At 65.0% G+C, this 41,173-nt stretch carries 37 protein-coding genes, 2 pseudogenes and 1 other annotated feature; of the genes and pseudogenes, 31 read left to right on the top strand and 8 right to left on the bottom strand.

Annotation, left to right across the window (positions count from 1 at the left end; all coding sequences use genetic code 11):
• The 3 genes from ACROSR_RS15335 to ACROSR_RS15325 all read left to right on the top strand — a co-directional run.
• A partial coding sequence (locus ACROSR_RS15335) for a transposase (protein ID WP_432686576.1) occupies positions 1-134 on the top strand: 134 nt, incomplete at its 5' end.
• Between the two features lie 95 nt (positions 135-229).
• Positions 230-562 (top strand): hypothetical protein, encoded by a 333-nt coding sequence (locus ACROSR_RS15330; RefSeq protein WP_432686574.1) that lies wholly within the window; start codon positions 230-232, stop codon positions 560-562.
• Positions 563-613: 51 nt separating this feature from the next.
• Positions 614-1,615: a GT-B fold glycosyltransferase domain-containing protein gene (locus tag ACROSR_RS15325; protein WP_432686572.1), complete on the top strand. Its 1,002-nt coding sequence runs from the start codon at positions 614-616 to the stop codon at positions 1,613-1,615.
• A gap of 129 nt (positions 1,616-1,744) precedes the next feature.
• Here ACROSR_RS15325 and ACROSR_RS15320 read toward each other — a convergent pair whose 3' ends face one another.
• On the bottom strand, positions 1,745-2,158 hold the full coding sequence (locus tag ACROSR_RS15320) for a VOC family protein (RefSeq protein ID WP_432686570.1): 414 nt from the start codon (positions 2,156-2,158) through the stop codon (positions 1,745-1,747).
• A gap of 87 nt (positions 2,159-2,245) precedes the next feature.
• On the opposite strand from ACROSR_RS15320, the gene ACROSR_RS15315 reads away from it, so the two are divergent.
• The 7 genes and pseudogenes from ACROSR_RS15315 to ACROSR_RS15285 all read left to right on the top strand — a co-directional run bounded on the left by ACROSR_RS15315 (position 2,246) and on the right by ACROSR_RS15285 (position 9,678).
• Positions 2,246-3,526 (top strand): O-acetylhomoserine aminocarboxypropyltransferase/cysteine synthase family protein, encoded by a 1,281-nt coding sequence (locus ACROSR_RS15315; protein ID WP_432686568.1) that lies wholly within the window; start codon positions 2,246-2,248, stop codon positions 3,524-3,526.
• 108 nt (positions 3,527-3,634) lie between these two features.
• Entirely contained in the window at positions 3,635-5,956 is a 2,322-nt protein-coding gene (locus ACROSR_RS15310) for a hypothetical protein (protein WP_432686566.1), read from the top strand.
• A gap of 169 nt (positions 5,957-6,125) precedes the next feature.
• Positions 6,126-6,404 (top strand): annotated as a pseudogene (locus tag ACROSR_RS15305) (TadE/TadG family type IV pilus assembly protein); the annotation flags it as partial.
• 39 nt (positions 6,405-6,443) lie between these two features.
• Positions 6,444-8,144, top strand: coding sequence for a hypothetical protein (locus ACROSR_RS15300; protein WP_432686578.1), 1,701 nt, complete (start codon positions 6,444-6,446; stop codon positions 8,142-8,144).
• Positions 8,145-8,173: 29 nt separating this feature from the next.
• Entirely contained in the window at positions 8,174-8,698 is a 525-nt protein-coding gene (locus ACROSR_RS15295) for a TadE/TadG family type IV pilus assembly protein (protein WP_432686564.1), read from the top strand.
• Complete coding sequence (locus tag ACROSR_RS15290) at positions 8,695-9,129, top strand: TadE/TadG family type IV pilus assembly protein (protein ID WP_432686562.1); 435 nt, start codon at positions 8,695-8,697, stop codon at positions 9,127-9,129. Before ACROSR_RS15295 ends, ACROSR_RS15290 begins: the two co-directional genes overlap by 4 nt.
• A 180-nt stretch (positions 9,130-9,309) precedes the next feature.
• Complete coding sequence (locus tag ACROSR_RS15285) at positions 9,310-9,678, top strand: response regulator (protein ID WP_432686560.1); 369 nt, start codon at positions 9,310-9,312, stop codon at positions 9,676-9,678.
• A 52-nt stretch (positions 9,679-9,730) separates the two neighbouring features.
• On the opposite strand, the gene ACROSR_RS15280 is transcribed toward ACROSR_RS15285, so the two are convergent.
• The gene (locus tag ACROSR_RS15280) at positions 9,731-10,408 is read right to left on the bottom strand and encodes a LuxR C-terminal-related transcriptional regulator (protein ID WP_432686558.1); all 678 of its coding nucleotides are present in this window, start codon (positions 10,406-10,408) and stop codon (positions 9,731-9,733) included.
• 842 nt (positions 10,409-11,250) lie between these two features.
• On the opposite strand from ACROSR_RS15280, the gene ACROSR_RS15275 reads away from it, so the two are divergent.
• The 8 genes from ACROSR_RS15275 to ACROSR_RS15240 all read left to right on the top strand — a co-directional run bounded on the left by ACROSR_RS15275 (position 11,251) and on the right by ACROSR_RS15240 (position 20,967).
• Positions 11,251-14,292, top strand: a complete 3,042-nt coding sequence (locus tag ACROSR_RS15275) for a hybrid sensor histidine kinase/response regulator (RefSeq protein ID WP_432686556.1) — start codon at positions 11,251-11,253, stop codon at positions 14,290-14,292.
• A gap of 199 nt (positions 14,293-14,491) precedes the next feature.
• Positions 14,492-14,683 carry a Flp family type IVb pilin gene (locus ACROSR_RS15270; RefSeq protein WP_432686554.1) on the top strand — a complete coding sequence of 64 codons (192 nt, stop codon included), beginning with the start codon at positions 14,492-14,494 and terminating at the stop codon, positions 14,681-14,683.
• A gap of 83 nt (positions 14,684-14,766) precedes the next feature.
• Entirely contained in the window at positions 14,767-15,270 is a 504-nt protein-coding gene (locus tag ACROSR_RS15265) for an A24 family peptidase (protein ID WP_432686552.1), read from the top strand.
• 33 nt (positions 15,271-15,303) lie between these two features.
• Complete coding sequence (cpaB, locus tag ACROSR_RS15260) at positions 15,304-16,083, top strand: Flp pilus assembly protein CpaB (RefSeq protein ID WP_432686550.1); 780 nt, start codon at positions 15,304-15,306, stop codon at positions 16,081-16,083.
• A gap of 57 nt (positions 16,084-16,140) precedes the next feature.
• The gene (locus tag ACROSR_RS15255) at positions 16,141-17,391 is read left to right on the top strand and encodes a CpaE/TadZ family protein (protein WP_432686548.1); all 1,251 of its coding nucleotides are present in this window, start codon (positions 16,141-16,143) and stop codon (positions 17,389-17,391) included.
• A gap of 44 nt (positions 17,392-17,435) precedes the next feature.
• Positions 17,436-18,962, top strand: a complete 1,527-nt coding sequence (locus tag ACROSR_RS15250) for a TadA family conjugal transfer-associated ATPase (RefSeq protein WP_432686546.1) — start codon at positions 17,436-17,438, stop codon at positions 18,960-18,962.
• A 19-nt stretch (positions 18,963-18,981) separates the two neighbouring features.
• Positions 18,982-19,977, top strand: a complete 996-nt coding sequence (locus tag ACROSR_RS15245; RefSeq protein WP_432686544.1) for a type II secretion system F family protein — start codon at positions 18,982-18,984, stop codon at positions 19,975-19,977.
• A 12-nt stretch (positions 19,978-19,989) separates the two neighbouring features.
• Positions 19,990-20,967: a type II secretion system F family protein gene (locus tag ACROSR_RS15240; RefSeq protein WP_432686542.1), complete on the top strand. Its 978-nt coding sequence runs from the start codon at positions 19,990-19,992 to the stop codon at positions 20,965-20,967.
• A gap of 108 nt (positions 20,968-21,075) precedes the next feature.
• Here the strand turns inward: ACROSR_RS15240 and ACROSR_RS15235 are convergent, their stop codons facing one another.
• On the bottom strand, positions 21,076-21,414 hold the full coding sequence (locus tag ACROSR_RS15235; protein ID WP_432686540.1) for an Hpt domain-containing protein: 339 nt from the start codon (positions 21,412-21,414) through the stop codon (positions 21,076-21,078).
• 82 nt (positions 21,415-21,496) lie between these two features.
• On the opposite strand from ACROSR_RS15235, the gene ACROSR_RS15230 reads away from it, so the two are divergent.
• The 5 genes from ACROSR_RS15230 to ACROSR_RS15210 all read left to right on the top strand — a co-directional run bounded on the left by ACROSR_RS15230 (position 21,497) and on the right by ACROSR_RS15210 (position 26,192).
• The gene (locus ACROSR_RS15230; protein ID WP_432686538.1) at positions 21,497-21,769 is read left to right on the top strand and encodes a hypothetical protein; all 273 of its coding nucleotides are present in this window, start codon (positions 21,497-21,499) and stop codon (positions 21,767-21,769) included.
• 56 nt (positions 21,770-21,825) lie between these two features.
• The gene (locus ACROSR_RS15225; protein ID WP_432686536.1) at positions 21,826-22,800 is read left to right on the top strand and encodes a sensor domain-containing diguanylate cyclase; all 975 of its coding nucleotides are present in this window, start codon (positions 21,826-21,828) and stop codon (positions 22,798-22,800) included.
• Between the two features lie 360 nt (positions 22,801-23,160).
• Complete coding sequence (locus ACROSR_RS15220) at positions 23,161-24,510, top strand: type II and III secretion system protein family protein (RefSeq protein WP_432686534.1); 1,350 nt, start codon at positions 23,161-23,163, stop codon at positions 24,508-24,510.
• A gap of 14 nt (positions 24,511-24,524) precedes the next feature.
• On the top strand, positions 24,525-25,169 hold the full coding sequence (locus ACROSR_RS15215) for a CpaD family pilus assembly lipoprotein (RefSeq protein ID WP_432686532.1): 645 nt from the start codon (positions 24,525-24,527) through the stop codon (positions 25,167-25,169).
• A gap of 207 nt (positions 25,170-25,376) precedes the next feature.
• The gene (locus ACROSR_RS15210; RefSeq protein WP_432686530.1) at positions 25,377-26,192 is read left to right on the top strand and encodes a tetratricopeptide repeat protein; all 816 of its coding nucleotides are present in this window, start codon (positions 25,377-25,379) and stop codon (positions 26,190-26,192) included.
• Between the two features lie 144 nt (positions 26,193-26,336).
• Here ACROSR_RS15210 and ACROSR_RS15205 read toward each other — a convergent pair whose 3' ends face one another.
• Positions 26,337-27,146 (bottom strand): helix-turn-helix domain-containing protein, encoded by an 810-nt coding sequence (locus ACROSR_RS15205; protein ID WP_432686528.1) that lies wholly within the window; start codon positions 27,144-27,146, stop codon positions 26,337-26,339.
• Between the two features lie 276 nt (positions 27,147-27,422).
• Here ACROSR_RS15205 and ACROSR_RS15200 point away from each other — a divergent pair, with 276 nt between their 5' ends.
• The 6 genes from ACROSR_RS15200 to ACROSR_RS15175 are packed head-to-tail and all read left to right on the top strand — an operon-like array spanning position 27,423 to position 34,302.
• Positions 27,423-29,006: an ABC transporter substrate-binding protein gene (locus tag ACROSR_RS15200; protein WP_432686526.1), complete on the top strand. Its 1,584-nt coding sequence runs from the start codon at positions 27,423-27,425 to the stop codon at positions 29,004-29,006.
• A 26-nt stretch (positions 29,007-29,032) separates the two neighbouring features.
• Entirely contained in the window at positions 29,033-29,971 is a 939-nt protein-coding gene (locus ACROSR_RS15195; RefSeq protein WP_432686524.1) for an ABC transporter permease, read from the top strand.
• A gap of 1 nt (position 29,972) precedes the next feature.
• A complete protein-coding gene (locus ACROSR_RS15190) occupies positions 29,973-30,851 on the top strand; it encodes an ABC transporter permease (RefSeq protein ID WP_432686522.1) in 879 nt (292 codons plus the stop codon).
• Complete coding sequence (locus ACROSR_RS15185; RefSeq protein WP_432686520.1) at positions 30,851-31,849, top strand: ABC transporter ATP-binding protein; 999 nt, start codon at positions 30,851-30,853, stop codon at positions 31,847-31,849. Before ACROSR_RS15190 ends, ACROSR_RS15185 begins: the two co-directional genes overlap by 1 nt.
• Entirely contained in the window at positions 31,846-32,847 is a 1,002-nt protein-coding gene (locus ACROSR_RS15180; protein WP_432686518.1) for an ABC transporter ATP-binding protein, read from the top strand. The genes ACROSR_RS15185 and ACROSR_RS15180 overlap by 4 nt, the downstream gene beginning before the upstream one ends.
• A 27-nt stretch (positions 32,848-32,874) precedes the next feature.
• Positions 32,875-34,302, top strand: coding sequence for a C69 family dipeptidase (locus tag ACROSR_RS15175; protein WP_432686516.1), 1,428 nt, complete (start codon positions 32,875-32,877; stop codon positions 34,300-34,302).
• Positions 34,303-34,427: 125 nt separating this feature from the next.
• Here ACROSR_RS15175 and arfB read toward each other — a convergent pair whose 3' ends face one another.
• Positions 34,428-34,850 (bottom strand): alternative ribosome rescue aminoacyl-tRNA hydrolase ArfB, encoded by a 423-nt coding sequence (gene arfB, locus ACROSR_RS15170; RefSeq protein WP_432686514.1) that lies wholly within the window; start codon positions 34,848-34,850, stop codon positions 34,428-34,430.
• A gap of 478 nt (positions 34,851-35,328) precedes the next feature.
• Between arfB and ACROSR_RS15165 the strand changes: the two genes are divergently transcribed.
• Positions 35,329-36,942: a DUF4139 domain-containing protein gene (locus tag ACROSR_RS15165; protein WP_432686512.1), complete on the top strand. Its 1,614-nt coding sequence runs from the start codon at positions 35,329-35,331 to the stop codon at positions 36,940-36,942.
• Between the two features lie 76 nt (positions 36,943-37,018).
• On the opposite strand, the gene ACROSR_RS15160 is transcribed toward ACROSR_RS15165, so the two are convergent.
• Positions 37,019-37,546, bottom strand: coding sequence for an invasion associated locus B family protein (locus ACROSR_RS15160; protein ID WP_432686510.1), 528 nt, complete (start codon positions 37,544-37,546; stop codon positions 37,019-37,021).
• A gap of 189 nt (positions 37,547-37,735) precedes the next feature.
• On the opposite strand from ACROSR_RS15160, the gene ACROSR_RS15155 reads away from it, so the two are divergent.
• Complete coding sequence (locus ACROSR_RS15155; RefSeq protein ID WP_432686508.1) at positions 37,736-38,731, top strand: asparaginase; 996 nt, start codon at positions 37,736-37,738, stop codon at positions 38,729-38,731.
• A gap of 166 nt (positions 38,732-38,897) precedes the next feature.
• Here ACROSR_RS15155 and ACROSR_RS15150 read toward each other — a convergent pair.
• Both ACROSR_RS15150 and ACROSR_RS15145 read right to left on the bottom strand, forming a co-directional pair.
• A pseudogene (locus ACROSR_RS15150) lies at positions 38,898-40,406 on the bottom strand (IS1182 family transposase).
• Positions 40,407-40,438: 32 nt separating this feature from the next.
• Positions 40,439-40,693 carry a hypothetical protein gene (locus ACROSR_RS15145; protein ID WP_432686506.1) on the bottom strand — a complete coding sequence of 85 codons (255 nt, stop codon included), beginning with the start codon at positions 40,691-40,693 and terminating at the stop codon, positions 40,439-40,441.
• Positions 40,694-40,999: 306 nt separating this feature from the next.
• Positions 41,000-41,056, top strand: a sequence feature (sul1 is cis-regulatory element that is thought to sense ions involved in sulfur or methionine metabolism; They are found in Alphaproteobacteria).
• The last annotated feature ends 117 nt before the right edge of the window (positions 41,057-41,173 follow it).

Raw genomic sequence — 41,173 nt, 5'->3', positions numbered from 1 at the left:
AACGCCGCAACCGTATCGAGATCATGTTCGGCAGGCTCAAGGACTGGCGGCGTGTCGCAACTCGGTATGACAGGTGCGCCAAGGTCTTCCTATCGGCGATCGCGCTAGCCGCGACTGTCATCTATTGGTTATGAGTCCAGAGCCTACAGAGCCAGCCAGGATCGGCCGACGTCCCCCACTCCAGTTTCTCTCGACATCCGCCCCGAAGCTGCCGCGCAGGCGCATCGGGATGCCGGTCGACCGCGCGTACGGCTCCTCTATCGTGGGGCTCGCCGCGCCCGGCACCGCCGAGGCCATCGAGATATGGCGCGGCGCGTCAGCCAACCGGCTCGGCGCGACGTTGCTGGGCGGCGCGATCAACTTCATCTCGCCGCGAGCGGCGACCACGCCGGGCAGCGAACTGCGACTTGGTAGCGGAAGTTTCGGGCATGGCAACATCGCCTTGCCCCTCGTGGTCGATCAGGTGCGGCCCGATCAGGCCGCCTTCATACCCGATGAGGAATGCGTTCTATCCGGGAACCGCGTTTGGTTTCTGATCGCGACATGGTTTGGCAAGCGTTGAATAGGACGTGCAGGTCATGTACGGGACCTTGCACTCAGGCAGGGACTGACAATGCCGCATGACGACGCGCCTCCATCCTTCAACATCGTGATCGTCGGGCAGGGGGGGCGGTTGGAATACGAGGCGCTGATTTTTGCAGCGTCGTTGCGGGCCAGTTCGCCGGGATTTCCGGGGCGGCTTTTCATTGCAGAGCCTCAGCCCGGTCCGATGTGGCCCAACGATCCGAGGATGAAGAATGACGACATCCGGACCCTGCTGGCCGAGTTGGGCGCCGAGATCCTGCCCTTCGACGCGCGGCATTTCGGTCATGCCTATCCGTACGGCAACAAGATCGAGGCGCTGCTGGCGCTGCCAGAGGGCGTGCCGTTCGTCTTTTTCGACACCGATACGCTGGTGACCGGGGAACTGGCCCGCGTGCCGTTCGATTTCGACCGCCCCACGGCGTCGCTGCGCCGCACCGGGACCTGGCCCGAACCCGAGCTTTACGGTCCCGGCTACACGGCGATCTGGGCATCGCTCTACGACAAGTTCGGGCTGGATTTCGAAAGTTCGATCGACCCGAGCGAACCTGACGAGTACTGGAAACGCTATCTCTACTTCAATGCCGGGTTCTTCTTTTACCGGTGTCCACAGGTGTTCGGGCAGCTGTTCCTCGACTATGCGCTCGCGATCCGGGATGATCCGCCGGTCGAGTTGATCTGCCAGTCGCTCGATCCGTGGCTGGATCAGGTGGCGCTGCCGCTGGTGATCCACGCGCTTGGCGGCGGCCGTGCCACCCTGCCAGCGGGACTGTTGGATGGCGAGATCACCTGTCACTACCGCGCGCTGCCCCTGCTCTATGCCCGCGAATCCGACCGGGTGATCGAGGTGCTGGAAGAGGTGACCGCGCCGCACAAGATCAAGAAGGCGATCAAGCAATACGAGCCGATCAAGCGGATGATCTATCAGGGACGCGGGCGCAAGGCGCGCGCGCTGTTCGACCAGACGGATCTGCCGCGTCGCGAACAGGCGATCCGCAACACGCTCAGGCGCAACGGGTTCTGGATGCGCTGAGCGCCGAAGCGGTGCGCCCGCGACAGCCGGAGCCGGGTATTTGGGCCAAGAAGACACCCGCCATTCCGGTCTCTCCTGTTTCTTCTTGGAAAAATACCCGACTCCGGCGGCTGCAAGGCGGTGCGGCGCTCAGGCCCTGAAGATCCCGGCCGTCTCGGCAAATCCCTTGATCTCCACGGGGTTGCCCGACGGATCGAAAAAGAACATCGTCCATTGCTCGCCCGGCTCGCCCTCGAAGCGTACCGAGGGCGGGATCACGAAATCCACCTCGCCCGATGACAGGCGCGCCGCCACGGCGTGCCAGTCGTCCAGTGGCAGGACCACGCCGAAATGCGGCATCGGCACCATGTGGTCACCCACCCGTCCCGTCGCCTCGGTGGCGAAGGGCGTGCCCAGGTGCAGCGACAATTGATGCCCGAAGAGATCGAAATCCACCCATGTCTCGGTCGAGCGGCCCTCGACCGCGCCCAGAAGCCCGCCATAAAAGGCGCGCGCCGCGTCGAGGTCGGTCACGTTGATCGCCAAGTGAAAGGGGTGCGGCATCGGTCCGGTCTCCTCATCGCTGTTGCGAGGCACCTTTCAATGCCGTAATCCGGTTTGCAAGCAGTTCGCGAAAAAAGGACCCACCCTATGGCCTATGGTTTCGACACGTTGCAAGTGCACGCGGGCGCACGCCCCGACCCGGCAACCGGCGCGCGGCAGGTGCCGATCTATCAGACGACCGCTTACGTGTTCCGCGACGCCGAACACGCCGCGGCCCTCTTTAACTTGCAAGAGGTCGGCTACATCTATTCGCGCCTCACCAACCCGACCGTCGCCGCGCTGCAGGAGCGGATGGCGACACTGGAGGGCGGCGCGGGCGCCGTCTGCTGTTCGTCGGGGCACGCGGCGCAGATCATGGCGCTCTTTCCGCTGATGGCGCCGGGCTGCAACGTGGTGGTGTCGACGCGGTTATACGGCGGGTCGGTTACGCAGTTCAGCCAGACGATCAAGCGCTTCGGCTGGTCGGCGACATTCGTCGATATCGACGATGCCGATGCGATCAATGCCGCCATCGACGAGAACACGCGCGCGATCTTCTGCGAATCCATCGCCAATCCCGGTGGGCACATCGCCGATCTCGACGCGGTGGCCAAACTGGCCGATGCGGCCGGTCTGCCGCTGATCGTCGACAACACGTCGGCCACGCCGTATCTCTGCCGCCCGATCGAGCATGGCGCGACGCTGGTGGTGCATTCGATGACCAAGTTCCTGACCGGCAACGGCACGGTCACGGGCGGCGTGGTGGTCGATTCGGGTAATTTCGACTGGTCCGCGAGCGGAAAGTTCCCGTCGCTGTCCGAGCCCGAGCCCGCCTATCACGGGCTGAAGTTCCACGAGACCTTCGGCCCGCTCGCCTTCACCTTTCACGGCATTGCCGTAGGCTTGCGCGATCTTGGCATGACGCTCAACCCGCAGGCGGCACATTACACGCTGATGGGGATCGAGACGCTGAGCTTGCGGATGCAGCGCCATTGCGAGAATGCCGTGAAGGTCGGCGGATGGCTCGAAAGCCACCCGGCGGTCGATCACGTGACCTATGCGGGTCTGGAATCGTCGCCCTATCACGACCGCGTGCCGAAAATCTGCCCCAAGGGCGCGGGCGGGCTTTTCACCGTGGCGCTCAAGCGCGGCTATGATGCCTGTGTCGCGCTGGTCGACAGCCTGGATCTGTTCAGCCATGTCGCCAACCTGGGCGATACGCGGTCATTGATCATTCATTCGGCCTCGACCACGCACCGACAACTGACACCCGACCAGCAAGAGGCGGCGGGCGCCGCACCGAACGTGGTACGCATCTCGATCGGGATCGAGGATGCCGACGATCTGATCGCGGATCTGGACCAGGGGTTGCGCAAGGCTGGTGCTTGAGGGCTGCGCGCAGGTCATGTGGGTTGGCCTGCGCGTTTCTCTGCTATACCCTCGCGACGATGAACATGGGACTCCCGATGGCAAACGGCGCGTGTTAAAGCGGTAGAGATGAAACCGAATTTCGCCCTTTCCCTGTCCTTTGACGGTATCGGTCTGTTGCACCGGACCGGGGCATCGCAGTGGCATCTCGTCGGGGAGGTCTCGCTTGACAGTGCCGATCTGACCATGGAACTTGCCGCCCTGCGCGAAAAAGCCGGTTCGCTGGAGCCGTCGGGCGTGTCAAGCAAACTCGTCATTCCGGACTCCCAGATCCGCTACCTCGACCTTGCAGCGTCTGACGCGCCGGACGCGGATCACGAGGCCGCGGCGATGCGCGCACTGGACGGGGCCACCCCCTATGCCCTCGACGATCTGGCCTTCGACTGGAACGTCGTGGACGGGCGGCTTCGCGTCGCGGCGGTGGCGCGTGAAACCCTGCAAGAGGCGGAAAATTTCGCGGTCGAGCATCGCTTCAACCCGGTGAGTTTCGTGGCACGGCCAGAAGCGACAAATTTCGGGACAGAGCCGTTTTTCGGTGAAACCTCCGAAGCCGGCGCGCGGGTCGTGCGGGATCAGGACCCGATCGAGATTGCCGGCGCTGCCAGCCTGCCCGAGCCGCAGCCCCCGGATGGCGCGACTGAGGGGCCGGTGGATCAGGAGACGACCGCGGCAATGCCAACGTCGGACCCCGAGGACAAGGCCGGCGCCGCGTCCAGCGCGCCCGCCCTGAGCGCGGCACGGGCCGCCCAAGACGCGCCCGAGACCGGCGCGCCGCATCTTTCCGGCGCGGCGCGAGATACTCCGGATCGTGCCGCGTCGAAAGGCGGGCAGGGCGCGGTTGCCAATCCCGCCCCCGCCGCCGCCAGTCTTGCGCCGCGTGGTGACGGCCCCACCGTCGCCGATGCCACCGGACAGCCGCGCCCGGAGACCCCGACCCCGCGCCGCCGTCCCGCACAGGGGGCAGGGTCCGGAAAAGGATCGTCGCGCAGGGGAAAAAAGGATGGGCCTGGCACCATCGCCACCGTCAAGGGCGCGGGAACCGCGGCCGCGAGCGCCGAGGACGAGGCCGACCGTCTGACCATCTTCGGCGCACGCGCGACGCAACGCGGCCAGCGGGGCAAGCCGCGGTTTCTCGGGCTGATCATGACGGCGCTGCTGCTGCTGGTCCTGGCGGGCGTCGCCGCATGGGCGACGATGTTTCCCGACTCCGATCTCGCACGGCTTGTGCGGTGGAGCGAACCGCAGGTCGCCGTGACCCCGCAAAGCCCGGACGCCATCATGTCGGACCCGGTGCCGGTCGATCCCGGACAGGCCGGGGATGACCCTGCGCCGCAGGTCGCGATTGCCCCGCCGCCCGAGACCTCGGATGCGACAGATACCGAGGAGGCGTCGGAGCCCCCCGCGCGCACCGGACCGTTGACCCCGGAACAGGCACGGGCACGGTATGCCGAAACGGGGATCTGGCAGATCCCGCCCGAGGCGCCGGTTCAGCCCGATGCAGGCAGCCTTGAAGAGTTCTACCTGACCTCAATAGACGAGGATGTCTCGGTCGGCGATGCGGTTGCGCTGCCTGACATGCCTGCACGGCGCCGCGATACCCGTCCCGATACGCCTGCCGCCCCGGCGCCGCCGGGCACAACCTTCGAACTGGACGCACGCGGGCTTGTCGCGGCGACGCCCGACGGGTCCCTGACACCGGACGGCGTCCTTGTTCGCGCAGGCCCGCCGCCGGTGCGCCCCCCCGACACACCGCCGCGCGTGGTGCCGGTGCCGGGCCTGTCGCTCACGCCGGAGGCCGCGGCCGAGCTTGAACGCATTTCGGAAATCCGTCCGCGCACGCGGCCAGAGGATCTCGTCGAACGTCAGGAGCGTGGCGCCCTTGGCGGCCGCTCGCGCACCGAACTGGCCAGCCTGCGCCCGCAGACGCGCCCCGAGGCGGTGCAGAGGGCCGCCATGTCGCCCGCACCTGACACCGATGCGGTGGATGCCGCGCTGGCCGAGGCGGCCGAGAGCCCCGGCCCAGATGAGGCCGCGTGGGCCGAGGCCGTGACGGCGTCGCTCAAGCCGCGCCAGCGCCCAAGCGATTTCCAGAGCATCGTGCGCCGTGAGGCCGCGCAACCGCGCGCCGCCGCCCCGCGCATCCCAAGTTCTGCCTCGGTCGCGCAGCGCGCCACGTCACGCAATGCAATCAATCTGCGCCAGGTCAACCTGATCGGTGTCTATGGCAGTCCGTCGAACCGCCGCGCCCTTGTGCGCCTGTCAAATGGACGCTACCGAAAGGTCGAGGTCGGTGACAGCATCGACGGCGGGCGCGTGTCGGCGATCGGTGACAGTGAACTGCGCTACACCAAGCGTGGGCGCGCCGTGGTCCTGCGCATGCCGCGGGGCTAGGCCCGCTCAGGTCGGCCCCGAGATACCGACGAGCGTATCCGGGACGCGCCGCGATGTCGCGCCGAACCATGCTGGACTGGCCAAACGGCCTGTCCGTCCGGCCAGCTATCACGCGTCGACTGGTTCGCCTACTCTCATTCAGCTTTGTCACACATCGGCTGGCTCACGGATGCCGATGATCAGGACTGGAAAGAAAATGCCGCGTCACCCCAGGACACAGCGCAGGACAACGCCCTTGCCGGTACCGGGTGGCACGCAGGACGCGCCCAGCTCGGGCCCCGCATGGGATCTCGCCGCGTTCGCCCGGCACGAGGGTGGCGCGGTGGCAATCATCGCCGGGATCGCGCTTCCCGTACTTCTGGGTTTCGCGGGGCTGGCGCTTGAATACGGCCAGATTCTGGCCGTCCGCGCCGAGGCGCAGCGGACGGCCGACTTTGCCGCGCATGCCGGGGCCGTGGCCTATGTCCGGACCGGCGGGACAGGCCCGATGACCGATGCCGCGAGGGGCGTCGCGCGCCTGAACGGATTCGGCGCGGATGAAATCGTCGTGGAACTCGACACCACGGCGCCGGGCGGCGCGGACATGGCGGTGCGGGCGACGATCACAAAGCCAAAACGGCTTTATCTTCCGCAATTCGTCGGTGGCGGAACCTCCGTCGACGTCGTGACATCCGCCGTCGCCGGCACGACAGGGGGCGACCCGGCCTGCATCCAGGCGCTTGATGCGGATGGCAGCGGGGTTACCATGTCGGGGGGGACGACGTTGCGCGCCGACGAGTGCGGCGTGGCCTCCAACGCCGAGGTAGAGGCACCGTGCGGCACACAGATCATCACGTCCTCGCTGTCATACAACGCAGGTGGCAATCCTCTTCCTCAATGGTGCGATACAATCAAGGGCCCCGACGGAGAAACGGCGGATATCAAGCGCCAACCGACATCCGACCCGCTTGCGGGGATGGCGGCACTTGGGACGGCGGCAACGCAGATGACCGACACCGCGTCTCTTTCGGCGCCGTCGGGCGCGACCTCATCAACAGTTCCGAGCGGCCCGGATATCCATTTTGCATACAACGAAACCTTTCAACAGGGTACACCCAAACAGGTTGCGCAATCTATCGGCTGCACGGCCAACAAGGCAGGTAGCACCTGGACGTTTTCCTGTCCTGGGGGCTCCCCGGTGAATATCGGTACGATCACCATGGGCGGCGGGCTGTCGCTACGCTTCAACACCGGCGGTGCGCAATCTGACGTCTACAATTTTTCGGGGAATATCGTCAGTTCATCAGAAAGCATGACATTCGGCGACGGCACCTACAACATTCGCGGTGATATCATCAGCAGTGGTAGTTCTGTCACCGAATTCGGATCTGGCGTCTTCAACGTGGGTGGCGCCATCCGGAATGACGGCAATCGCATGATGTTTGGGGATGGCACCTACGACGTGGCGAAGGGCATTTACACCAGTTACGGTGTCACCGAATTCGGCGCTGGCAGCTTTCGGATCGGTCCCGCATCCAATGGCAACGCGATCGAGCTTAGAAGCGGTGAGCTATTCATGGGAGACGTTAACGTCGACCACGGCGGCATCTTCGAAGTCACTGGCCGGATCGAGACGGGTGGTGGAAGCTGCCTCGAAGTGCCTGCCGCCGCGGTCCACGAGATCAACGGACCAATCAGTGTCGAGGGTGCGGTTACCTTCGGCGCAGGTTTTTATGCAGTTGATGGCTACATGCACGCAGTGACAGGCGGCGCTTCGTGCCGTGGCGGAACAAACTCCATCCTGGCTGAAGAGACCACGTTCATGGTGTCAGGCGTCGGCGCAGGACCGGACGGCTACGGTTGTGCCGGCAAGGCCATCTGTTTTAGCGGTGGTCAGGACAATGTCCGGTTCACGGCGCCAACGTCCGGGCCGTTTGCAGATATCGCGCTGATTGGGCCTCTCGATCCTTCGATCAGCGCGGGTGCCGTGTTCGAGGCGGGGGCGTCGGGCAGTGTCGTCTCCGGCGCCTTCTATTTCCCCAACGGTCCGATCCTGTTTGATGGCGGCGCGAGTGCCAGCGGCGGCAGCGGCGGATGCCTGCAACTGATCGGCACGGAAATAACCCTGTCCGGCGGAACCTCTGTCGCCTCCGAATGCGAGAGCCTGCCGCAATCGGGCGGCAGCGGGCAGGTGGTGATCCTGAGATGAGCTTCGCGATACCCCGCATGATCCGGTCCATGCGACACGACGAACGCGGCAGCATCGCGGTTGAATTCGCCCTTGTTGCCCCGGTCCTGCTGGTCATAATTGCTGCGGTGATCGATATTGGCAGCGCCGCCTATGGCAAACTCTCGCTGGACGCCCGCGTGACAGCGGCGGCAGAGTACGCGTTGGGTCAGTCCGCGCCGCCCGATCAGACTGCCGCAGAGCTGGCGGAGAAGCTTGTCGCACTGTTGCAGGGGGGCGCATCGCAGACCGCAGAAGTGAACGTCAACAACGCCGCCCTTGCGCGCTGGACAGGGTCCGCGATTTCGGTCGATCCGCTGTCGGGCGACGGGGCGAGCTGTTACTGCCCGACGCGTGACGCGGGCGAGATCTCGTGGGGGCCGGCGGTGGGCTGTGCAACAACCTGCACCACGGGGGAAAGCGCGGGACAATTCGTGCGGCTTTCTGCAGACGCGCGCCATGTTTCGCTGTTTCCGGGATATGCCTTCATCGAAGGGGAAACGGTGAAGGCCAGCACCGTTTTGCGGTTGCAGTGATCCGGGGTGGCGGGATTCGCGCATTTCTTCGCGACCCGCGTGGCGCCGTCGCCATCGAATTTGCCGCCATTGCGCTGCCGTTGATGCTGATGCTGATCGGCACGATCGAGATCAGCCGATACACTTGGACGCGGCTTGCGTTGCAGGATGCCGCATCGACCGGGGCGCGCTGTCTGGGTCTGCGGCTTGCGCCCTGCTTTGTGGATGACGCCATGGATCAGCAGGCAACGATCAGTTTCGTCAACAACCAGGCCGCGCAATGGGGTATTGGACTTGATAGCGATACAGTGACCCCCGAGGCATCGTCGGACTGTCACAGCGTCGCCGTCTTCGCCCGGATCGGGATACGGCACAGGTTCACCAGTGTTTTCCTCGTTTTGAGCGACACGTGGATCGAGGTCGACGCCTGTTTTCCTGTCCCGTCTTCGTGATGAATCTTGCATGACGGGTTGCGGTGCCGGTGTCGGGAACGCAACATAATGCCGCGACCCGCTGCCAGACAGGACGAATTTCGACCGTCGCCATGGGCAACGCGCGTACGGACCGGGGTGGTCGTGCCCCAAGACGATAAAAAGTGTTATTTTCATTTTAGTTGAAAGACAATAAATCAGATGGGTACCGGTGCAAAACTGCTTGTCGTCGATGACGATCACATGATGCTGGACTTCGCGTTGCGCGTCCTTGCATCGCTGAACTACCCGGCAGTCGCCGCGACGGAGGCCGTGATCGCCTTGCGCATGCTGCAACAGGACCCCGAGATCTGTGGTCTGTTCGTCGACTTGCGTCTGGGCAAGGCGCCGGACGGGGCGCAGTTGGCACAACAGGCGCTTTTGATACGGCCCGATCTGTGGGTGATCCTTACGTCGGGCGATCCCGGATCGCTGCAATGCGCCGGGCGGGATTTGCAGCATAATGTCGAACTTCTGCCGAAACCCTACCGGCGACACGAGCTTGCGGATCGGCTGTCTCGCCTGATGTGATGGTCGCGGGTCTGGCGGCGTCACGCCTGCGGGGCCCCGCCCGCAGGCGAGATCAGTCGATTTTTTCCAGCAGGCGCGCCCCGATGATCGCCGCCTCGACACGGTTCGCCGCCCTCAGGATCTGGAAGATGAAGGAAAGGTGAAACTTTACCGTGCTGGGCTTGATGCCGAGCGTTCGCGCGATGCCCTTGTTCGGCTGCCCTGCAACAAGCAGGCGAAGCACCTCCATCTGACGTGGTGTCAGCGCGTCAAGAGAGGCATGTGGGCTTTGGTGCCCGGATTCACGCGCGACCGGGGAAACACCCGATTGCGGTGTGAAGGGCGGCACATAGACTGCACCGTCTGCGATCTGCCGGATTGCGGTCTTGGCTTCGCCGATACCCAGCCCCTTGTTTATGAACCCTTGCGCGCCCGCCGAGAGGGCCATGAGTATGTCGTCGCGAGACCTCGAGGCGGACAGCACCACAAGGCGCATCTCGGGCTGCGCGGCTCTCAACGTGGCCAGAAGATCGTGGTTTTCTATCCCCGGCATGTTCAGGTCGACGAGGCCCAGACCGAATGTGGTGGAGCCCGAAAACTGCGCGATCGCGTCCTGCGCCGTTGCACAGATGACGACATTTTCGACCCCGAACCAGTCCCGCAGCACGATTTCTATGGCAACGCGGAAGAATTCGTCATCATCGATGACAATCACCGGCGACAGGGTTGAGAGTTCGATCTGCTGCGACATGACTTCTTGTTCCGGTTGCAAGCTGGCGCGCAGGTTCATCTTGTGATTATATTGGCAGTCCAACGCGGGTCTATCAAGGGACATGGAGTGTCGGGTTCGAAACAGATTTCGATATGTTGACTTTCCGCATCGGACGGCGATTGGACGCGACGTTTGCGCCGGTCTGTGTTGTGTACGGTCTGTCGCAGGTCATGCCCTCGGGTTCAATAGCTTATGGGGGTCTGGATGTGCCGCGGACGCGTCTATTCCGGTCCCTCGACGGTTATGGGGGCCGGGCGTATGGGCGCTACGGGCACCGCTCTTGGGCGGGGGTGTATATCGGCCGTCGTCCGGCCATCCGCCGTGAAGCTCTGCGATCAACCCCGCCTGGCCACGGTGCCGCGTCGGGTCGCTGCGCAGACGTTGCGCCTGCGGTATGAATGGTTGACCATGCGTCACCCTTGGCATGCGAGTGTCGGGGCACTATCCGGCCCGCCCGGAGGTCGTCGTCGCTACGCCAAGACCGGGCCTTGGATCGCGCCGGATGACGGACCACGACCGCCGGATCATGGGCGGTAATGGGAAGGGAGATACACGATATCACCATGACGAGCGTACAGCCGCCCACGCGCCGCCTTGTCCTGTCAATCACGTTGCTGGCTCTGATCCTCGGCGTGGTGGCGTATATCGCCGAACGCGGGTCAGCCAGCGAGCGGTCAAAGCGCCTTCAGAGCGTGGCGGAGGACGCTGCGCAAACGGTATCGAGATCCCTGCGACACGCGGCGTCCATGACATCCGTCCTGTCGGCGCTGGATCCTGTCGGGCCAGGGTGCGACGATTCATTGACACCGGCAAGACACGCCATGGACGACACCTATGCGTTCATGGGGATCGCGGGGCCGGACGGGCAGTTTCTATGCGCGGGTCCCGATGCGCAGATGGATCTGGACCTGTCGAACTGGGCGCCCGACGCCGGATCAAGCCGGACCGGCGACGTGATCTTTGGCAGAAATGAAATCGACCCGGCGACGGGTGACGCCGTCATGCCGGTGCTGCGCACGGTCGGCTCGTACCGCGAGGAGGGCGTCACACTGGCCATCGTGGCGGTACGACTGAACGCGCTGGCGGACAGCCTCGGGGGCGGCATGCGCGACGGGCCCGTCCGGCTGGTCGTGACCGACGTCGCCGGGCATGTCGTGGCCACGACACTCGAAACGGTGCCAATCGGTTCGCGTCTCGACATGCCTGCGCCCGACATGGCTGGCGAGGCGGACATTCAAGGGACGGTGCTCGATATTTTCGTCGATGAGGTCGCCATCGAAAACGAAACCTTCCACGTCGCCGCAATGATGCCCGGTGGCGGTACCATGGCCGAAAGCCTGACTGTCCTTTCGGTGCCCGTTCTGGCGATCCTCCTGCTTGGCCTCGCCATGGCGTTCATCGGATCGCAGCGGGCGGATCGCGGACTGTCCACCGCGGTCCGGTATATGCGCGACCGTATCCCCTTGACGCAGATGGGGCGCGCGACAGCCGTCGAGACCCGGAACGCGCCGTTTGAGGCGGGATCCGGCGCGCGCGACGGCCCACGGCCTGTTGCGGCACGGATCGACGCTGGCCTTGCAACCCATGAAGGTGGTGCCGGGCAAAAGGTTGCGGCGCTTCTGCGATTGATCCTCGACCGGATAAGCGATGGTGTCATCCTTCAGGACCGCGACGGGACGATCCTGTACATGAACAGCGGTGCGCAGACCATCCTTGGCGTGACGCGGCACGATCCGGTTGGCGGTGACATGGGGCACGCGCTGTCCGGCGCCGTCAGGTCGCATCTGGCACCGGCGGTCCGCGATGCGCTGGACACGGGCGAGCGTCAGACCTTCGATTGCGAGATCGCCGGGTCGCAGAGTTGTGTGAGAGTTGCGGTAGACCCGTCGCCCGACGGCGTCGCCATCCACCTTCAGGACGTGACGAAGGAACACGCGGACCGCGCGCGGTCGCACCTGCTCGGTACGGCCCTTGCGCGGGTCAGCGACGTGGTGCTGATCACTGAGGGTGCGCGCCCGGAAACCGTCGTCTACGTCAACGAGGCGTTCACGGCCATGACCGGCTACGCAAAAGACGAGGTTCTGGGTGCGACGCCGCGCATATTGCAGGGCCCCGACACCGAGCAGGAGCGCCTCGACGAGATCCGCGAGGCCATTCAGGCCTGCCGATGCGTACGCACGGAACTCACGAACTACCGCAAGGATGGCAGCCGGTTCACGACCGAGCTGGATATCACCCCGCTGTTCGACGCCAGCGGCGCGTGCACGCATTTCGTCTCCGTCCAGAGGGACATGACCGAAAGGCGCAACAGGGAAAGCCTTCTGCGTGCACGCGAAGAACAGTTTCGTCTCGCCAGCATGGCAAGCCAGGACATCATCTGGGATTGGGACGTGCGGGACGGCGTGATCTGGAACAGCGATCACACCGGATCGACCTTCTGGCCGGTTGCGAAATGGCACGTCGAGAACATCGAGGGCGGGCGCATCGAGAACGCGCTGGACAGGGTTCACCCCGACGATCGCCGCGCCCTTGGCGAAAGCCTCGACGCCGCGCTGCAGGGCGATGCGCAGACGTGGCGCTGCGAGTACCGGATGAAGGCGCAGGACGGGTCGTGGCGCAACATGATCGACAAGGTATTCATTCTGCGCGACGACGATGGCGCACCGCGGCGCATGGTCGGGGCGATGTCGGACGTGACCGATCTGCGGCTGCTGGATGCGCAACTGCATCAGTCGCAAAAGCTTGAGGCAGTCGGCAAGCTTACCGGGGGGATCGCGCATGATTTCAACAGCCTGCTGACGGTCATTCTGGGCAATTGCGATATACTGCTGGACGATCTTGGCGAGAATGCGGCGCTTCGGTCGATCGAGGCCGCGGCCGAGTGGGGCGCCCGCATCTCGAACGACCTGCTGGCGTTTTCGCGGCGCCAGCCCCTCGAATCGCGGCCCACGGATATCAACAAGCTGATCCGCGATTCGGCCACGCTGTTCGAACGCGCCGTCGAGACCGGCGTGACCATCGACTACGACCTGACCGATGCGCCCGCCGTGGCTCATGCCGATCCGGACCGGTTGCAGGCGGCCTTGCTCAACCTCGTCATCAACGCGAATGCCGCCATCCCGCAGGCCGGGACGATCACGATCCGGACCCGGCCAAAACACATCGAGGATGACGGCCGACGCAGCGATTGCGCACCGGGCGACTACATCAGGATCGACGTCATCGATGACGGGATCGGGATGTCGCCCGAGGTCGTCGCGCGCGCGTTCGAGCCGTTCTTCACCACCAAGGCGCCCGGCGTCGGCACGGGCATGGGGCTCAGTTCCGTCTACGGCATGGCCAAGCAGTCCGGCGGTCATGCCCGAATCGATTCCGAGGTGGGCAGCGGCACCGACATCGTCCTGTGTCTGCCCGTGTCGCTAGTGTCCGGCGGGGACACGCCGCAACCGCGGTCATCGGCGGCCCGTGAACGCGGCACCGGGCACCGCATTCTGGTGGTCGAGCCTGACGGCGATCTTCGGTCATTCGTGTGCGCGGCGCTGAACCGGCGCGGGTTTTGCCCGGTCATTGCCGAGACCGGCGAACACGCACTGGACCTGCTGGAAAACGACAGCGGATTCGATCTCGTCTTTACCGACATCGTCTTGCCCGGCCGTATCACAGGGGCACAGCTTGTCCGACGGGCGCAGCAGATGCATCCGGGGATCGGCGTCCTGTTCACATCCGGCCATACCCGCGACGCCCCCCAGAGGCACCGCGACCTGCCGCAGGGGGTAACGATGCTTGACAAGCCCTTTCGTACGAACGAGTTAATCGCGAAGGTCAAACAGGGGCTCGCGACCCGCCCCGCGCCGCCGTCCTGACGCCGCATGTCACGCATGTCACGCACGGCCAGCCGACCTGACCGGATGGCTAGGCCAAGATGCCAGCTAGTGCCGCGACCGCCAAAGTTGCAAGGTACTGGGCGTTGAAACCCGTCAAGGTTGCTCGTTACTTCCGAAAGAAGGGTTCATCATTCCCCCCGGCATAGCCGGATAACCTTTCCAAGAAGGAAACCAGATCATGCTTAAACTGATCACGAAACTGAAGACCAACGACTCCGGCGCGACCGCCATCGAATATGGCTTGATTGCCGGGCTGGTGGCGGTGGGGCTGATTGTTGCGCTTACGACTCTCGGCACGGACCTGTCTGAGCTTTTCGGTGGCATCAGCGGTCAGCTTGATACTGCCACCACGACTGCCACTACTAATTAATCCCTCTCGCTCCCCTTGCCGCACTGCCATCATCGCCTGACCGGCGGCACGGCAGTGCGACAAGGAACGGAACGCCGCAAGTCATGCAAGACGGTCTACTGATCCTAGCCTCTGCCTGGTTCATCGCCGGTCAGGGGGTGGCTGCCGCCAGTGACGCGGTGTGGATGCGCATCCCGAATGCGTTGACCCTATACTTGCTGGCCGGCGCCGCCCTCTGTGCTGTGCAGGCCGGGCCGGTATGGCTCGATCTTGCCGCCAGAATGGCGGTCGGCCTTTCGGTTCTCGCCGGTGGCTTCGTTCTTTTCGCAAAGGGTTGGATGGGCGGCGGCGACGTGAAACTCTTGGCCGTCACCGCCCTCTGGCTCGGTCCGGCGGCAACGCCGGGCCTGCTGATCCTGACCGCGCTTGGCGGCGGGATCCTGACACTGGCATTGATCGCGGCACGGGCCCTAGGCGCGGGCCACCTTGCGGGCCACCGGATCGCCGCCCTGCGCGAGCCGATGGATCGCGTGCCTTATGGAATTGCCATCGCGGCGGCGGCGATCGCCACCGTGATCTTGCGGCCGGACGCCTTGTTGATAGGCTGACGGCCCTCTTTCGCCTCTGCCTGGAGGAATGACATGCTGCGAATTCTCATTTTGATCGTTGCCCTCGGGGCCGGTGGCGGTGCCGCTTGGATCGTGTCGCAGGAAACATCACCCGACACAGCCGCCACCGCACCGGACCCGGTTCCTGTCGGCCCCGAGATGACATCGGTTCTGATGGCGGCGCAGGAGGTGGCGCGCGGCGCACAGGTGTCCGCGGATGCCTTGCGGTGGCAGCGCTGGCCAGTGGATGCCGTGCCCGCCGCCTTCATCGAGCGCAACGCACAGCCGAATGCCGCGACCGAGCTTGCGGGGCTTTATGCCAGCCGCCAGATCCTGCCCGGCGAGCCGATCGGCAACCACCTTTTGTCGAAGACGCCGGGGGGCTACCTTGCCGCCATGCTCTCGCCGGGAAAGCGGGCGGTCGGGATCTCTGCTAGCACCCAGAGCACGGCAGGCGGTTTCATCCTGCCCAATGACCGGGTCGACATCCTGCATACCAGCGAAAACGCCCGCGGGGGTGTCAGCGGGGTGCGCACCCGTACCATCATGCGCGGTGTCCGGGTTCTGGCCATCGACCAGACCACCGATGACGTCAGCGCAGGAACGGTCCTTGGCAAGACGGCAACCCTCGAGCTGACGGAAACGCAGGCCGAGGCCGTGACGGCCGCCGGGGTGACGGGCACCCTGTCGCTGTCGCTGCGCCCACGGGAAGAGACGCCGGGCGAGGCGACGCTGACGGTGATGGAGCCGCCCCCCGAGAAGACCATCCGCGTGGGGCGCGGACGCACGATCGAGGACGTGAGTATCAACTGACATGTGCCCGGTTCGCCAGAGTCGGCCGGGTCGTGTCGTCGAACATAGGAACAGATGATGCAACATGCCCCCGTCCTGTTGAACGAGGCCAGCGTCGTGGATGACCGCGCGGCACCGTCAAGCGTCCGGGTGCCGCACCTGACGGTGGCCGCGTTCATCCAGACTGCCGCGACGCGTGACGCGATAGAGCGTGCGAGCGCCGATCGCCGGCTGACCCGCGTCAAGACGGAAATGACCGAGGGCGGCATCACCCAGGCGTGCAAGACCTTTGAAACCCGGCGGACGCCATCGCTTCTGGTCGTCGAGGCGACCACCGGGGGCGATACGCTGTTGCAGGAACTCGATGCGCTTGCCGAGGTGTGCCATCCGGACACCAAGGTGGTCGTGATCGGCGTCGAGAACGACATCGCCCTTTACCGCACCCTTATGGCACGCGGCATCGCGGAATATCTTGTCGGGACGATCACGCCCCTTGTCTATGTCGCAACGGTTCAAGAGTTGTTTGCCGAGGGCGCGGCGACGAAGCTGGGATCGGTCTATGCGTTCGTGGCCGCCAAGGGCGGGGTCGGCGCCTCGACCCTCGCACAGAACATCGCCTGGACCATCGCCGAGGAGGAGGCGAGCCCGACGTTGCTGCTTGACCTCGATCTGCGATTCGGATCGACCGCCGTGAACCTTGACCTGAAACCGGTGACGGGGCTTGAGAAATACGTCGATGACCCCGAAAAGCTCGACTCGGCGCTTCTTGACCGGCTGATCGTGCAGCGCGGCGAATACCTGAGCGTGCTGCCCGGATTCGAGGACCCGCTGAGTGAGGCGCATCCCGCGACGGGTGTGATCGAGCGCATGATCGAGATCGCGCGGGGGTCCTTTCCGCGCGTGGTGCTCGATCTGCCGCATGACTGGTCGGATGTCAGCCGCGATGCCCTGATATCGGCGGACGAGGTGGTGATCGTGGCCGCCCCCGACCTGCCGAACCTGCGCAACACGCGCGCGATCATGGAGCGGCTACGCGCCCTGCGGCCCAACGATGCGCCGCCTCGTGTCGTTCTCAACACCTGCCGGATGCCCAAGCGCAAAGAGATTCCCGCCGAGAAATTCGCCAAGAGCGTCGGTGTCGAAAGCTGTGCGATCATCACCTTTGACGCGGGCACCTTCGGGACGGCCGCGGCCGAAGGGCGCGCGCTGCGCGAGACGGCGTCGCGCGGCAAGGCGCAATGCGCGGTACAGGCGCTGGCCCAGACCCTGACGGGACGCGGCAAGCCGCGGCCGCGTGGCCGACTTCGCCGGCTGTTCAGTCACGGCTGACCGCAGGGCCATATCCCACCCAACCGCAACGGAAGAGACCCGAAATGTCACGATCCTTTGGAAAACGTACGGCGATCGAGACGGCGCAGAAGGTCGTTCCGCCCGTTTCCGAAAAGCCACGGGTGGTGGCCATGCCAGATCGCGTGGCACCGGACGCGCCGGCGGACGAGGTGACGCAACCGCAGGACGTGCCCGCGCCGCAGGCGCCGACAGCCCCGTCGAAGCCGACCGTCTCGCAGCCGACCCCGTCGCAACCGCGCGTAGCCGCCAAGCCGGCAATGCCCGAGAAGGCGGCCGAATATATCGATCTGAAAAAAGAGATCTTCGGCGCATTGATCGAGTCGATCAACATCACCGAACTTGGTCGACTGGACCTTTCGGCGGCCCGGCGCGAGGTCGGCGGCGTCGTCAGCGAGATCCTTGCGGCAAAGCGCGCCGTGCTGTCCACCAGCGAGCAGTTCGAGCTGACAGAAGAAATCTGCAACGATGTCCTCGGCTATGGTCCGCTCGAGCCGTTGCTGGCGCGTGACGATATCGCTGATATCATGGTCAATGGCACCAACCCGATCTATATCGAAGTCGGTGGCAAGGTTCAGCAGACATCGATCCGTTTCAGGGACAATCAGCAGCTTCTCGATATCTGTCAGCGCATCGTCAGCAAGGTCGGTCGCCGCCTCGACGAGTCGAGCCCGATCTGTGACGCCCGGTTGCCCGACGGCAGCCGTGTCAACGTGATCGCACCGCCCCTTGCGATCGACGGCCCGAGCCTGACCATCCGGAGATTCAAGAAGGACAAGCTGACGCTCGACGAGCTTGTCGGCTTCGGCTCGATCACGCCGGCGGGCGCCGAGATCCTCAAGATCATCGGCCGCATCGGGTGCAATGTCGTTATCTCGGGCGGGACCGGGTCGGGCAAGACGACGCTTCTCAACTGTCTTACCCGGTATGTCGGATCCGAAGAGCGCATCGTGACGTGCGAGGACTCGGCGGAACTCCAGCTTCAACAGCCGCACGTCGTGCGACTGGAGACCCGGCCGGCAAACGTGGAAGGCACCGGCGAGGTCACCATGCGCGACCTCATCAAGAACTGCCTGCGCATGCGGCCCGAGCGGATCATCGTCGGCGAGGTGCGCGGCCCCGAGGCCTTCGATTTGCTTCAGGCGATGAATACCGGTCACGATGGCTCAATGGGGACGCTGCACGCGAACACGCCCCGCGAAGCGCTGTCGCGCCTTGGCGCGATGATCACCATGGGCGGCTACGATCTGCCGTCGCACACGATCCAGCAGATGGCGGTGTCGTCCATCGACGTCATCATCCAGGCGGCGCGTCTGCGGGATGGCTCGCGGCGCATCACCCACATCACCGAGGTGCTGGGTATGGAAGGGGATGTGCCGATCCTGCAGGACGTCTTTCTCTACAAGGTCCTCGGCGAGGACGATCAGGGACGCATCATCGGCCAGCACCAGTCCACGGGCATAGGGCGTCCGGCGTTCTGGGATCGCGCCCGGTATTTCGGCGAAGAGGACCGGCTGGCGCGCGCACTCGAAGACTCGAAGAGCCCCAATTGACCCGGTCCGTGATGCAAACATGACGCAATTCAGCCTGACCCTTCTGATCGTTCCGCTCGTCGTGCTGGCGGTGGCCGGGCTGGTGCTGGCCGTCGTCATGCCGTCGCTTCAGGCCCGCGCGCGCCGCAATCGCCGGATGGCGGCGGCGCTTGGCAGCGGTCGCGGTGATGTCGCCGAGACCGCGTCGGGTGGCAAGTCCTCGACCCGGCGCAAGGCCATCGAAAAGACGTTGAAGGAAATCGAGGAACGGCAGTCGGCCCGTTTCGAGAACCGGCGCCGGCCGGGGCTGGAGCAGCGCCTGCGCGAGGCGGGCCTCGAGTGGTCGCCGCGCGGGTACCGGCTGGTGCAAGTTGTGGTCGCCGCTTGCGCATTCGTTGCGTCCCTGCCGCTGGGGGCGCTGTTCGCGGGCGGGATCGCGGGGGTTGCCGGCCTGATCCTGCCCAAGGCCTATGTCGCGTTTCTGCGGCGGCGACGTCTGGCCACATTTGCCGCGGGATTTCCCGACGTGGTCGACCTGATCGTCCGCGGCGTTCGGGCCGGGCGTCCGCTGGTGGATTGCCTCGCGATCGTCGCCTCCGATACCGACGAACCGATCCGCGGCGAATTCCGTCAGGTGGTCGAGGACCAGTCCGTGGGCATGCCGCTGCAAGAGGCCGTTGACCGGCTGGCGCAGCGCGTGCCACTTCAAGAGGTGGGATTTCTCGCGATCGTCGTCGCGATCCAGAGCCGCGCGGGCGGCAGCCTGACCGAGGCCCTGGGCAATCTGGCAACGGTTCTGCGCAGTCGCCGGCAGCTTCAGGCGAAGGTCAAGGCGATGAGCGCGGAGGCCAAGACCTCGGCGGGGATCATCGGCTCGCTTCCCGTCATTGTTGCGGGCCTTGTTCAGCTTACCAGCCCCGATTACCTCGCCGTGCTTTACCAGACACAAATCGGCAACATCGTGATCGTCGCAAGTGCGCTATGGATGGGAATCGGCATTTTCATCATGCGACAGATGATCAACTTCGACATGTGAAAGAGTCCGGACGTGCCAATCGACCTGACAAACCCGTTGATACAGCAAGCGATCATTGTTCTTTCGGCCCTGTCGGTCGTGGGCGTCATCCTGTCGCTTGCCTGGCCATGGCTCGTACGCGACCGGATGGCAGAACGTATCCGCGTCGTGGAAAAGGATCGTCGTCAACTGCCCCGCCGCGAACACTCGGCCAGAGATACGGCCGGTGGCGCGCGCTCGAGGCTCTTCGCCAAAGAGCCGAACCGGATCTTTGCGGGGATCGTCGAAAGCCTCAGCCTTGCGCGTCTGGCCGACGAAAGCGGCACGTCAAAGCTTTTGCGGATGGCGGGCCTGCGCGGGCGCGCCCCGCTGGTCGCCTATCTTGCCTCGCGGTTGATCGCGGCGGTGGTGATGCCGGGCGTCGCCTTTGTCTATATCGCGTTCGTGGTGCAGCCGGACATGTCCATGCCGGTGATGGTCGCGTTGGCATCCGTTGGCGCGGTCATCGGATTTGTCTTGCCCAAGCTGTATGTCCAGAACCTCATTTCCAAGCGGCACCAGAGCCTGCGCCGCAGCTGGCCCGACGCGCTCGATCTTCTGTTGATCTGTGTCGAGTCGGGGATGAGCAGCGAAGGCGCCTTTCGCAAGGTGGCCGAGGAAATCGGCGCCCAGTCGCGGGAACTGGCCGAGGAAATGTCGCTGACCACCGCCGAACTCGCCTATCTGTCCGACCGGCGGCAGGCCTATGAGAATCTTGGCAATCGAACCGGGGTGGACAGTATCAAGGCCGCCGTGATTGGCCTGATCCAGTCTGAAAAATATGGCACGTCACTGGGGCAGACGCTTCGGGTTCTGGCCAAGGAAAGCCGCGATTTCCGCATGTCCGCCGCCGAGAAGAAGGCGGCGGCGCTGCCGCCCAAGCTGACGGTCCCGATGATCCTGTTCTTCCTGCCGGTTCTCTTCGCGGTAATCGCGACGCCGGCGGTCATTCAAGCCCTCGCGTCGTTTTGATGATGGCCTGCACGAACGGGTCCCGCGACGACGGCTGCCGACCTCGCTTGCCGCGATCTTGCGCAGGCTGGATGGCGCGCGGTTCCGGTCATCGGGGGTATCCGCACCCTAGGATGATCCATCCATTGCCGGGGTTGGCGGCTCGGCGGCGCGGCGGGCCTGCTGCGTCCAGTGTTCGAGCGCTGCGGCGACCCCGTCATTGTGGCGCGCCGCATCATCCAGCCGGGCGGACGCATCTGCGAGATCCGCAAACCCCAGGGTTCCGGCCCGGCCCGCGGTTCTGTGGGCCATCTCGCGAAGCGCCGCATGGTCGAAACGACCTTGCGCGATTCGCGTCAGCTGTTTCGACAGATCGCTGCGCAACATACGTACGCGGGCCTGCGCGCCCTCGTCCCCGAACACGGCACAGGCCTCCTTGTACCTGTCGGCATCCTGCACGTCCGTCATCTGCGGCCCTCCGCGGTTGCTCTGTCCCCCCACGTTCTTTGCGGGTATGTGGCAACCATCCTACCCCAATCGAGGCACGCCAATGAAATACCCCAAGTTTTGCGTTCCAGTCAAAGTGACGCTCGAAGACGGCAACCAGTATTACGGTGGCGTTCATGTTATTCAGAGCCAGCGGGTACTGGACGTTCTTTGCGATGAACGCCCCTTCATTCCGTTCAAGCTTCGCGATAGAATGATTTTGCTGAACAAGTCCAAACTGGTGCGAGTCGATCTGTTGGAAATGTCGGAGATTCACGACATGGCGGACCTGTTGCCCGAGGTGAACCTCGACTACCTCAACGCGAACGCCTGGTAGGCCTCTTCGCCCCGTGTTCGCCCAACCGAGTCTCAGAAAGAGGATCTCGTCGGCCCATGACCATAGACCCGGACAAACTGGAGGATGAAGACGGCCGCGTCGCGGCGCTTCTTCGTCTTGATGCGCAGAGCTACGCGTCAGAGGCCACGTTCGACCATATTACGAGACTGCTGCAACTGGTGCTGGGGATGGAGATGGTCACCATCAGTCTCATCAGCAAGGACAAGCAGATCCTGAAAGCGCGCCACGGTCTCGATCTGAAGGAAAGCTCCAGAGAGACTGCGTTCTGCAATTTCGCGATCCGTAAATACGAGCCGCTGATCATCGAGGACACGCATCAGGACGCGCGTGTCCGCGACAACCCGTTCGTGACGGGGCCGCCCTTCCTGCGCTGCTACATAGGTGCGCCGCTGACGACGGCGGACGGATACAACCTTGGAACGATCTGTGCGTTCGAGACAACGCCACGGCGGTTCACCCCGCGCGAGGCCGAGATAACCAGCAAGTTCGCCGAACTTGTCATGAACCAGATGCAATTGCGCAGCCAAGCCAATCGCGATTACCTGACCGGCGTCTACAACAGGCGCAGCTTCATGTCCGGGCTGGAGCGCGAAATGGCGCGGTTGCGCCGGACCAGGGGGACGGCGGTGGTGGCGTTCCTTGATATCGACCATTTCAAACGGGTGAATGATGTCTTCGGGCACCCGACCGGCGACCGTGTTCTCACGGACTTCGCCGAGATCGTCACGGAACACTGCCGCCAGAATGACATCGTCGCCCGGCTTGGTGGTGAGGAATTCGCGGTGTTGTTGACGGATACCGATCTTGCCTCCGCCGTGTCCTGGGCAGATCGGATGCGCAAGCGCGTGGCAGAGCACCGTTTCGATGGGTCCGCTGCCATCAGGGTGACGGTGAGCATCGGCCTGGCCGAGCTTGACGAGAAAATGACGACACCCGGTTGCATCACGGGGATTGCCGACCGTGCCCTTTATGATGCCAAGCGCGCGGGACGAAATCGCGTTGTCGCGTAGGCGGCTGGTCAGGCAGGCAGAGTATCTGCGCGCAGCGGACCGCATGCCCGTGCATGCGCCGCCCCGCTGTGTGACGGTCGCGAGGGTGGCCGTGCCGCGACGCAGGCCCCGCGTGAATGTGTGGCATAATGGCAACGCCGTGGCGCCGGATTTTCACATTCCGTACGCGGGTAACCCATGCGGCGCCATCGTCAGCTACCCTGAGACAAATTCGTTCGCCGCGTCAGCACAGACGCCGCCGCAGCCGGTCCGACATGCAAGGGCGGTGCGGGGCGTACGACGCGCTGTTCGGGACGAACGGCATCGGACCGATACGGGCGCGCTTGCGCGAGACCGCCGACTGAACCAGGGAGACATGTGTTGACCACCCAGATACATCCAGCCGCGATACTGGCCAGACGTATTCTCGCCGTGGCATCGGCCGCGCTGACCTTGGCCGTCACACCGTTGAGTGCGACGAGCTTCGAACTGGTCGATGCGCAGCAGATGGAGGATCTGTCGCTGTCTGTCGGGGCCGGACAACTGGTGCGGACGGACGCCGAGTTCGTCAACGTGTTCGTGGCCGACCCCGCCGTGGCCGATGTTCAGGTCGCCTCGTCGCGGATGTTGTACCTGACGGCGACCGGGATAGGAGAGACGACGGTTTTCATCCTTGGCAATGACGACCGGGTTCTGATGTCGGCCGATGTCCGTGTGACGCACAACGCCCGCGCGCTGTCTGAGGCGCTTTCGCAGGTTGCGCCGGGGCAGCAGGTGCGCGCCCGCAGCATCAACAATTCGCTTGTCGTGACGGGGCGGGTCCAGACCCCCGAACAGGCCGAGGACGTGATGCGCGTGGCCGGGCAATTCGCCGAGGAGGAGCGTATCCTCAACCGCCTCGAGATCGCCACGCCGGTGCAGGTGAACCTTCAGGTGCGGATCGCCGAGGTCAGTCGCAACATCGACCGCCAGCTTGGCATCCGCTGGAACGAACTCGGGATCAGTAGTGGCATCAGCTTTCGCGGCGGCAGCGGGGTCACCAATGGCTACGGTGTCGACGTGTCGCAAAGCTCCGGTGGTCTGAACCTTGACGTGATGCTCGAGGCTCTGTCCGAGGAGGGGCTTGTCGCGATCCTTGCCGAGCCGAACCTGACCGCACGCACCGGCGAGCCGGCGAGCTTCCTTGCCGGCGGCGAATTCCCCTTTCAACGCATCGAAGAAGGCGAGACGGTGACCGATTTCAAGGATTTCGGTATCGGACTGGCCTTCACGCCAACGGTCATAGACGGCAACCGCATCAGTCTGAACGTCGCCGTCGAGGTGAGCGATATCGACTTTTCGGGCGGCGCCGATGTCCCCGCCCTGAGCACCCGTCGCGCCCAGACGACCGTCGATCTGGCCAGCGGACAAAGCTTTTCGATCGCCGGGCTGATCGAGGACACGTCGTCGCAAAACGTGGCCCGCGTGCCGGCCCTGGGGTCCATCCCGATCATCGGGGCGCTTTTCCGGTCCAACGGCTTTCAGCGCGGACAGACCGAACTGGTCATCCTCGTGACGCCGATGATCGTCCAGCCGTCGCGCCCGGAAAACCTGCGCACGCCGCTGGACGACTTCACCCCGCCCAATGATTTCGAGCGTATATTGCTGGGTCGGTTCCAAGGCAGCGGTGAGGCACCCGTTGGCCGCAGCGCGCGACGCCTGAACGGCGCGGCCGGGTTCGCGTTCGAATGAACGCGGGCGGTCGCATGCAGGCCTGGCTCAGGCCGGGCGTGATTTCCGGGCTTTTCGTGCTTTTGCTGGCCAGTTGCGGACAGCAGCCGATCGGCAGCTTCGAGCGTGCGCGCTTTATCGCCGATGGCGGGCAGGCCCATCATGACGTGCGCTTCATGGACGGGTGCACGCGCCTTGCTCCGGGCGAGGCGACACGGCTCGCGTCATTCCTCAAGGCGCTTGAACTGCGGCGCAGCGACGACATCATCGTTCACATGGGCAGCACCGGCTCCGAGCGGCGCGACCGAGAGCGCCGTCAGAGCCTTCGGAACGCGATCAGTGCCGGTCCCGCGCGTCTGGACCTGCGGGCACAACCCGGCTTCAGTCGCCGGGACCCGCGCGAGAACGTGGCGCTGGTGCAGGTTATTCGTCACGATCAGGTGCATGTGGATTGCAGAAATGGCGGCTACAACGCCAGCGATCTGGCATTCCGCATGCCTTTTCCCGTGCTGAATTGTGCAAACCCGACAAACCGCGCTGTCATGGCGGCCGACAAGCGCGATCTGACCCGGCCGCGCCAGACCGGCCCGGCGCGCGGCGAACCCGCAGCCGGCGCCGTGCGCCGCCACCGTTCAGGAGAGGTCAACACCGTGACGCTCGATACGAATGTCGACGACTGATCCGGTTGCGCGGCGCACCGGGCGTCCCGGTGGGCCGCGTGTGTGCAAAGGCGAGGTCGGCCGCGAACCAAGCCGACAGGTGCCGTTTGTCCGGTTGCGATTGTCGGCCGGAACCGAGAGACCGAAGCTGGAGACGCGGATGCAGTTTATCTTTGTCGACAGGAAAGATACTTGCTACGTGACATGATGATCAGAGTATCGGACAGAATGCGACAGATCGCCAAAAATGTTGCGAGATCCGCGCGCGGGGTCGGCCTTGCGGTGGTGACGACGCTTGTCATATCGGGATGTGGTGCCAACGGCATCCCGTTCGACACGTCAGAGCCGGAACCCTCGTCGCTGCGCCTTGCGGATCGTGCCGCGGCGCAGGGCGACCACGAGACGGCCGCCACCCTGTACCGTCGCGAATTCACCGCGAACCCCGATTCCGTCGAGGCGCTTGTCGGGCTCGGGCGCAGCTACCGCAATCTTGGCCAGTCGCGGCGCGGGGAACATGCCCTGCGCGAGGCCGCGTCCCGGCGCGAGGATGACCCCCGCATCCTGCTTGAACTCGGGCGCACGCAGCTTGCTGACGGGCGCGCCACGCAGGCGCTGAAGACGCTGGATCGCGCGCAGGCCAAGGCGCCGCGCGATCTGCGTATCATCACCGCGCGGGGCATTGCCCTGGACCAGCTCAGCCGCCATGACGAGGCGCAGCGCGTGTATCAGAACGGTCTTTCGATCGACCCGACGGATTTCGCGTTGCTCAGCAATCTTGCGCTGTCGCGTGGCCTGTCGGGCGCGCCCGAGGCCGGTATCGAGATCCTGCGTGAACTGGTGCGCAGCAGCGAAGCCACCGGGCGCACGCGCGGAAATCTGGCACTGCTTTACGGTCTGGCCGGGCGCGAACGCGAGGCGCGGGCGACCCTTGCGGTCGATCTGGACGACGCCGCCATCGCCGAGAACATCGCCTATTACCGGGATCTGCGTGAAATGCTCAAGGCAGGCCGCGCCATCGGGGATGTCACCAGCGGCGGTGCGTGAGGTAGCGCCGACCCTGACCTTGCCGCGCCGGCCGCGGGGCGTCCCCGTGCGGCCGGCCGCGAAACGCGGCCTGCCTCCGGTCATGCCGGTGATCCTGTCTCGTCGCACCTCGATGCGATCCGGGTGCAACGACGGGTTGCGCGGTCAAAGCTGCTCTACATCGAAGACGTAGTTGCCGGGGGTGATCTCGTTCTGGATCATGCGTCTGAGAGGGGCGTCGATCTCGGCCTCGTCGAACCGCCCACAGCGCTTGAGCGCGCGCCGCAGATCGACCCGGCCCCCGAGATACTCCAGCAGGACCACAGAGGCCGCGGGCCTGCGCCCGCGTTTCATCGAGCCGCCGGTCTGGAGGCCAAGCAGATAACCGACGCCGGTTTGATACGCGGGATAGAGCATCAACTGCGTGATTGAACTGCACATCAGGGACTCGTGCTCGATCACGTGGATGCGATCCTCCAGCAGGAACACCATGCCTTCGTATTTGCCCGTCTTGCGAGGGCCGCCAAGCGGGTCTTCGGGCGAAAACTCGATGTTCTTCCAATAGAACCGGTCGTCCTTTCGGCTGATGACACTGAGCGACCGGGTGATCTTGCCGGGATAGCCGAAGGAATAGAAATACCTGAAATACCAGCCGACATAACGATCCAGCCCTGTCGAGGCGCGGTGCAGCCGTTCGACCGGATGGGCCCAGGGCGGCATGCGGGGATCGGGCACGGGGCTGCCACGCAACGAGATCAGCTCGGCGAAGCGTTGTGGATCGCCAAGGAGCTCGCTCTCGGTCACACCGAAGAAATCGCAGATGCGCCGCATGTTGTGGCGCGAGGGTCGGACATCGCCCGACAGGTACTTGTTGAACTGCTGGCGATTGATGGCGACGCGGCGGCAGACCTCCGCGATCGACGGAAACAGGCTGCAGGCGAAGGTCAGGTTGTCCGAAAACGGCGTGCCAGTCATGCGCACATCGCTACCGGACGCGGCCCCGGCGTCAAGCCGCAAATGCCGGACCGTGGCCCGGGCCCCCTGATCCGGTCGTACCCGCGGGATCGCGCGGCACACGCGGCAGGGCTTCGCCAAGTGACGCACAAGGCGCGTCGATTGACGCGATATACGCAATTGACAGGTTCCGCGTGATGGAGTCTCCTAGCAGAAAGCCTTGGCCGGAACGGGACGGCCACAAGGCAGACGACACCCATACCCGTTCGACACCCCGATCAACGGAGAGGATACGAGATGACCACGACAACCATGAACCTCGGCAGGCGCGGCTTTTTGAAAAGCGTCGCGGCCAGCGGTCTCGCGGCGGGCACCATGCCGCTGGGGACGGCGATCTGGGCGCAGTCGGGCAGCGTGCTGCGGGCGCACAGCTATGCCGATATCGACGCGCTCGACCCCGGTTTTTACCAGAACGGCTACAATGTCGACGTGATGAACTGCATCTACTCCAAGCTGGCGCGCTACGTGCCGGGCCGCGAGTGGGAGATAGAGCTGGAAGCCGCCGAAGAACTGGAGCAGGTCGACGACACGCATATCCGCTTCAGGCTCAAGCCCGGCATCATGTTCACCGGCGGCCATGGCGAGATGACGGCCGAGGACGTGAAATTCTCGTTCGAGCGGGTGCTGGAGCATGACAGCCCGGTCAAGGGCGACTGGGGCCCGCTGGAGCGTGTGGACGTCACCGGCAAATACGAGGGCACCATCGTTCTGTCCAAGCCGTTCGAGCCCCTGTGGCTGATCGCCATTCCCTACGGCACCGGCCATATCGTGTCGAAGAAGGCCGTCATGGAGGCGACCGAGGATGGTGGTAATTTCGGCATGACGCCGCCCGCCTTCTCCGGGCCTTACGTGCTGGAGGAATGGAAGCCGAACCAGTACGTGCACCTGACGCGCAATCCCGACTGGACCGGCCCGATGCCGGGATTCGACGAGATTCGAATCATTCCCATGGATGACGAAAAGGTCGCCGAGCGCGCCTACGAGTCCGGCGATCTGGATTACACGGCGATCACCCTGTCGTCACTGCCCAGCTACAAGGCGAATCCGCCGGCCAACACCACGATCGAGGAATACCCGTCGCTTTACTACGTGTGGGTCGGGATGAATCTTGAGAACCCGGCGCTGGAAGATATCAACCTGCGCAAGGCGATCCAGCACGCGATCAATATCCCGCAGATCCTTGATGCCGCCTATTCGGGCGTCGCGGATCCGGCCACCGGGCTGATCGCGCCGGGCCTGATCGGGCATCGCGAGGCGCCGCTTGTCCCGGTCGCGGGCGATCTCGACAAGGCGCGCGAATTTCTGGAAATGGCCGGCGGCGCGCCGACCACGCCGCTCACGATCGACACGCTGAACGCCACCACATGGAAGACCATCGCCGAGGTGGTGCAGGCGCAGCTAGGCCAGATCGGCATTCCGGTGCAGATCAACGTGCAGGATTCAGGGTCGTTCTGGACGCTCGGGATGGAAAGCGAGGGTGACCGCTGGAAGGACATGCAGCTTGTCATCAACCGCTTCTCGATGCTGCCGGACCCGTATTACGCGACCAACTGGTTCACCACCGAACAGGTCGGCGTCTGGAACTGGGAGCGGTTCTCGAATCCCGAGTTCGACCAGCTTCACGAGGCCGCGTTGAGCGAATCCGACGACGAAAAACGCGCCGCGATGTATCGCCGGATGCAGGACATGATGGAAGAAACCGGCGCCTACCGTTTCCTCACGCATGAGGGCAGCCCGGTGATGTTCAACGACACCGTCGAACCTGCCCTGCGTCCCGATGCGCGGCCGCTGTATATCGGGTTTACGCCCGATCAGGCCTGACCCCAACCTGAGGGAGACCGCGACCCGTGGTGATCTACGCAATCCAGCGCCTGTTGCTGTCGATGATCATCATCGTGGTCGCGGTCTCGCTACTGAACGTGATGTTGCATCTGGTGCCGGGGGACCCGGCCGTGATGGTACTGGGCCCGCGCGCGACGCCCGAGCTGATCGAACGCACGCGCCTCGAAATGGGGCTGGACCGGCCGATGCTGGTTCAGCTTGCCATGTTCTTCGGCAACCTGGTGCGGGGCGACATGGGCACCGACATCTTCACCGGGCGCGAGGTGTCCACGATCGTGATGGAGGCGCTGCCCTACACGTTGATCCTGATCACCGTGTCGATTCTCTGGGCGATGGCGATCGGCATCCCGCTGGGGTGCTACTCGGCGGTGCGTCGCAATTCGTGGCTGGACCGGATCACCGGCGTTCTTTCGGTCGCGACGATCTCGATCCCGGCCTTCGTGATGGCGCTGTACGGCGTGCTGATCTTTGCCGTCTGGCTGCGCTGGTTGCCGGCCATCGGCGCGGGCGAGACCTTCGGCGAACAGGTAAGGCACCTGATCCTGCCGGCCTTCGCGGTCGGCGTGTCCTGGGTGGGCTATATCGCGCGCGTCGTGCGGGCCTCGATGCTCGAGGTGATGGGCGAGAACCATGTCCGCATGGCGCGCGCCTTCGGGCTGCGCGAGGGCCGCATCCTGACCGCGCATGTGTTGCGCATCGCGGTGCTGCCCGCGGTGACGCTGATCGGGGCAGGGGTGGCGCATCTGTTCTCGGCGGCGGTCTTTGTCGAGGTGATCTTCGCGCGTCCCGGCATCGGCGCACTGATCGTGGGTGCGGTGAACGAACGCAATTATCCCATCGTGCTTGGTGCGGTGCTGGTCACGACCGGCATCATCGTGCTGGCGACGCTGATTTCCGATCTCGTGGTCGCGTGGCTCGACCCGCGCCTGCGCGAGGAGCTTTGACATGACTGATCTGACGACCGAAGCGGCCCGCGCGCCGTCGGCCGCCGCTGTCAATGCGCGGCAGCTGTCGCGCAATCCGATGGGAATGATGGGGCTGATCCTCGTGGTGATCGTCGTGGCGTCGGCGATCTTTGCGCCGTGGATCGCGCCCTATGATCCCAACGCGATCATGGTCGGGCCGCGCCTCAGCGGTCCGTCGGCGGCGCACTGGCTGGGCACCGACCATATCGGGCGCGACCTGTTTTCGCGCGTCGTGTCGGGTGGTCGCATCGCCATGCTGGTCGCGCTGGTTACCCTGACGGCGGCGATGAGCTTTGGCCTGTTGCTGGGACTTCTCGCGGGGTTCGGGCCGAAATGGCTGGACAACATCCTGCTGCTGATCTTCGACGCGATCCGGTCCTTTCCGGTGATCGTCTTCGGTCTTGCGGTCATCACGCTGATCGGGCCCAGCCTGTACACCGTGATCCTTGTCGTGGCGATCACCTCGGTGCCGATCTATGCGCGGATCGTGCGCACGCAGACGCAGGCGCTGCGCACGGCCGAGTTCATCCTTGCCGAGCGCGCGATGGGGGCCAGCACCTTTCGCATCCTTGGCGTGCATATCCTTCCCAACGTGCTGGGGCCGCTGCTGATCCTTGCCAGCATGGACGTGCCGCTCGTGATCGCGGTCGAGGCGGGGCTGAGCTTTCTGGGCATGGGCGTGCGCCCGCCGGCGCCGTCCTGGGGCACGATCCTGAACGACGGCTACAACTTCATCCGCAATTCGCCCTGGCCGGTGATCGGGGGGTCGCTGCCCATCGTCCTCGTGACCCTTGGCTTCACCTTTCTGGGCGAAGCGCTGCGCGACATCTTCGACCCCAAGCTGCGACGGAACCTGTGATGAACGAACCTCTCTTGCGGGTGCGCGACCTGTCGATAGATTTCGGCACCCCGCGCGGGCGCATCCACGCGCTGCGCCATGTCGATTTCGATGTGCCCAAGGGTCGAATTGTCGGGGTCGTCGGCGAAAGCGGCTGTGGTAAATCAACCCTGGCCTACAGCCTGATCGGGTTGCTGGCCGGCAACGCCGAGGTCACCGCGGGCTCTATCAGCCTGGGCGGGACCGAGCTTGTCGGCCTGCCGGACCGCGACATGCGCGCCATCCGCGGCACCCGTATCGCGATGATCTTTCAGGATCCGATGACGGCGCTGAACCCGGTGTCGACCATTGGTCGCCAGATGACCGACATCCAGTATCGCGATGCCGTCAGCCGCGCGGACAAGCGCCAGCGCGCGATCGACATGCTGACCCGTGTCGGCATCCCCGATGCCGAGGCGCTGCTCGACGCCTACCCGCACCAGTTCTCGGGCGGGATGCGACAGCGGGTCTGCATCGCCATGGCGCTGCTGACACGCCCCGACCTGCTGATCGCGGATGAGCCGACGACCGCGCTGGATGCCACCCTGGAAATCCAGATCGTGTCGCTGCTGCGTGAATTGCAGCGCGAATTCGGCTGTTCGGTGGTCTTCGTGTCCCATCACCTCGGCACCGTGGCCGAGCTGTGCGACGATGTGGCGGTGATGTATGCCGGCGAGATGATCGAACGCGGCGACGTGCGCGAGGTGTTCCACCGTCCCGCGCATCCCTACACGCAGGCGCTGTTCGAATGCGATCCGGGGCGGATCAAGGTCGCGACGCGCAACCTGCCGACCATCCCCGGTGATCTGCCAGATCTGGTGCGGGTGCCGGCCGGCTGCATCTTCAAGGATCGCTGCCCGCATCGCTGGGACCGCTGCGATACCGAGCATCCGCAGCGCCACGTGGCGCCGGGCGCGCGGCACGACGCCCGCTGCCACCTGATCGATCCGGCGGAGCGTCGCGCGGCGGTGCCGTCATGAGCGCGCTTCTGGAGGTCGAGAACCTGCGCGTCCGCTATCGCACCGCCGGTCCCATCAAGGCGGCGCTGACGCGGGCCCCGACCGCATTCGACGCGGTCTGCGATGTGTCGTTCAGCATCAACGCGGGCGAGACACTGGGCCTGGTCGGTGAAAGCGGATCGGGAAAGTCGACCGTCGCGCGCACGTTGATCGGGCTGAAACGGGCCGAGTCGGGCTCGATCCGGTTCGACGGAAACGAGATTTCGCGCGCCGGGTCGCGTGCCTACACCGCATTGCGGCGCGAGATGGCGATGATGTGGCAGGATCCCGTCGGGTCGCTGTCGCCGCGCCTGACGGTGGGCGCGCTGGTGACCGAACCCCTGCGCATCCACGGCCGCGCGCGCAACACGCGCGACGAGGCGGCGCGCCTGCTGGACATGGTCGGCCTCGCGCCGGACTTCGCGACGCGCTTTCCGCACCAGTTGTCGGGCGGGCAGGCGCGGCGCGTGGGCGTGGCGCGGGCGCTCGCGCTCAATCCGCGGCTGGTGATCGCGGACGAGCCGACCGCGGGCCTCGATATGTCCGTGCAGGCCGAGGTGCTCAACCTGCTGGCCGACTTGCAACGCCGGTTCGACATCGCGATCCTCGTCATCACGCATAACCTCAACGTGGTGCGCCACATTACCGACCGGATGGCGATCATGTATCTTGGCCGTTTCGTCGAACAGGGGCCGACCGCGCGTATTTTCGAGGCGCCGCGCCACCCCTATACCGAGGCGCTGCTGTCGGCGAATCCTCAGCCCGACCCGGACGCGGCCCATGCGCGGATCACGCTGTCTGGCGAGATGCCCAGCCCGCGACACCGTCCGGGCGGATGCGAGTTTCACACCCGCTGCCGCTACGCCCAGGCCGATTGCCGGATAACTGTCCCCCCGGTGACGCGGGTCGATGGCGGTCACGGCTTCACCTGCCTGCATCCGCTCTCCGCAACGCGCGGGCCAGGGACAAAGACCACCTGAGCGCGACAACCAAGGACCTTCCGACCCATGAGCTACGGCATCTATATCGGCCGCGATCACACCGCCGACGGCATCGCCTACCTGGCCGGCTACGGCGACGAGCCGTCGTCGCACTGGCTGGAACTGGTCCCGCGCAAGACCCATGCCACGGACAGCACGATCACCGTCGGCGTCACGCCGCAGGCGGGTCTGCCGGGCCAGCGGTCCCGGATACCCCAGGCGGGGCAGACCGCGCGGCATCTGCGGGTCAGCTACAGCCACTATCTTGGCGTGCCCGCGCCGCTGACCAATGGCGGGCTCAACGAGCACGGGGTCGCCGTGCGCGACATCTGGTCCCCCTCGCGCCCCGAGCTGGTGGCGATGACGCCCGCCGATCAGACCGGGCCGAACTATTCCGATCTTGCCCGCATCGTCACCGAACGCGCCACCACCGCGCGCCACGGGGTCGAGATCATCGGGGATCTCATCGCGCGCCACGGCTACGCCTGCTACGGCGGCAACTCGCACATGATCGCCGATCCGGACGAGGCATGGGTGGTCATCCAGTTTTCCGGCGGGCGCGGGCTGTGGGTTGCCGAACGGCTGGGCCCCGACAGCATCCGTGCCTCGCGTCCCGGCTATATCGGCATGATTCCGGATGCGCCGGACGCCGATTACATGTTCCCGCCGCATTTCAAGGAAACGGCCGTGGCGCAGGGCTGGTATGATCCGGCCGAAGGCGCGTTCGATGTCAACCGCATCTACGGCGACGGGCTGGGCCGTTGGCCCGGCGTCGCCTGGATCGAGGACGAAATGACCGCCCGCGCCGCGCGTCCCGGCAAGGTCACGCTGGCGGATGTGTTCTGGTCCATCTCGACCGAAACGCTGACCGGCGACACCGCCGGGTACGGTCAGGTCGTGCCGCTGACGCACCCGTCCCATGCCGCGCTGCGGATGATGTGGCACGCGCCCGTCGGGCCGGTGACCGCCCCGCTTGTGCCGGTGTTCCTGGGCCAGACCGAGGTGCCGCTGGAATACGGCGCGCACCGCTACCTGGCGACCGGCGAAAGCGCGCGTTTTCTGGACGAACGGCATGTCGACAAGCAGCCCGATTCCGTGTCGCACATCCCGCAAGGCGCGGAATCCACCGTGTCGGCCTTTTACGCGTTCAAGCGCCTGATGCATCTGGTGTTTCAGCAGCCCGACCCGTTTCTGGCGGAAATCTGGGCGCATTGGCGCCGTGTCGAGGCGCAGTTCGTGGACGAACTCCCCGATATCCTGCGCAGCGCGGAGTTGCTTCTGGAGGCTGGTGAACCGGGGCTGGCCGAACGGCTGCTGACCGATCACGCCCGCACGCGGCTTCTGACCGTGCTGGACGACGCGCAAACCCTCGCCGCAGCGCTGGACGTGCGTTTGCGCGGGGCCGGCGGCTTGAACATGTCCCTGTCGCCGCGCAGACCCGACCAGATCTGGTGAAACCGCGCGACGCCACTCGTGCGTCGCAGGATATCGTCTGCATACACGGGGCTGAGGATCGCGGTCGGGCGCAGCCAGACCACGAGGGTGGGCAGAAAGCCGAGGTTGACCACGCCCGCCGCCCCTCACTCCTCCCCGTCGACCCGCCCGCGCAGGGCCTTGACCTCGCCGCGGACCTTCTTGGCTTTCAGGCGGCGTTTTTTTGCCCCCAGTGTGGGGCGGGTGGGGATACGGGGCTTGGGCTTCACCGTCGCCTGCTTGATCAGTTGGGCCAGGCGGTCGCGGGCGATGTCGCGGTTGCGGGCCTGGCTGCGGGTCTCGTCGCACTGGATCACCACCGCGCCCTCGGTCGTCCAGCGCCGCCCCGCCAGCCGCCGCAGCCGGGTTTTCACCGGCCCGGGCAGGTTGGGCGAGCGTGCGGCCTCGAACCGAAGCTCTACCGCGCTCGACACCTTGTTGACGTTCTGCCCGCCGGGACCCGAGGCGCGGGTGAACTGTTCGGTCAGCTCCCAATCCTCGATGGTGATCCGGTCGGTTATTCTCAGCATCTTCGCCTCGGGGCCGTTGGCCGTGTAGGTTTCGCGCGTACGCAGCGTACATCCTGCACAGGACGAACACTACACGAAACGCACTGAAAAGGGCCGTCCCCGGTCGGGAACGGCCCTTCAGAAGTCGCGGAGGTGTGCCGGTCAGGCGCACCAATCCGGGCGGCACGCGCCGCGGGGCTGCCCTAGACGCGGCCCTCCCGAACTGTCCCGACACCTCGCTCCAACACCTCTATAGACACTGGACCACCTCCTTTCGTTTGTTGAACTCAACTCGAAGATGGCACAGATTTCGTGTCTGTCAAAAGAATTCTTTTGCCGCCGCGCGGGACGGGCGCATGGCCACCCCGTCGGGTGTGGCCGGGTGCGCGCTGGCTTGCGGCATGTCGTGGCATGGCATACACTCAGGTGGTGATGTGTCGTGCCGGACGTCGTCCTCTCATCGGGTGTCCTGCCGCGTCCCCGGATCGGAGTATTCCCCATGCGTCACCTTGTTCTGCCGCTTTTGCTATGTGCCGGTCCCGCCCTTGCCGACGAGATCGCGCTGTCCAGTCGCGTGGACGCGGTGACGGTCTATCCGCAGGGCGCGACCGTGACCCGCGAGGTGCCGTTCACCGCCCCTGCCGGAACCCATGACTTGATCGTGGCCGATCTGCCCCGCGGCACGCCGCTGGCCTCGGTGCGGGTGACGGTGGATGGCGCACGCATGGGCGGGGTCACCACGCGGCAGGATTACGTGCCCCCCCGCGACATGGCCGAACGCCCGGACGTTCTGGCCGCCCGCGCCGAGGTCGAGCGGCTGGAAGACGCGCTGCGCCGGGCACGCGATGATGTCGACGACATCCGGCTTCGGGCCGAGGCCGCGCGCGCGCGGGTCGCCTTTCTTGACCGGATCGGACAGGGGGGCGCGGCGGCCGCGCTCGGGGTCGAGGAGATGCGCGCGCTGTCCGAGATGATCGGGACCGAATCGCTGGCTGCACGCCAGGCCGCCGCCGAGGCGACCCGCCGCGCGGATGCCGCCGAGCGCGCGCTGAAGGACGAGATCGCGGCGCTTGACGCGGCACGGCAGGCCCTCGAGGCGCTTGTGCCAGAGGATGTCGCGCGCGCCATGGTGGGTGTCACCGTCGCGTCGGATGCCAAGATCGACGGACGCCTTACTGTCACCTACGCGATCCCGGACGCGGGCTGGCAGCCGTTATACGATCTGTACCTCGCGCGCGGCAGCGACACGTTGCGGATCGAGCGTGGCGCGTTCGTCCATCAATCCACAGGCGAGAATTGGCGGGACGTCGCGTTGAACTTGTCGACCCGGCGACCTTCCGGACAGATGGAACCGGCGCAGGTCCAGCCCTGGATCCCGCGCATCTTCGATCCGGACGACATCAGGCCGATGGCCGCCGACCAACAGGCCGAGGGGCGGATGTCCCTTGCCGGGCAGGTGGCAAACAGCGCCGAAGCTGCGCGACCGCGGTTCGATGGTCTGTCGGTGACATATGCCTATCCGTCGCCTGTCGACGTGGCGAGCGGGGCGGATCGGGTGCGGCTGATGCTTGGCCGGATGGACACCGAGGCCGATATCGTGGCGCGGGCCGTGCCGATGGTGGACGAAACGGCCTTTGTGATGGCACGGTTCACCAACGACACCCAAGAGGTGCTTTTGCCCACGCAGCAGGCGCGGTTCTTTCTTGACGGGGCCTATGTCGGGCAGCGCGACATCGGGTTGATCGCAGCCGGTGCCGAGGCCGAACTGTCCTTCGGCCCGATCGAGGGGCTGCGCCTGAGCCGCCGGGTGCAGGACAGGAACGAAGGTGATCGGGGCATCATTCGCCAATCCAGCCGGATGACCGAAACCGTCGTGATCGAGGTCGAGAACCTCACGCAGGACACGTGGCCGTTGCGGGTCATCGACCGGGTGCCGGTCTCGGAGCAGGATGCGCTTGACGTTGTGTGGCAGGCCACGCCCCAACCCGCAGAGCGCGATCTTGACGGCAAGCGTGGCGTCATCGCATGGGATCTGGACCTGCCCGCAGGTGAAACCCAGAGCATCCGGCTTCGTTCCGAAATGACATGGCCCGAGGACAAGGTCCTGCGCTGAGCCGCTCGTGTCTGGCCGCACCCGAAGGGCCCCGCCAGACCCGAGCGGCCAGTCCCGAGCGGTCAGTGCGCCCGGTTCAGTCGCAGCGCGTTTCGGCCTCTTCGACCGCTGCCGTGTATCCGAACAGCGAAAACGTGTCCTGGGTCTGTGTGCCCCGCGATGACCGCGCGGTAAGGACGGCCTCCGCGCCACGCTTCATCGCGGCGAGGATTCTGGCATCGTCGTCGGTGCTGGCCGGCCAGGCCCATTCCCCTTCGGTGAACAGTTCGAACTCGCTGTCGCCGATTTCCATGTTGACGGTAGAGCCGTCGGCGAAGGGATATCCGCCGGTGAAGGTGATCTGCCCCTGTACATCGGCATTGGGGCGGAAGAAGGTCATCAGCAGGATATCGCCGCGTCGCACGGCGACGACACGCCCGTCACGGGTGTTCACCGTCTCGGTCGGGGCGGAGACCGCCCAGCATTCGCGCGGGTCGGTATCCTCGAAAACGCTCCATGCGGTGTTGGTCGCGACCTGATTGGTGCTGGTCTCTTGCGCCGCCGCGCCCGTCGCCAGAGTGCCCGCCAGAGCCAGTGCGAATCCAGCTGCTAATCGTGATGTCATGTGTCCAGCCTCCAAGCCGTCCTGAGCCTCAATATCGCCGGGTCGCTTGCATTCCTTCGCGGAATTCTTTTGTACTGCGACCAGACACGCTGCGATGGCGTGATAATAGTCCGAAACAGCCGTCGAATGAAAGACGTGATTGGCATGTGCCGGGCCATCCGGCGCAACCATCCGAACCCGAGGAAGCCCATGACCCAAGCCGTCCCCCTGACCGAAATCTGGCGCGGCCCGCGACCCGAAAGCGTGCACCTCGGACACGCGGTGATCTGCGACGCCTCTGGCGATATCAAGGCGGCGTGGGGCAATCTGGCCGAGACGGTGCTGGCGCGATCCTCGGCCAAGATTATCCAGGCGCTGCCGCTGCTTGCCAGCGGTGCGGCGGATGCGCACGGACTGACCTCTGAACACCTTGCCCTCGCCTGCGCCTCGCACGAGGGGACGCCCGCGCATGCCGATCGGGTGCGCGACTGGGTGTCATCGCTGGGGATGGGGGACGACGATCTGAGGTGCGGCCCGCATGACCCGCTGGACCGCGCCGCCGACATCGCGCTGATCCGCGATGGCCGGATGCCCTGTCAGTGCCACAACCAGTGCTCTGGCAAGCATGCGGGGTTCCTGACGCTCAACAGGCATCTCGGCGGTGGCCCCGATTACATCGACCCCGGCCATCCGGTGCAGCAGTCGGTCCGCGAAAGCGTCGAGATGGTCACCGACGAGACCTCGCCCTTTCACGTCATCGACGGGTGTTCAGCCCCGAATTTCGCCAGTAGCCTGCAGGGCATGGCCCGCGCCATGGCGTGGTTCGCCGCCGCGTCGGAAACCGGGGATGCCGCCGAACGCGCGGCGGTCCGGTTGTGGCAGGCGATGGTCGCGCATCCCGACCTCGTGGCGGGCGAGGGGCGTGCCTGCACTGAGCTGATGCGCGCCTGTTCCGAGCCGGTGGCGCTCAAGACCGGGGCCGAGGGGTTCTTCGTGGCGATCCTGCCGCGTCGCGGTCTCGGGGTCGCGCTCAAGGTGATCGACGGCGGCACGCGCGGGGCGAATTGCGCGATCGCCTCGATCCTCGTGCGGCTCGGCGTGCTCGACCCCGCACATCCGGCCGCCCGCCGGGTGCGCAATGCCCCGATCATCAATTGGCGCGGGATCGAGACGGGCATGATCAAGCCTGCGGACAGCCTTGTCTGAACGGCCCCGGTGTTCCGCACCCGACTAAAGTTTTCCGGCCTGTCCCCAGTGTGTCGTCGCCCTACGACCTCGATCCGGGCGGCAGCTATACGCCGATTCTGTGGAAAAACACCTGTTCGCGAGCGCAGAAATAGCTGTTCAAAATGCGGCGCAAACGCCTTTCCTTTCAGGCTTTTCGCGTTTGCTGCGGTGCGGGAAAGATCTTCGCCAGCTTTCGGAGGTTCTGGGCGGTGGCGGCAAGCAGGAATTCGTCGTTTGCGCCGCATGGCCCACGTAATCGGAGCCTTCCGAGTCCGAGGATGCGTTTGAGGTGGGCAAAGAGCATCTCGACCTTTTTCCGGAGCTTCATGGAGATGTCGTATTGGCGGGTTTTGGCGATATCCCGGGCGACCTGGCGGGCATCTTCATGTTCCTCGCGGGTGATGGATCTTGCATCGGCGTTCGGGCAACATTGCTGTTTCGACGGGCAGGCCTGGCAGGTCAGTTTTAGCGCGCGGTATTTGGTCCGGCCCTCACTGATCGGCCCCCGGTTCGGGTCGGAATAGTTCCGGCGGAACTGCTTCAGTTCGTGGCCCTCGGGGCAGATGTATTGGTCGTTCTCGGCGTCCCACTCGAAGTCCGCCCGGCTCCAGGTGCCGTCGGTGCGGCCCGATTTGTCGAAGACCGGGATGTGGGGCGCGATCTTGCGGTCGACCAGCCAGCCCAGCATCGGCCCGGTCCCATAGGCGGTGTCCGCGATCAGCGGCTCAGGATGCAAGTCGAACCTGGCCTTCACCCGATCCAGCATGGTCTTCGTCGAGCCGACTTCGGCCTGTCGAATGGACCGCGTGGCCTCGACATCCACGATCACCCCGTGATCGGTGTCGATCAGGTAATTGTCGGAATAGCTGAAGAATGCGTTCGCCAATGTCTCTCGGACCATTGGCGTTCCATTGGCTCACCCTTGCGTGCTGCGGTCCACTGGCTGGCCGGGTCAGAATGCGAGGTGAACTTGGGATGGACCTCACTGGCGGCGCCGAACGCGGCATTCGACAGGAAAACGATCCCCCGGATCGTTTTCTGGTCTGTCTCATTCCAGCGTGTCGAGATACTCGCGCACGGCGCGGGGCGCATCGGCCGGATCGATCCGGGATGCGTCTCAGTCTTCCTGCGGCGTCGAGTTCTGCTTGTTCGCGTTCGTCGGGCAATTGATCCCCCGGATCAATTGCTGATCCTCCTCACCCTCGATCAGGCTGGCATCGACCGCCATGCGCTGGCCGCTGACCAGGCCTTCGGCGATGCAGCGCGCGACGGTCACCTCGAACAGATGCCGCAGCAGCTCGCTGTCGCGAAACCGGCCGTGGCGGTTCTTTGAGAAGGTCGAGTGATCCGGCACACGGTCGCTCAGGTCGAGGCGGCAGAACCAGCGATACGCGAGATTCAGATGCACCTCTTCGCAGAGCCGCCGCTCGGACCGGATCCCGAAACAATACCCGACCAGCAGCATACGGATCAGCAGCTCGGGATCGACGGACGGGCGGCCGGTATGGCTGTAAAAGTCTGCAAGATGGGCGCGGATGCTGTCCAGATCGACGAACCGATCAATGGAGCGAAGCAGGTGATCCTGAGGGACGTGGTCTTGCACAGAGAACTCGTAGAACAGCGCCGGTTGCGCCACCTGCCTTGATCCCATCATCGCCGATCCTCCCGATCAATGCCGGAATTGAATCAGCAGTATGCCCTTCGATCAAGCACGAGGTTTTCAACAAAATACGCCGTTCCTTCCGAGAGCCTTCGCAACCGCAGCGCGGATCGAGCCTCCGCAGCGAACGGCAGGAAGGTCCGCACCGCGGCCGACCATGCTGCGCCAAGGATCTCCAAAATGGCTCCCGAAGAAATCTTCGCGAACTTTTCCTCGCCGTGCACCTTTGGCTGGTGGGCCCGTCCACAGATTGTGACCTCGAATTGCAACACGAAATGCAACGGGCTGGCCTTGGTCGGCCCACGTCCGTCAGTCGCTCACAGTGCACGAAAACAAGTTCTTAACCCAACGGCCGTTCATGGGTTCCTCAGCAGGGCTCAAGCTGAGCTACGGACGATCTTTAAGGGTGAGTGCAGGTTTCAGGCTCTCAACCTCACCGTAGCCAAGGTCCCCGTGACCTGACCTGCGGCCCCCTTTTTTCTTTAGAAATCACCTCACGCACCTGCCGTTTTCATCAATAAAATAGGTGAATACCCCTGATTGGGTTGCCGTCGGCCGAAGAACTCCTTATGCGGCGTTGCAGCGAACACGGACCTGGGGGTGATCTCGGGTGGCTCTTCCGGCCGCCGATCCGCCGGACAACGACAGACAATCGTGCACTTGCACACCGGCAGCGCGACACGGGCGCGGTCGGTACCGGATACGTTTACATGATTTCATTCGACGCTTACCGCAGCCAGTGGCTGGGAAACATTCGCGGC

The sequence above is a fragment of the Roseovarius tibetensis genome (genome assembly GCF_050896375.1).
Classification (GTDB): Bacteria; Pseudomonadota; Alphaproteobacteria; order Rhodobacterales; family Rhodobacteraceae; genus Roseovarius; species Roseovarius tibetensis.
The sequence above is the reverse complement of the archived record's forward strand: the minus strand, read 5'-3'. Positions and strand labels throughout refer to the sequence as shown.

Bases quoted from the DNA above. Each gene is read 5' to 3' on its own strand.
- ACROSR_RS15330 (WP_432686574.1), top strand. From the start codon at position 230: ATGCCGGTCGACCGCGCGTACGGCTCCTCTATCGTGGGGCTCGCCGCG.
- ACROSR_RS15325 (WP_432686572.1), top strand. From the start codon at position 614: ATGCCGCATGACGACGCGCCTCCATCCTTCAACATCGTGATCGTCGGG.
- ACROSR_RS15320 (WP_432686570.1), bottom strand. From the start codon at position 2,158: ATGCCGCACCCCTTTCACTTGGCGATCAACGTGACCGACCTCGACGCG.
- ACROSR_RS15315 (WP_432686568.1), top strand. From the start codon at position 2,246: ATGGCCTATGGTTTCGACACGTTGCAAGTGCACGCGGGCGCACGCCCC.
- ACROSR_RS15310 (WP_432686566.1), top strand. From the start codon at position 3,635: ATGAAACCGAATTTCGCCCTTTCCCTGTCCTTTGACGGTATCGGTCTG.
- ACROSR_RS15300 (WP_432686578.1), top strand. From the start codon at position 6,444: ATGACCGATGCCGCGAGGGGCGTCGCGCGCCTGAACGGATTCGGCGCG.
- ACROSR_RS15295 (WP_432686564.1), top strand. From the start codon at position 8,174: ATGCGACACGACGAACGCGGCAGCATCGCGGTTGAATTCGCCCTTGTT.
- ACROSR_RS15285 (WP_432686560.1), top strand. From the start codon at position 9,310: ATGGGTACCGGTGCAAAACTGCTTGTCGTCGATGACGATCACATGATG.
- ACROSR_RS15280 (WP_432686558.1), bottom strand. From the start codon at position 10,408: ATGTCGCAGCAGATCGAACTCTCAACCCTGTCGCCGGTGATTGTCATC.
- ACROSR_RS15275 (WP_432686556.1), top strand. From the start codon at position 11,251: ATGGACGACACCTATGCGTTCATGGGGATCGCGGGGCCGGACGGGCAG.
- ACROSR_RS15270 (WP_432686554.1), top strand. From the start codon at position 14,492: ATGCTTAAACTGATCACGAAACTGAAGACCAACGACTCCGGCGCGACC.
- ACROSR_RS15265 (WP_432686552.1), top strand. From the start codon at position 14,767: ATGCAAGACGGTCTACTGATCCTAGCCTCTGCCTGGTTCATCGCCGGT.
- cpaB (WP_432686550.1), top strand. From the start codon at position 15,304: ATGCTGCGAATTCTCATTTTGATCGTTGCCCTCGGGGCCGGTGGCGGT.
- ACROSR_RS15255 (WP_432686548.1), top strand. From the start codon at position 16,141: ATGCAACATGCCCCCGTCCTGTTGAACGAGGCCAGCGTCGTGGATGAC.
- ACROSR_RS15250 (WP_432686546.1), top strand. From the start codon at position 17,436: ATGTCACGATCCTTTGGAAAACGTACGGCGATCGAGACGGCGCAGAAG.
- ACROSR_RS15245 (WP_432686544.1), top strand. From the start codon at position 18,982: ATGACGCAATTCAGCCTGACCCTTCTGATCGTTCCGCTCGTCGTGCTG.
- ACROSR_RS15235 (WP_432686540.1), bottom strand. From the start codon at position 21,414: ATGACGGACGTGCAGGATGCCGACAGGTACAAGGAGGCCTGTGCCGTG.
- ACROSR_RS15230 (WP_432686538.1), top strand. From the start codon at position 21,497: ATGAAATACCCCAAGTTTTGCGTTCCAGTCAAAGTGACGCTCGAAGAC.
- ACROSR_RS15225 (WP_432686536.1), top strand. From the start codon at position 21,826: ATGACCATAGACCCGGACAAACTGGAGGATGAAGACGGCCGCGTCGCG.
- ACROSR_RS15215 (WP_432686532.1), top strand. From the start codon at position 24,525: ATGCAGGCCTGGCTCAGGCCGGGCGTGATTTCCGGGCTTTTCGTGCTT.
- ACROSR_RS15210 (WP_432686530.1), top strand. From the start codon at position 25,377: ATGCGACAGATCGCCAAAAATGTTGCGAGATCCGCGCGCGGGGTCGGC.
- ACROSR_RS15205 (WP_432686528.1), bottom strand. From the start codon at position 27,146: ATGACTGGCACGCCGTTTTCGGACAACCTGACCTTCGCCTGCAGCCTG.
- ACROSR_RS15200 (WP_432686526.1), top strand. From the start codon at position 27,423: ATGACCACGACAACCATGAACCTCGGCAGGCGCGGCTTTTTGAAAAGC.
- ACROSR_RS15190 (WP_432686522.1), top strand. From the start codon at position 29,973: ATGACTGATCTGACGACCGAAGCGGCCCGCGCGCCGTCGGCCGCCGCT.
- ACROSR_RS15185 (WP_432686520.1), top strand. From the start codon at position 30,851: ATGAACGAACCTCTCTTGCGGGTGCGCGACCTGTCGATAGATTTCGGC.
- ACROSR_RS15180 (WP_432686518.1), top strand. From the start codon at position 31,846: ATGAGCGCGCTTCTGGAGGTCGAGAACCTGCGCGTCCGCTATCGCACC.
- ACROSR_RS15175 (WP_432686516.1), top strand. From the start codon at position 32,875: ATGAGCTACGGCATCTATATCGGCCGCGATCACACCGCCGACGGCATC.
- arfB (WP_432686514.1), bottom strand. From the start codon at position 34,850: ATGCTGAGAATAACCGACCGGATCACCATCGAGGATTGGGAGCTGACC.
- ACROSR_RS15165 (WP_432686512.1), top strand. From the start codon at position 35,329: ATGCGTCACCTTGTTCTGCCGCTTTTGCTATGTGCCGGTCCCGCCCTT.
- ACROSR_RS15160 (WP_432686510.1), bottom strand. From the start codon at position 37,546: ATGACATCACGATTAGCAGCTGGATTCGCACTGGCTCTGGCGGGCACT.
- ACROSR_RS15155 (WP_432686508.1), top strand. From the start codon at position 37,736: ATGACCCAAGCCGTCCCCCTGACCGAAATCTGGCGCGGCCCGCGACCC.